The organism is Vibrio sp. B181a (genome assembly GCF_030248375.1).
GTDB classification, from domain to species: domain Bacteria; phylum Pseudomonadota; class Gammaproteobacteria; order Enterobacterales; family Vibrionaceae; genus Vibrio; species Vibrio campbellii.
Map to the genome: position 1 here is coordinate 57,672 of NZ_JAHGAD010000027.1, position 57,671 is coordinate 115,342.

The 57,671-nt window shown below is 45.6% G+C and carries 39 protein-coding genes and 1 tRNA gene (2 of these 40 cut by a window edge); 16 read left to right on the forward strand and 24 right to left on the reverse strand.

All coding sequences use genetic code 11. The annotated features are described in order from the left end of the window. The 3 genes from KIO97_RS13550 to KIO97_RS13560 all read left to right on the forward strand — a co-directional run. Positions 1 to 1,477 carry the 3' portion of a TonB-dependent receptor domain-containing protein gene (locus KIO97_RS13550; protein WP_285382961.1) on the forward strand. It extends 449 nt beyond the left edge of the window, so the window shows 1,477 of its 1,926 coding nt (coding positions 450-1,926); its start codon lies off the left edge, out of view; the stop codon is at positions 1,475 to 1,477. A 131-nt stretch (positions 1,478 to 1,608) separates the two neighbouring features. Beyond that, positions 1,609 to 3,966, forward strand: coding sequence for a fatty acid cis/trans isomerase (locus KIO97_RS13555; protein WP_045403146.1), 2,358 nt, complete (start codon positions 1,609 to 1,611; stop codon positions 3,964 to 3,966). A gap of 18 nt (positions 3,967 to 3,984) precedes the next feature. Continuing rightward, positions 3,985 to 4,176, forward strand: a complete 192-nt coding sequence (locus tag KIO97_RS13560; protein WP_005431753.1) for a hypothetical protein — start codon at positions 3,985 to 3,987, stop codon at positions 4,174 to 4,176. 65 nt (positions 4,177 to 4,241) lie between these two features. On the opposite strand, the gene torS is transcribed toward KIO97_RS13560, so the two are convergent. Further along, positions 4,242 to 7,199, reverse strand: a complete 2,958-nt coding sequence (gene torS, locus KIO97_RS13565; RefSeq protein ID WP_285382963.1) for a TMAO reductase system sensor histidine kinase/response regulator TorS — start codon at positions 7,197 to 7,199, stop codon at positions 4,242 to 4,244. A 64-nt stretch (positions 7,200 to 7,263) separates the two neighbouring features. Between torS and torT the strand changes: the two genes are divergently transcribed. Both torT and KIO97_RS13575 read left to right on the forward strand, forming a co-directional pair. Next, complete coding sequence (gene torT, locus KIO97_RS13570; protein ID WP_285383166.1) at positions 7,264 to 8,292, forward strand: TMAO reductase system periplasmic protein TorT; 1,029 nt, start codon at positions 7,264 to 7,266, stop codon at positions 8,290 to 8,292. Positions 8,293 to 8,357: 65 nt separating this feature from the next. Continuing rightward, entirely contained in the window at positions 8,358 to 8,813 is a 456-nt protein-coding gene (locus tag KIO97_RS13575) for a methylglyoxal synthase (protein WP_005431754.1), read from the forward strand. An 85-nt stretch (positions 8,814 to 8,898) separates the two neighbouring features. On the opposite strand, the gene helD is transcribed toward KIO97_RS13575, so the two are convergent. Beyond that, positions 8,899 to 10,968 carry a DNA helicase IV gene (helD, locus tag KIO97_RS13580; RefSeq protein ID WP_005431813.1) on the reverse strand — a complete coding sequence of 690 codons (2,070 nt, stop codon included), beginning with the start codon at positions 10,966 to 10,968 and terminating at the stop codon, positions 8,899 to 8,901. A gap of 293 nt (positions 10,969 to 11,261) precedes the next feature. Between helD and yccS the strand changes: the two genes are divergently transcribed. The 3 genes from yccS (at position 11,262) to KIO97_RS13595 (ending at position 14,217) form a co-directional block, all read left to right on the forward strand. Further along, complete coding sequence (yccS, locus tag KIO97_RS13585; protein ID WP_285382965.1) at positions 11,262 to 13,415, forward strand: YccS family putative transporter; 2,154 nt, start codon at positions 11,262 to 11,264, stop codon at positions 13,413 to 13,415. Positions 13,416 to 13,675: 260 nt separating this feature from the next. Further along, complete coding sequence (locus KIO97_RS13590) at positions 13,676 to 13,837, forward strand: hypothetical protein (protein ID WP_005431757.1); 162 nt, start codon at positions 13,676 to 13,678, stop codon at positions 13,835 to 13,837. A 113-nt stretch (positions 13,838 to 13,950) separates the two neighbouring features. Further along, positions 13,951 to 14,217 carry a hypothetical protein gene (locus tag KIO97_RS13595; RefSeq protein WP_285382968.1) on the forward strand — a complete coding sequence of 89 codons (267 nt, stop codon included), beginning with the start codon at positions 13,951 to 13,953 and terminating at the stop codon, positions 14,215 to 14,217. Positions 14,218 to 14,480: 263 nt separating this feature from the next. Here the strand turns inward: KIO97_RS13595 and KIO97_RS13600 are convergent, their stop codons facing one another. After that, entirely contained in the window at positions 14,481 to 33,116 is an 18,636-nt protein-coding gene (locus KIO97_RS13600) for a retention module-containing protein (RefSeq protein ID WP_285382969.1), read from the reverse strand. An 863-nt stretch (positions 33,117 to 33,979) separates the two neighbouring features. Here KIO97_RS13600 and KIO97_RS13605 point away from each other — a divergent pair. Then, complete coding sequence (locus KIO97_RS13605) at positions 33,980 to 34,228, forward strand: YgjV family protein (protein WP_005431786.1); 249 nt, start codon at positions 33,980 to 33,982, stop codon at positions 34,226 to 34,228. 168 nt (positions 34,229 to 34,396) lie between these two features. After that, positions 34,397 to 34,783 carry a Cu(I)-responsive transcriptional regulator gene (cueR, locus tag KIO97_RS13610; RefSeq protein WP_005431823.1) on the forward strand — a complete coding sequence of 129 codons (387 nt, stop codon included), beginning with the start codon at positions 34,397 to 34,399 and terminating at the stop codon, positions 34,781 to 34,783. An 86-nt stretch (positions 34,784 to 34,869) separates the two neighbouring features. Here cueR and vctC read toward each other — a convergent pair whose 3' ends face one another. Genes vctC through KIO97_RS13630 form a run of 4 tightly spaced genes read right to left on the reverse strand, consistent with a single transcriptional unit; the run spans position 34,870 to position 38,437 of the window. After that, entirely contained in the window at positions 34,870 to 35,625 is a 756-nt protein-coding gene (vctC, locus tag KIO97_RS13615) for an iron chelate ABC transporter ATP-binding protein VctC (protein WP_285382972.1), read from the reverse strand. Positions 35,626 to 35,627: 2 nt separating this feature from the next. Then, positions 35,628 to 36,578: an iron chelate uptake ABC transporter permease subunit VctG gene (vctG, locus tag KIO97_RS13620; protein ID WP_061009456.1), complete on the reverse strand. Its 951-nt coding sequence runs from the start codon at positions 36,576 to 36,578 to the stop codon at positions 35,628 to 35,630. Next, entirely contained in the window at positions 36,571 to 37,506 is a 936-nt protein-coding gene (gene vctD, locus KIO97_RS13625; RefSeq protein WP_285382976.1) for an iron chelate uptake ABC transporter permease subunit VctD, read from the reverse strand. Before vctD ends, vctG begins: the two co-directional genes overlap by 8 nt. Before the next feature lie 22 nt (positions 37,507 to 37,528). Next, positions 37,529 to 38,437 carry a siderophore ABC transporter substrate-binding protein gene (locus KIO97_RS13630; RefSeq protein WP_285382978.1) on the reverse strand — a complete coding sequence of 303 codons (909 nt, stop codon included), beginning with the start codon at positions 38,435 to 38,437 and terminating at the stop codon, positions 37,529 to 37,531. Between the two features lie 244 nt (positions 38,438 to 38,681). Between KIO97_RS13630 and KIO97_RS13635 the strand changes: the two genes are divergently transcribed. Further along, positions 38,682 to 38,837: a DUF3012 domain-containing protein gene (locus KIO97_RS13635; protein ID WP_005431817.1), complete on the forward strand. Its 156-nt coding sequence runs from the start codon at positions 38,682 to 38,684 to the stop codon at positions 38,835 to 38,837. Between the two features lie 84 nt (positions 38,838 to 38,921). On the opposite strand, the gene KIO97_RS13640 is transcribed toward KIO97_RS13635, so the two are convergent. From KIO97_RS13640 to rbsD, 10 genes are all read right to left on the reverse strand, one after another. Then, positions 38,922 to 39,602: a Crp/Fnr family transcriptional regulator gene (locus KIO97_RS13640; protein WP_045403172.1), complete on the reverse strand. Its 681-nt coding sequence runs from the start codon at positions 39,600 to 39,602 to the stop codon at positions 38,922 to 38,924. A 122-nt stretch (positions 39,603 to 39,724) separates the two neighbouring features. Beyond that, positions 39,725 to 40,456, reverse strand: a complete 732-nt coding sequence (locus KIO97_RS13645) for a nucleoside phosphorylase (RefSeq protein WP_285382980.1) — start codon at positions 40,454 to 40,456, stop codon at positions 39,725 to 39,727. Between the two features lie 4 nt (positions 40,457 to 40,460). After that, positions 40,461 to 41,198, reverse strand: a complete 738-nt coding sequence (pnuC, locus tag KIO97_RS13650; protein WP_285382982.1) for a nicotinamide riboside transporter PnuC — start codon at positions 41,196 to 41,198, stop codon at positions 40,461 to 40,463. Positions 41,199 to 41,355: 157 nt separating this feature from the next. Beyond that, positions 41,356 to 41,574, reverse strand: a complete 219-nt coding sequence (locus KIO97_RS13655; RefSeq protein WP_285382984.1) for a hypothetical protein — start codon at positions 41,572 to 41,574, stop codon at positions 41,356 to 41,358. A gap of 135 nt (positions 41,575 to 41,709) precedes the next feature. Continuing rightward, complete coding sequence (locus KIO97_RS13660; protein WP_285382986.1) at positions 41,710 to 42,717, reverse strand: substrate-binding domain-containing protein; 1,008 nt, start codon at positions 42,715 to 42,717, stop codon at positions 41,710 to 41,712. Between the two features lie 17 nt (positions 42,718 to 42,734). Further along, positions 42,735 to 43,652, reverse strand: a complete 918-nt coding sequence (gene rbsK, locus KIO97_RS13665; RefSeq protein WP_285382988.1) for a ribokinase — start codon at positions 43,650 to 43,652, stop codon at positions 42,735 to 42,737. A gap of 202 nt (positions 43,653 to 43,854) precedes the next feature. Beyond that, positions 43,855 to 44,733, reverse strand: coding sequence for a ribose ABC transporter substrate-binding protein RbsB (rbsB, locus tag KIO97_RS13670; RefSeq protein WP_285382989.1), 879 nt, complete (start codon positions 44,731 to 44,733; stop codon positions 43,855 to 43,857). 91 nt (positions 44,734 to 44,824) lie between these two features. After that, the gene (rbsC, locus tag KIO97_RS13675; protein WP_005431792.1) at positions 44,825 to 45,808 is read right to left on the reverse strand and encodes a ribose ABC transporter permease; all 984 of its coding nucleotides are present in this window, start codon (positions 45,806 to 45,808) and stop codon (positions 44,825 to 44,827) included. Then, positions 45,805 to 47,310, reverse strand: coding sequence for a ribose ABC transporter ATP-binding protein RbsA (gene rbsA / locus KIO97_RS13680; RefSeq protein WP_285382991.1), 1,506 nt, complete (start codon positions 47,308 to 47,310; stop codon positions 45,805 to 45,807). Before rbsA ends, rbsC begins: the two co-directional genes overlap by 4 nt. A 24-nt stretch (positions 47,311 to 47,334) precedes the next feature. After that, positions 47,335 to 47,754: a D-ribose pyranase gene (gene rbsD, locus KIO97_RS13685; protein ID WP_038888346.1), complete on the reverse strand. Its 420-nt coding sequence runs from the start codon at positions 47,752 to 47,754 to the stop codon at positions 47,335 to 47,337. Between the two features lie 540 nt (positions 47,755 to 48,294). Between rbsD and KIO97_RS13690 the strand changes: the two genes are divergently transcribed. After that, a complete protein-coding gene (locus tag KIO97_RS13690) occupies positions 48,295 to 50,631 on the forward strand; it encodes a bifunctional diguanylate cyclase/phosphodiesterase (protein ID WP_285382993.1) in 2,337 nt (778 codons plus the stop codon). A gap of 92 nt (positions 50,632 to 50,723) precedes the next feature. Here KIO97_RS13690 and KIO97_RS13695 read toward each other — a convergent pair whose 3' ends face one another. Both KIO97_RS13695 and KIO97_RS13700 read right to left on the reverse strand, forming a co-directional pair. After that, a complete protein-coding gene (locus tag KIO97_RS13695; RefSeq protein WP_005431866.1) occupies positions 50,724 to 51,479 on the reverse strand; it encodes a 5'-methylthioadenosine/adenosylhomocysteine nucleosidase in 756 nt (251 codons plus the stop codon). 314 nt (positions 51,480 to 51,793) lie between these two features. After that, positions 51,794 to 52,231, reverse strand: coding sequence for an NUDIX hydrolase (locus KIO97_RS13700; RefSeq protein ID WP_045370862.1), 438 nt, complete (start codon positions 52,229 to 52,231; stop codon positions 51,794 to 51,796). Positions 52,232 to 52,805: 574 nt separating this feature from the next. Here KIO97_RS13700 and KIO97_RS13705 point away from each other — a divergent pair. The 3 genes from KIO97_RS13705 to KIO97_RS13715 all read left to right on the forward strand — a co-directional run bounded on the left by KIO97_RS13705 (position 52,806) and on the right by KIO97_RS13715 (position 54,477). Continuing rightward, positions 52,806 to 53,447, forward strand: coding sequence for a murein L,D-transpeptidase catalytic domain family protein (locus KIO97_RS13705; protein WP_038888350.1), 642 nt, complete (start codon positions 52,806 to 52,808; stop codon positions 53,445 to 53,447). 210 nt (positions 53,448 to 53,657) lie between these two features. Next, a complete protein-coding gene (locus tag KIO97_RS13710) occupies positions 53,658 to 54,065 on the forward strand; it encodes a hypothetical protein (protein WP_080768359.1) in 408 nt (135 codons plus the stop codon). Positions 54,066 to 54,159: 94 nt separating this feature from the next. Continuing rightward, on the forward strand, positions 54,160 to 54,477 hold the full coding sequence (locus KIO97_RS13715; RefSeq protein WP_285382999.1) for a hypothetical protein: 318 nt from the start codon (positions 54,160 to 54,162) through the stop codon (positions 54,475 to 54,477). Positions 54,478 to 54,562: 85 nt separating this feature from the next. Here KIO97_RS13715 and KIO97_RS13720 read toward each other — a convergent pair whose 3' ends face one another. From KIO97_RS13720 to KIO97_RS13730, 3 genes are all read right to left on the reverse strand, one after another. Next, positions 54,563 to 55,240, reverse strand: coding sequence for a DedA family protein (locus KIO97_RS13720; RefSeq protein WP_005431873.1), 678 nt, complete (start codon positions 55,238 to 55,240; stop codon positions 54,563 to 54,565). Next, entirely contained in the window at positions 55,180 to 55,698 is a 519-nt protein-coding gene (locus KIO97_RS13725) for a hypothetical protein (protein ID WP_285383001.1), read from the reverse strand. The genes KIO97_RS13720 and KIO97_RS13725 overlap by 61 nt, the downstream gene beginning before the upstream one ends. 137 nt (positions 55,699 to 55,835) lie before the next feature. After that, complete coding sequence (locus KIO97_RS13730; protein ID WP_285383003.1) at positions 55,836 to 56,354, reverse strand: DUF4136 domain-containing protein; 519 nt, start codon at positions 56,352 to 56,354, stop codon at positions 55,836 to 55,838. 325 nt (positions 56,355 to 56,679) lie between these two features. Here KIO97_RS13730 and KIO97_RS13735 point away from each other — a divergent pair. Further along, positions 56,680 to 56,754 (forward strand) — tRNA-Gly (locus KIO97_RS13735). 184 nt (positions 56,755 to 56,938) lie between these two features. Here KIO97_RS13735 and KIO97_RS13740 read toward each other — a convergent pair. Beyond that, positions 56,939 to 57,346 (reverse strand): hypothetical protein, encoded by a 408-nt coding sequence (locus KIO97_RS13740; RefSeq protein WP_045403205.1) that lies wholly within the window; start codon positions 57,344 to 57,346, stop codon positions 56,939 to 56,941. A 103-nt stretch (positions 57,347 to 57,449) separates the two neighbouring features. Beyond that, positions 57,450 to 57,671, reverse strand: partial view of a sterol desaturase family protein gene (locus KIO97_RS13745; RefSeq protein ID WP_285383006.1) — the 3' portion only. 636 nt of this gene lie beyond the right edge of the window; only the last 222 of its 858 coding nucleotides appear in the window; its start codon lies off the right edge, out of view — the gene reads right to left on this strand; its stop codon occupies positions 57,450 to 57,452.

The window sequence follows — 57,671 nt, forward strand, 5'->3', positions numbered from 1 at the left end:
CCTCCTTACTGCAGGTGAAACCTACGGCGCTATGCTCAAAGGCGGTTACTACACCAATAATGAAGGTTACAAAGTTTCGGCAAGTTTGTATGGAGAAGTCGCCGATCAGCTTGGCCTACTTGCATCATTTGGTTACGTCGACGGGGATAACATCGAAGACGGCAAAGGCCAGGAACAGCCGTACACTGCGTTAGAACAGCAAGTTGCGCTCCTTAAGCTATCCGGTCAACTCAACGACGAACACTACCTCTCGGTAAGCTACGACTATCGTAACGACGATGGCCGTCGCTTAAATCGCCCCCACTTCCAACCAAGCTTTAAAAATGCGCCTCTCGATCAAGAAACCGATCGTTCTACTTTTACGCTTAACCACAAATATAACGCAAGCGACCTTTTCAATCTCGACACCACTTTCTACTACACCGATAGCCGCTTAGCTCATAAAGATCACCCTCGCTGGGGCACCAGTGATGGCTCAATTCAAACGTCCGGCATAAAGATCTTCAATACGAGCAAATTAACAGGCCATACCTTGGTTTACGGTTTGGATTACAAGAAAGACAAATCTGAGTTTGAAACCAACTACGATGGTAAAAAGAACGATGAGGAGAAAGGCACCGTTTACGGCTTGTTTGTTCAAGATGATTGGATGCTAACAGAAACCATCATTCTTACCGCTGGCGCTCGTTATGACTGGTATGAGCTTACTGATAACATGGAGCAAGACTTCGATTCGAGCGGCTTTAGCCCTAACGTGGGTATTAATTACAATGCATTGGAAGGTTTGAACCTATTTGCTAGTTATGCAGAAGCGTTTCGTGGCCAACAAATCAAAGAACTGTTTGTTATCGACTACCGCGAAAACGACCCAAATCGTAAGCCTGAAGAAGCACGTAACTTAGAGCTAGGAGCAAATTACCAATACGATGATTTCTTCGCTGGCATCACATTCTTTGATAGTACAATCAAAGACGTGGTAACAAACCAAGGCGCCGTTTATACCAACGTTGGTGACCTAGATAACCAAGGTATTACCGCTTACTTAGGTTATGCAATTGCTGATGTCTCTGCTCGCTTGAGCTACAACCAATCTCGTCCAGAACTTAACGGAACTCCACTATCAGATGAAGACTCAACGCTGGGCACATCTATCGGCGACACTTGGGTTCTTGACCTCATTTACCAACCAATGGAGTCACTAGAGTTTGGCTGGAATGCTCGATTTGTTGAGCGCTTAACTGATGTAGCGGATCCAACCGTTCACCCAGAAAAGCCGGGCTATGGTGTGCATGATGTTTACGCATATTGGATGCCTATTGCAGACGAAGAGTTATCTCTGACGCTGTCTGTTAAGAATGTATTCGACAAATACTACTTTGACCACGCATCGTACATGGCATACATCGGCAGTCCTGTCGCTCAAGGTTATGCAAGCCCTGGGCGAGACTTCCGCTTTAACGTCACTTACGCGTTCTAGTATTGGTCGACAAAGCCGCTTTTTATCGAACAATACCAACTCAAAAATCGGAGCGAATTGCTCCGATTTTTGGTATTTAGCGGCGTATTTTGCTTTAATTAACGCAAATTCAATTTACTCAAAATAACTCAATGAATTTACGTTTGATTTTTATACTCTGCATCGCCACCTTATTCGCGGGCTGTGCAACTTACGCTGGGCTGAACTACGACCAACTGTTCGGTTCACAACAAGTACGTGAGCGAACGGCAACCATCGACACACCGCAAGCCGATTTCTTTCAACATGATGTTAAACCCATAGTAGATAACCGCTGTGTGGTCTGTCATGCCTGCTACGACGCCCCTTGTCAGTTAAAACTCTCTTCCGTAGAAGGCATAGACCGCGGCGCTAGCAAAGCCTTGGTTTACGAAGGTACACGCTTAACCGCTGCTGCCCCAACTCGCTTATTTGAAGATGCACAAACCACTCAAGAGTGGCGTGATGCTGGCTTTCATCCTGTGCTCAACGAGCGTGAGCAGAGCATGGCAGCTAATATGGACGCAGGTTTGATTGCACGTATGCTGCAACAAAAAGAACGCCATCCATTACCAGACCAAGTTCAATTAGAAGGTTTTGATTTCTCCATCGATCGCGAACAAACATGTCCTACCATTGAAGAGTATGATCAATACGAGCGCGATAACCCAACATGGGGAATGCCTTTTGGTATGCCTAACTTAACGGCGGCAGAATATAAAACCCTGATGCTATGGTTGGAAAATGGCGCCATCATGAATGCGCATATACCACTGACAGAACAACAACAAACAGAGATAGATAAGTACGAAGCATTACTGAACAAAAGCTCTCGTAAAAATCAACTTGCCGCTCGCTACATATACGAACACCTTTTCTTATCTCACCTATTCTTCTCTGAGTTGGATGGCGAACAGCCGCGTTTCTTTACCTTAGTTCGCTCTGCTACACCGCCGGGTCAGCCAGTAAAACGTATTACGACTCGTCGCCCATATGATGATCCGAAGGTTGAGCGTGTCTACTACCGCATCATTCCAGAGCAAGGCACTATCGTCGATAAAACGCACATGCCATTTGCGCTCAATGAACAGCGTATCGAGAATTGGAAAAAATGGTTCATCGATGCGGATTATGAGGTAGCACAACTACCGAGCTATGAGCCTGAAATTGCGGCGAACCCAATGACGGCTTTCATTGATTTGCCTGTGAAGTCTCGCTTCAAATTTATGTTGGACAACGCTCAGAACACCATCATGGCTTACATCAAAGGTCCGGTATGTCGAGGACAGTTGGCGTTAAACGTGATTAATGACCGCTTTTGGGTATTCTTCCTAGACCCAGACAAAGCCGACATCCCTGAAGTGAACGAGTTCTACCGCTCGCAAGCGGCCAATTTAAAGCTACCGGGAGAGCTTGAGAGTAATACGGTGCCCGTGACTAACTGGGTTAAATACTCACGCCAACAAGCGCGTTACCTAGAAGCAAAATCTGACTTCATCAACAAATGGTTTAAGAACGGTGAACACCTTTCTACGGACGTAATTTGGGATGGCAACGGCACCAACCCCAATGCTGCGCTTACCGTATTCCGTCACTTTGATAGCGCATCGGTGGTACAAGGCTTAGTTGGTGAGCAGCCTAAAACCGCTTGGGTATTGGACTATGCCCTCCTAGAGCGTATTCACTACCTGCTCGTTGCTGGTTTCGATGTTTACGGTAACTTTGGCCACCAATTGATCACTCGTATGTTTATGGACTTCTTACGTCTGGAAGGGGAAAGTAACTTCATCGCCCTACTTCCTGCGGATATGCGTCACCAAGAACATTCAAGCTGGTACCAAGATCAACCTCGCCAGTTAAGTGATTTCTTGCAACGCAATGTCGCTCCATTTAGTCAGCCAACTAGCGTCGTCTACCATACTGACGATCCTAAGTCAGAGCTATTGGATATTCTACGTAAGCAAGTTTCACCTATCCTGCTGCCACGCTACGACATCATCGATACGGCGCTGACAGTAGAAAGCGAACAGCAATTGGCGAGTATCAACCAAGTTCGTGGAGAAGGATTAAAAACCGTTCCGCAAATCACCATGCTGATGGTTCGCAGTGAATCTGGGAAAGATGAGCTGTTTACCCTTCTTCACAATAATGCGCACATCAACATTTCGAGCCTATTTAATGAAGAGAGCAACCGTGACTTTGCCAACGATGATATGACCATCGTTCGAGGAGTCGTTGGTAGCTATCCGGCGGCATTTTTCTCGATCGAAGAAGATCAAGTAAAAGAATTTGTCGATCAATTTAGCACCCTAAAGTCAGAGAGTGATTACGTTAAGTTACTGGATAATTTTGCGATTCGCCGAAGCTCAGAAAAGTTCTGGCCATTTAGCGATCGAATCCACGCTTGGTATCGTACAAAACAACCGATCGAATTTGGTTTACTTGACTATAATCGTTTTGAGAATCGTTGATGATTTAAGGGGGTTCTCATGGGTATCCGAGACAACATTGCCGCTCTCGAGCAACAGATATACGTTGCTTGCTCAGAGGGGGATTACGACACGGTCAACATGTTAGAGCACCAACTCGAATACTTGCGTGGCAGAGTTGAACATCCATTTGAAGATGATCCTTATGCCCTAGACACTCGGTTTGAGTGGGAAGACGACATGACCGAATAGAAAAAAACCTCCGGCGCAAACCGGAGGTTTTTGTTTATGGTTCAAGCAGTAAGCCTGTGAAGAGCTTATTGCGCCATCAAATTATCCAAAGCAATCACTGACTCACTCACTTGTGTTTTTAACGCGTTGTGATGCTCTGTGTATGCCTCCAGCGACTCCGCTGCAACCTCAATACTCTGACATGTGTTCATTAAAGCCGTTAAACCTAAACTACCTGCGCTGCCTTTCAGTTTGTGGGCTAGATCTTTTACCGCTCGGCTCTCACCATTTTCCGCTGAAGCTTCCATTTGGCTTAATACATCAGCACTGGTTTGTCGGAACAAATCGATGATGTGCAGCATCTTCTCTCTGCCCAAAAACTTCATGTCTGATTGAATCACATTCGGGTTGATGATTACCATCGCTGGCTCCTCTGCTATTGGGTCTGTTATGACTAACATTTCATTGTTATTCGTTGTTGTCGTTGTCTCATCTTGAAGAACGCACTCTTGAGGTAGTAAGAGCTGTTTGCCATCCAACATGTCTTGAATGAGCGCCGCAAGCGCTTCTTTTTCCATTGGCTTCGGTAAATAACCGTCAAAGCCTGCGGCTAAGTAGCTTTCCACTTCTTCAGCAAATACATGAGCAGAAACCGCGACCATTGGCGTTGGAGCCAATGCTTTGTCGGCCGGCTTATTACGCTCTATGCGTTTGAGGCTGTGGATTAAATCAGCACCGTTACAATCTGGCAAGTTGATATCAACCAAAGCGATGTCGAAATCATGCTTGTCAATGATCTGCTCCGCTTCTAGGCCATTTTCTGCCATCGTAACTTCATGCCCCATGCTCTCTAAAAAGCCTTCCGCCACCACGCGGTTAACAGGGTTATCTTCTACAAGTAGGACTTTTGCACGAACCTTACAACGGGCATTTGCAATAGTTACGGTTTCTACTGGCTCGCTTTCTTCTAGGGGAATAGAGAACCAGAAGCGGCTACCGTGACCTTCTTCCGAATCCACATCCAAACAACCACCCATGGCTTGAATGATGCGACGGCTGATCGCAAGACCTAAGCCAGTGCCACCAGTTTGGTTCATCCCACCTTCCGCTTGGGTAAAGGCATCAAATAACGTTTTCTGATCTCTCTTGGCAATGCCAATACCGGTGTCAGACACTTCAAACAGAACTTGTGACTCATCTTCTGGGTTAAGGCTAACGTAGATATCAATCTCACCTTCTTCAGTGAATTTAATCGCGTTTCCAACCAAATTGCTTAAGACTTGGTTGATTCGCGTAACGTCTCCTTTCCAGTAACGGCCGACGTCACTTTCAATATGGTAAGAGAACAATAGCTTCTTCTCTTGTGCCTTTCCGTTCATCAATTGGAAGGTATCTTCCACCATCTGATGCAAGTCGAAACCTAAGCTGCGGATCTCCAAGTGTCCGGCTTCGATTTTCGAGTAATCCAATACGTCATTCAAAATGGCTAACAAGGTTTTACCACTGCGGTTGATGATTTCCGCGTAGCGTTTTTGCATTGGATTCAAACCAGAGTCAATCAGTAGACGGGCAGTTCCCAACACCCCATTCATTGGCGTACGAATTTCGTGGCTCATCGTCGCAAGGAAAGCAGATTTCGCCCGGCTAGCTTGTTCCGCTTGTTTGCGCGCTTTGGCGTGGTTTAACACCTCTTCGTTCAAACGACGGTTTGCTTGTTTCAACTGGGATGTACGTTGCTCAACCAGCTCTTCCAAGTGCTCCTTGTGCTCTTCCAGCTCACGTTTGGCTTTCGCCTCGCCTTCGGCGACAACTTTTAGTGCTTGTGCCGTGTTACGTGCCGTGATGATCGCTTGCCCCATATGTGCCAGCTCATCTTTGCCTTTTACTTCTAGCTCGACCGCAAGGTTACCTTGGGCAACAGACAGTAGCGCAGATGAGTACTCTGCTAAACGCTTCACTACAGAGACATAAACAACGCGCCAAAGAATGATTACGACGATGATAAGGCCAATGATAGAAATCACCGTCAGAGACCACTGCGCGAACTTCAAGGTGCTGGTCAGTTGGTCAACAGCAACGCGCGTGGTCTGGTTAGAGTCATCCACCAGCTTATTCACCGTACCATTCAACTCAGAGAAAAGCTCAAGCGTTTTTTGCATTAACTCTTGCGACTGTTCATTGTTCTCATACTGTTGAAGCAAGATGGTGAACACGACTTGGCGTTTACCAAGATCAGTGAGCAACTGGCTCATTTGTTCTGAGCGAGTTGGGTCTTCTACCGCAAGCACACGACGCTTCATGATCTTGAGATTATCTTCAAACGCCGTTTGGATTTGTTGAATACGGTCGACGTTGGTGAGCGTGCGGGCTTCTTCAATCTGGTTGAGCATTTTAAACGCCAACAAATGCAGTTCATGCAGTCGTTCAGTTAGGTCTAAGTCGACTTCAACTAACGCATCCAGTGCTTGATACACTTGGGCTTTCTTGTTGGATTCCAACAGGTCATAGATATGGGTAACGTTAGCAACCGCAATCGTACTGGTGTTTTGTACTTGAGTACGTGTTAACTGTTCTAACTCTTCGCTCAACAAACGCATTTCCTCAACGCGAGTGTCGATCTCTTTGGTTAGCCACAATTTACGTTCTACTGTGACGCCGAGCTCCGCTAGGTTGTTAATCACGTTCTGGACGTTATTCTCTAGCGCTTCAAGAAGCTGAGCATCAAAAGATTCGCCACCCAACTCTTTAATGTGCGTCAGCAGTGACTCAAGTTGATCGAACAGGACGCGTCCCGCCTCTTTACGCTCTTGTTCATTTTGCGCATTCGACAACATTTGCACCGATGAAATAATACGGGTACTGAGCTCTGATACTTGTCGAGCTTCTATCATTGCCGGAATGGCAGAGTCCACGACGTTCCTTTCTGTTTTTGCCACCAGAGAGAACCCTGATACACCGATTAACGCTGATAACATCACCAACATTGCCATAGCAATGAAGGACAACAACAGTTTACGACCGATGCTTGCGGTAGCTAGCAACATATTTTCCTGACCTTAATATTCGTGTTCGGCGACATATTACGTTATATTTTGCAGTGTTTACTTAATCTATGCCAACGAACTTCATTTCATGGTTATAAATCAGCGTCCATATCGCACAATTTTCGCACATTCTACACTCGCATTGTCACTTTTCGCTTCAGTGCCAAGCTTTGCTGCAGAAAAAATCTGTGCCATTTACCCTCATTTAAAGGATTCATACTGGCTATCAGTAAACTATGGAATGGTTTCCGAAGCGGAAAAACTCGGTGTTGACCTACGCGTTCTCGAAGCTGGGGGATATCCGAACAAAACCCGTCAAGAGCAACAACTTGCTTTGTGTACCCAATGGGGCGCCGATGCAATCATTCTCGGGACGGTCGATCCGCAAGCCTACGAGCACAACCTTAAAAACTGGGTTGGCAATACTCCAGTTTTTGCCACCGTTAACCAGCTTGAACTCGACAAAGAACAAACCAAACTGCTGAAAGGCGTAGTTGGTGTTGATTGGTACTGGATGGGCTACGAAGCTGGCAAATACTTAGCAGAAAAGCACCCTAAGGGCTCAGGTAAAACCAATATTGCTCTACTGCTTGGCCCAAGAACTCGCGGCGGTACAAAACCTGTAACGACAGGGTTTTATGAAGCCATCAAAGACAGCGACATTAACATCGTTGACTCTTACTGGGCCGACAACGACAAGGAGTTACAGCGTAACCTAGTTCAGCGCGTGATTGATATGGGCGACATCGACTATATCGTTGGTAGTGCCGTTGCTATCGAGGCCGCCATCAGTGAACTGCGCAGTGCGGGCAAGGCCAAAGACATTGGTCTGGTTTCTGTGTACCTCAGCCACGGTGTTTATCGCGGCCTACTTCGTCATAAAGTGCTGTTCGCTCCAACTGACAAAATGGTTGAGCAAGGACGCCTTTCTGTGATGCAAGCAACGCACTATTTGCGCCACGAACCGTATGAAGAACACGCATCCCCAGTGATCAAACCGTTGACACCAAAGACGCTTCATGACGACACAATTGAAGAATCGTTATCTCCGTCAGAATATAGGCCGACTTTCAGCGTTAAGGCTGTTGATTGATTGGCAAAAAATGTGTTCTATTTGATGGTAGTGAATTTAAGATCATTAAAGATGGAAATAACTTAATGCAAAAAACAACTCGTACCATGCCAGCACACAAGCATGTGGCATTGGTTGCCCACGATAACTGCAAACCAGAACTGCTTCGTTGGGTAAAAGAGAATAAAGAAAAGCTACAAAGCCACTTCTTGTACGCGACCGGCACAACGGGCCATATGCTAAGCAAAGAAACTGGCCTTGCTATCAAGAGCATGATCAGCGGCCCAATGGGCGGCGACCAACAACTTGGCGCGTTAATTTCTGAAGGCAATATCGACGTACTGGTCTTCTTCTGGGATCCACTTAATGCTGTTCCACATGATCCAGATGTGAAAGCCCTGCTTCGTATTGCGAGTGTTTGGAACATTCCTGTGGCGACAAACCGTGCAACCGCTAAGTTCCTATTCAATTCTCCACTGATCGACCAAGAAGTGGATATTGAAGTACCAGACTACGATGCATACCTAGCAGAACGCACTTAATTTCGATTAGCAGCTCTGTCAGTAGCAAATAACACAAAGGCGATACTCAGTATCGCCTTTGTTGCAATTAAGTCACGGGTAGATTTTATCTTGAAGTTACGATTGGATAATCGCCGTTTACCAACTCTTGCACAAACGCCGAACCTGCACCGGTATGGGTAATCCAAACTTTCTCTTTAGCACGCGTTAAAGCGACATAGAACAAACGACGCTCTTCGGCATACGGATATTTGTCTTTCGATTCACTCAACGCCCCATCGATATGCGCTTGCTTCTTCTTCGCTGGGAACTGGCCTTCATCCACCGATAGGATGATTACAAAGTCTGCTTCCCTACCCTTACTCGCATGGCAGGTCATAAAGCGAATCTCAAGTTTAGGGAATCGCTTCAACCAGTCATCATATAAATCAGGCTTGTGGTAATGGTTACGACCCAGTAGCAATACTGATTTGGTTTTCTTCGCCTGTTGGTTGAGCTGATCAAGAATCTTCTCAACTTGGTTGCTTGGTGCAGTATGCACGCTCTTCTGCTTACGTTGCTTATGACTGTTTAGAGTCTTTGGCAACTGAGATGGGTTCTCTTGGACGAAGGTATTTGCCACATCACCGATTTGGTTGTTGAAGCGGTACGTGGTGTCTAAATGATGCACGGTTGAGTGTGTGAATCGATCTTGGAAGCCCGTTGTGAGATCCACATCGGCCCCTGCAAACTGATAAATTGCCTGCCAATCATCGCCTACAGCAAACAAGGTTGCTCCCGCTTGCTTCTCTGTTGACTCACATAGCGCTTCAATAAGCGCTAAACGGTCAGGAGAGATATCTTGGTATTCATCCACCATAATAAAGCGCCAAGGCGAAATGTATTTCCCTTTCTTGACGTAATCCGTCGCTCGACTGATCATCGTTGGGAAATCCACCTGATTGGTCTCTTTTAGCATCTTTTGCCACGCACTAAAGCATGGCCAACACAGTGCAAGCTCACTGTTCAAGCGCGTATAGTCTTGGTGATTTACCAGCTTTTCTTGCACTTGCTTTTTAGTCAGGCCAACCGCAGCAAGCTGTGACAGTTGATTGTCTAGCCAAGCGATCAATTTCGGGTTTTCGGAGTGACTACCTAGCTCATCATCACCTTTCAAGTACGCAATCGGCCACTTATCTAAGTGCTTTTGCCAGCGCTTAAAGTTAGTCGGTGTCATCCAATGCTTCTTGAGCCAATCGATGCACCATGCTGTACGTTGATTGTCATCTAAAGCAAGTGGGCTGATTTCTACCGGCTGAGGTTCCACTTGGTTTAAAATGCGCAGACCAAGTTGGTGAAAAGTATTCACGCGAACGCCTTCTGCCGCCAAGCCCACTTTATCGACCAAGCGTTCTTTCATCTCTTTCGCAGCGTCACGACCAAAGGCCAGCATCAAAAGCTCTTCCGCTTGTGCTTGGTGACTTTGCAGTAAATACGCCACACGCGCCGTCAATACGCTTGTCTTACCGGAACCTGCCCCCGCTAAAACAAGGTTGTGATCATCATTGAGAAGCACGGCATGCTGCTGCGAGAGATTCAATGGTGAAGATTCAATCCGGCTAAATAGTACTTCCCAATTCGGGCGTTCATTCTCAAGCCACTCGTGATTTCGCTCGCTCAGCGTTTGAGAAGTCTCTGAAAGCCACGGTTCAATCTCAGCCATTCGCTTGGGCATTCGCATTTTCGCTTCCACCAAGCTGGTTTTGATTTCGACTAATTCACTGTTGAGTTGGTCGACCCAGGTTTGAACTTTTGAATGCGATAGATAAGCCGGAAGGTGTTTAAGTTGATACAACTCATCTTCCCACTTAGGAAGGTATTCCGCGAGTTTGCGGCACTGGGTATTGTGCCAATCTTGATATTGACGTACCGCTTCAACCGCAAACTTACGACAATGCGGCCAAGGCAAACCTTGAACGAGCCAACTTTGTTGCTTGCCATCTTGCTCATGAGCAAAGAACTGAAGAGAGCTCCAAAGTAGACCGCGTTTAACGCTCACTTTGCCATTCCAAATAGTAAATGGGATGTGTTCTTCACTACCCACTGAACTTAATAAAACACTGTTCTCTTTTATTTCGACTTGGTAATACTCATTTTGAATAAAAAACTGTGCTTTATTAGAGGCAGTAAGCTGCATGAAAGGTGCGCCTTTTGATATAGAAGTTCCAGTTTTATATCATTTTAGACGGTTAAATTGTAGCGATGGATGAGGCACAAATCGCCTTCTGTCGGTATTCTTAATTAAAAATCACATTACTGTTGAATTTGTGAACAACGATTATCTCTATCGCTCGCTATCGATGCGTTAAGTCAATGACAATTCTGTTGATTTCCTGAGCAAATGACGATTTTTATTAAATTAGGTCATAAACGCGCTATAGTGAGTTTGTTAAAATTCTCTCGTTTTCCACCGGCAACGAAAGGCGCATTGTGCAAGCTGCTTTAAAATTTCGCCTCTATTGGGCAAACAAAACCATCAACTACAGTATCCTGATCCTTATTACCTTATTAGGCGTCGTGATTCCTGCATGGTACTTTCAACAAAACTCATTGATCACGCCCCTCATCTTAGGTGTTATCGCGGCTGCATTGGCAGAGAGTGACGACAGCTTCACGGGAAGGGTCAAAGCACTGATTCTTACCTTTATCTGTTTCGCCGTCGCCGCTTTCTCGATTGAGATTCTCTTTGATACGCCATGGGCTTTTGCGGTCGGGCTGTTTGTCTCAACCTTTGGCTTTATCATGCTGGGTGCTATCGGCCCGAAATACGCCAGCATCGCGTTTGGATCGTTGCTGATCGCTATCTACACCATGCTCGGCGCTCATGAAAGTACCAACATTTGGTTTCAACCGCTCCTGCTTCTCACTGGTGCGGCTTGGTACTATTTCATGTCGATGATTTGGCAGATGTTCTGGCCACTTCAACCTGTTCAGCAAAGTCTTGCAACTGTATTCCTCCAAATCGCCAATTATCTCGATGCGAAGGCCAAGCTATTTCACCCAGTCACAAACTTAACGCCTCAGCCAATGCGTATCGAGGCAGCAAAGTTAAATGCGGCTACAGTGAACGCTCTCAACGCTTGTAAAGCAACGCTATTAAGCCGCTCTAAGCGTGGGCACATTGATGGCCCAAGTGACCGATTTTTGAATATCTATTTTATCGCACAAGATATCCACGAACGAGTTAGCTCAAGCCACTATCGTTACCAAGATTTGGCCACCGAATTCGAGCGCTCAGACGTTTTATTCCGTTTTAAGTACTTACTTGAGTCTCAAGCTCAGGCTTGTCGCGATATTGCTCAAGCGATTCGATTAGGGAACGAATACACCCACACTGACCAGTCGATTTTGGCGTTAGCCGAATTACAGAACTCATTGGGTTACCTGGAAGAGCAAGAACAAGCACACTGGAAGCGTCTTCTGAGTCAGTTGACCTACTTGTTCAATAACCTTGCGACCGTAGAGAAACAGCTTAGTAATATTAACAACCCAGATGCAGAGCGCTTGGAAGAAGATGTGCTAGATGATACAAACCCACATACGCTTAAAGCGATGTGGCAACGTATCTCAGCGAACTTACACAAAGATTCGATGCTGTTTCGTCATGCATTACGTATGTCGATTGCACTAACGGTGGGCTACGGGATCATCCAAGCCTTCGACATTGATCGTGGCTACTGGATTCTGCTTACCACGTTGTTTGTTTGCCAACCAAACTATAGTGCGACAAGACAAAAGCTCACAGCGCGTGTAATAGGCACATTGGCGGGCTTACTGATTGGTGTGCCGCTTCTTACTTTCTTCCCTTCACAAGAAAGCCAACTGGTGTTTATTGTGGTTTCTGGGGTGATGTTCTTTGCTTTCCGAATCAACAACTACGGCTATGCGACGGGTTTTATCACTCTATTAGTGCTTTTCCTGTTCAACCAACTGGGCGAAGGTTATGCGGTAGTACTTCCTCGCCTTGCAGATACACTGATTGGCTGTGTGCTGGCCGTTGGCGCGGTCATGGTCATTCTGCCCGATTGGCAATCAAAACGTTTACACAAGGTCATGTCAGATGCGATAGATGCAAACAAACAGTATCTGGGTCAAATCATTGGCCAGTACCGAATTGGTAAGAAAGATAACTTAAGTTACCGAATCGCCCGTCGACAGGCACACAATAACGATGCAAACCTTTCTTCCGCGATCAGTACGATGCTGGCAGAACCTGGTAAGTATCGAACCGCCGTGGATGAGAGTTTTCGCTTCTTAACGCTTAACCATGCCATGCTCAGCTACATCTCTGCTCTTGGCGCACACCGCACAAGAATAGAAGATGAGGCCATCCATCAATTGGTGCTTGATGCACACCGTTGTATCCACCAGCATTTAGATGTGCTTCACCAACAATTACATCAACATTGTGAAGAATGCGATTTATCCTCAATTAACGATACGAACTTGGAGCAGCGCTTGAATGAATGGCGCGACGAGGACGATCATTCAGCTCGAATGGTACTTCAGCAATTGCATCTTATTTATCGCATGCTTCCGGAGTTACATTCGCTCGCCTCTAAGTTTGCCGTTCGCGTGAACTAACTCAGCCTGTGGTCTCACTAAGACTATTGAACCGGCTTCGCATATTAAAGGGGTAGACTATGATTCTACCCCTTTATGATTACGGGACTTATTCATAAGAATATTCTTACACGTCACTTGATACCACCTGACATTTCTCGGACAAAAAATCACCATCCAAAACCTATTCTAACCATATTAGAACACTGTTTGATTGTGACCATGAAGGTCGCTGAGGTGGGTTAATGAAGGAGAAGCCCAAGAAACGTGAGGAGGTCGAGATGACTACTCAACAATTTAATGAGTTACGAAAGAAGATTAATGAGTTGACTGCTGCTCAGCTGAAATCACTACAAGGTGACATTAACCATTCTCTTCATAAAAAAGAAAGCCCTTTACTATCAAGTGAAGAACGCGAGATGCTGTCAAAACTGTTTGCTTAATCAAACATTGAGTAAAAGAACTTGCGCGAAATAACAACACTTCCTATGCTAACAAAAGCATAACAAGTGAGAGGATTAACATGCCAGTATCGGGAATTCAGTCCGGATATAATATGATTCAGCTGTCGCAGAAGATGGCTGAAGGTGCCGCGCATGAAATCCAACAAGACTTTGTTAAAGAAAACGATTTGACCTTCAATAAAGTGGATCTCGTCAAAGACAACGAGCTAGCGTTTAATAAGGTTGCCTCTGAATTACCAGCCAATCCAATCAAGCCTCTCGTCAATCTAACTCAAGCGGCAAGCTACAACCGTATCGGCGCCTCTGTTGTAGATAAGAACAACGAAGTGATTGGCAGCCTGCTCGATATCCACGTTTAGTCATTTCTTCACCTCTCATCATTTATCCAAGTTTATCCATTTCTTTGCTTCATTCGGCCACTTTCTACCCTCTTTCGTTGATTTATGAACCATCATTGCTAGTAGATGTACCGCTGAGCTATCAAATGTACCGCTAGAGTGTGCTCGACTGTATACATAGTAAAAGGACTGAATACTAAAAAGCGCGATAACTCCATGAGCTATCGCGCTTTTGCTTTCGTGTTAGTTGCCCTTCTTTGAGCTAACGACTCTGTTGCTTCTCGTTAGCCATTACTTAGAACATTATTGTTCAGCAATGATTCAACGATTTCATTCGACGTTAGCCCATTGAAGTCTATCGAGTCGCCCAGATGTTCGACGACAATCGTCTGGCTTACATTTGCGTCCGTGGTGATGCTCAAGGACACAGCTTCTGTCGACGCATCATAATCGGCTGTGATGTGGCCAAGCAGATCATCCATATCGATCATCGGGTTGTTTAGATCAGAGATAACCTCTCGCAAATCAATACTGTCTTCGTTCACAGTAAAATCTGTAATGGTATCAACTGCCCCTTCATCCACTGAATCAACTGTCCACTTGAAGATATCACTGCCGTCTCCACCTGTTAAGATGTCCGACCCCAAGCCGCCAATAAGTACATCATCACCGTCTCCACCGACGATAAGGTCATCACCCTCACCGCCCGTCAAGTTAATGCCCGTATCTCCTCCAACAAGATAGCTGTCATCGGTCTCGCTTGACTGATCAATATCGTCACTGTCGTCGCTGACATCCAAGCTAATTTGGACTGGCGCAGACTGTGCTTCATCACCATTAGATTCTGTTGATATCGCCGTAACAGAAATATCGTAAGAACCTACATCAATGCCGTTATTGGTATCCGTTGCGATTATTTGTAGCGTGTCTATCTCATCGCTCGGAACCGTCCAGGTTGTGCCATCAAAGTTGATGTTTGATGGAGACACACCACTCGTTACTTCTGCGCTAGCTGGCACACCAGTGAGTTCCAAGGAAAGCACTTCATCAATGTCGGTCAAGGCTGCCATGATGCCAACGATCGCGAGACCTTGGCCGCTTGCTGTTTGGCTCGCAGCAATCTGTCTAATGTAGTTAAACTGAGGATCAATGCCCAACGTCGGAGCATCAGCCACAGGCGTCACATTAATGGTGAAGTCTTGATTCGCTTCTAACGCCGTGCCCGCCGAGTTCTCGAAGTACACTCCATTATCTTCGACTTTCACCGACAAGGTGATAGAGGAAGCGTCAACATCTCCCGCATCGACAAATACGCCCTCTGAAGCGTCAGTCGCACCAAGAACCGCGTTAATGTTATCTGGGGTACCCATCAGAATAACTTCACCAGCTATACCCGCTCCAACCGTAACGCCACTGCCTACAGGAGGCTCAACACGCACATCTCCCTCTGTCACACTCAAGGTAACGGTCATCAACTCATTCGCTTGTGCACCAGTAAAATCGATATCACTCACGCTAATGCCCGTAATCTTCTGACCATCCGCCTCGTTGATCGTATCTGTCACCGATGTCGCTGTAATTTCAGGAGCATCATTGGTTGCTTCAACATTCAGTACTGCCGTTCCCGCTATCGTGATTGGATCTGGCGCGCCGTTAGTGGTGCCGTCATCCGTGATTTCGTAAGTGAAGTTAACGTCTCCAAAGAAGTCTGCAGCAGGTTCAAACGTCCATTCTGTCGCATTGACTTGGGTTAACGTACCAGCCGAAGGATCCGCCAAAGCGACATTACTAATGGTCAAGTTATCTGATTCAGGGTCACTTGCGTTACTTAGTAGCTCAGCAGCTGTAATACTTACAGCCCCGCCATCCTCCTCGGTACTGGTTAACGTTACCTCTGAAGTGACAGGAGAGTCATTGACCTCTGTGACTTCGAAGGTTGCTGTTCCCGGCGTCGTTTGAGGATCGGATGCGCCATTCGTCGTGCCGTCATCGGTAATGTCGTACGTAAGATCCACTGTGCCGTTGTAACCCGGCGCTGGTGTAAATGACCAAGTGCCAGAGACGTTATTGAAATCCAATGTACCGCTACTTGGGTCGACTAATTGAACGTTACTCACAGTCAATGTGTCATTCTCGATATCAGAGGCATTCGCCAACAAATCAGCTTGAGTAAGCTCAACCGCCGCACTGTCTTCCGCAACATCAGAAAGTGTCACTTCAGACGTTGTTGGTGCATCGTTCACTTCCGTTACATTGAATGAAGCCGTGCCATTAACCGATTTAGGATCGGATGCACCATTTGTCGTACCGTCATCTGTAATGGTGTAAGTGATTTCGACAGAGCCGTTATAGCCAGGTGCAGGCGTAAACTCCCACTCCCCCGTCACGTTGTTGAAGCTAACACTTCCAGAATTTGGATCCGTTACCTGCACGTTGCTGACCGTGAGGTTGTCGTTTTCAATATCCGTAGCGTTTGCAATTAACTCAGCTTCAGAGATAGAGAATACGCCACTGTCTTCAGCAATATCTGCTAGGGTAACAGGCGTCGTTTCTGGCGTATCGTTAACTTCTGTCACTTCAATAGTAAAGCTACTGCTGTTGGTGTTGAGTGTGTCATCCACGCCACCAGTTACGAGACCTTCATTACCTTGGTCATCGATAGTCACGTCAACTTGAACATCACCAAAGAAGTTCAGGTCTGGATTGAACTCAATCAGCCCGTTGGCAATCGCATTGTTTAGATCAGCAACGGTGCCTTTAAGCTCAACAGAGTCCGTACCATCGCCACTCACTGTTAGGTTGTAGTTCGTCACGAGCGTTGGATTTAGCGCCAAGATACCACTGTCGACGGTAACATCGAGCACGTACTCAGCACTCGGATCATCCAACACGGCATCAACATCGGTAATACTGAAGCCATCCAACAGTAGTGGCGTATCCTCTGGTGTTTCCACATCCACCGTGTTAACAAACTCTGGACGGTCATTAACCGCTTCGACTTCGACATTGACATCAAACTCTTTTGGCGTACCTAGACTTTGACCTCCGTCTAAACCGGTATCAACAGCCTGAACTTTAAACCCTAGCGTGCCATTCCAAGAGTTATCGTTGCGATCGCCCGAGTTAAACACTACTTTATCGAGATCTTGAGCGTCAATCTCTAGGACGAATACACCACCGCCTTGGTCAACAAACGCCGTGCCGTCTGCAAGTTCAATACTTGCACCATCTGGCACATTTGTAATCTCGACACGTAGCGTTTCTGGATCGTTTTCTTGATAGTTCGCACCATCACCAATCGATTCTTTGTTATCAACCACCAGCGCATTGATGTTGATATCAATGTCCTCGCCTTCGTTACCTGACACCAAGGAATCTGGGTTTACATCAACATCATCACCAATTGGATCGATGGTGACCTTGAAAGTACCCGTATGCTCAGTCGGTACTTTCAACAGCTCTTCTTGAGTAAATACCGTGATACCGATATCCACCTCACCACTGAAGTTTTTCGGTGGTTGAATTTCAATGTCACTTAGGTCAATAGATGTCTGACCTGGGTTGGCAAGTTGAATACTCCACTCACCTCCACCATTATTTTTGACCGTGTAATCAGACGAGTTTGAATCAACAAGAAAATCTGTTGGTAGCCCCGTGAGCTTCAAGGATACAAATTCTTCAGAGCCATCATTATCATTTAGGCTAATGGTGAGACCAGTGCCCGACTGACTGAGTGATATGAGCGTATCTTCACCACCCGATATCTCAATTGGCTGTGTAGGATCGGCGCCGCTGATCGTAATGTCATCCACAACAGGCGTAATTTCAAACGACACACTATCGGTGAATGTACGCACATCCACGTTATCTCCAGGATTCGCAAGCGTCGTTTGATCGATAAGAGCAGTATCGGTGATCTCTCCTTCAATGTTAATTTGAACCGAATTTTGTCCACCACCAACTGGGTAGTTCTCTTTCGGTTTGAATAAAACTTCATCCAAAGCACCCGCCGCAATCTCAGCAGCACTGAACTCAACACTTGTGCCTAATGAGTTACCACTCGCGTCGACAAATTCGCCTAGAGTCGTATCATCCAGCGTCAATTTCACATTGGTAAGCGTTTCTCTCCCTGCCAATATGCCATTGCGATCGTCCGCAAAGTCGATATTCAAGTTCAGTTGAATCAGACCATCTTCATAGCCGACGCCATCATTGGTAGGGACATCAACACTCAGGTCATTTACTGGCTGTTTATCTGCGTCTAGGCCAAGCGTGCCAGTTATATCCAATGTGATATCTGGCGTCACATCAGTATCAAGTGGTTGATCACCAGAAGAACTCGGCACGTCCGCAATCGGCAATACTTGTACCGGGATAGATTCAAGTGTGCTCTTCTCATCACCTGACAATGTATCGGTAGTCACAAAGATAACCGGTAGCTCAAAGTCGCCTGCCCAGTCTTCACCAACACGTAAGGTGAGACTGTCTAAGCCCGTAATATTGCCACTAGCATCAATACTCGCTTGAAAAACGTATTTACCATCGACAAAGTCAATGTCTGTACCCACAACCACTAGGCCCGGAGGAGCCCCAGGGACAGAAGGGTCAATCACAACCGTAAGAACGTCTTCAACACCATCGCTGTTAATCGTGGTAAGTTTCGACGCAAGCTGCGAACCAAAATCAATCAGATTGTCTTCATTAGCATCAATCTGGACGGTATTGTCTAAATCAATCTCAGCCGCCACACTCGTTTGTGGTGCGATATCAGTTGGGAACTCTAGAGTGATATCGGTTTGACGAATAACGGTCGCGTCTTTCTCTACCGCATCTTCACCTAAGTCATTGACTTCAGCATAAATCGTCAAACCAATCGATGAAATACCACCATTGTCCGCATCATCAGAATCATCATTTGGCGTTAGGTCTAACCCCGCAGGTGCGATAATAGAAAAGTTTTCCTCGTCGGTGATCGTCCAACGGCCATCACCTTCATTAGAGGCACCAACAATGATTAATTGATCAAGAATTTCAGGGTCGGTATTGCTGAACTGCACAACTAGCTGCGTTACAACTTCATCTGACGAGTTATCAAATTCTTGATATTTGATGATATTGGCGCCCGCTTGGCCACCTGCGGATGTATTAATAGTAAAGTCTATATGACCTAGCGCATCCGAGCTCACGACATCGGTCGTTGTACCTCCGGCATCTTCAACGAGAAGACGAGTTTGATCGGCAATCGGCCCTGTTAAATCTTCTGCTTCAACAATTGGGTTAACAGTCACATTTACCGTACCGTTAATCACAGCTGAAGCAATGCCTTCACCCGGATTACTCGCATCGACATATTCAGCGTCAATTTCTTTCACCGTCACTTGGGTACTCAAGCTAAAATCAGTACTCGAATCTTGCTCGAGTTGAACTTGGATGTAGCCATCTTGAGTCACTCGCGCTGAGAAATCTTGTTCTGACTCGTTAGGCGCTGGGGTCAGCGTGATACTACCGCCTGTTACCGTTTGAGCAACACCATCCACGTAGACAGTACTTCCCGCAGGGAAGCCACTAATAGTCAATTCCGCGTAAAACTCGTCGGCATCAGGACTTTGAGTCAACGTTGGCTCCCAATCAATATTGATACGGGTATCTTCGTTACCCTCGGAGCTCACAACATAGTTATCTTGTGCATCGATTACAGGCTCAACTTTTACACGAATCTCTCGCTCGACAATGCGAGTATGTCCATCATCTTCCGTCACGATGATGCTACCAGTAATGTGGATGTTCTCAGTTGATGAACTTTCGGGGATAATTTGGATCCCTGAATTGAAGTTCAAACCAGTAATGTTAGCTTCATAAATTGGGTTACCATTGATGTCAGTACCAACATAAGTTAGGTCAACACTACCACCGTCAGAATCAACCAGCTGAACACCATCTGGAATATTTGAAAGCACGACAGTAAGGGACTCAGATGTGTCCAGAGGCTTGTCCTTCACTTCACCTGACACAACAGAGAAGTTCAGTAATGCGGCGCCATCTTCAGGAATCGTCGTCGCAATGCCTGACGTCGTACCATCATCAAATATGGACCAACTATTGTTGCTTTGATTGATCAAGACAACATCTGGAATATCAGCGACACCTTTTACTGCGACATTCACGGTTTGCGTGCCCAACGAGAGGATATTCTGAGCAGAACCAGACGACAATGACGCGTTATCTTTTACTATCCCTTCAACATCAAAGGTAAAGTCATTATTGCTATGCAAAGGAGGTAACACTTCCACGTCAGCCAAGTTAGCTTCCGGGATTTCGTAGTACAATACATTACCACCGCCATCCGTAACCGTGTTGATCTGGCTTGGGCTAGCATTGTCCAACCACACCAATGTCACGCCATTTTCAGAGAAGTTTGAAATACGAACAAACAACTCTTCCGAACCATCGATATCAACAGATGGCGTCATCGTAATGACTTCGCTCAACTGAAGTGGATCATGGTCTGTCACAGGGTCTACGGTATCTTGAGTGCGCGCATTATCCTCAAAGATGTTGATGCGATTCACCACAAAATCGGCTTGGTCAGCCACTGGGCTAACGTCAATCACAATTTCTTCGGTTTCAGAGCGCGCCGTTTCTTTGCCCGTGAGTGGGTTTGTGCTCTCAGTAGTAATCGCCGTCACATCAAGCTTAATCTGACCAGAGAAGTGCTCCGATGGATCCACTTCGACCTCATCAATTCTGCTCGCGTCTACTAGGTATTTATCACCGACCTCTGGAATTGGGGTACCATCAGAGTAGACAAGCGTCGCGTTGGCTCCGCCCTCGGTAAAGACGAGCTCATAAACAATAGCCTCTGGGTTGCTGATGTCTTGCGTGTTCGCTTCGATATCCAATTGAACATTGTTGCCATCTTCGTCAACGGTATAATCGAAGATACTGCTTGCATTCCATGTCGCGATATCAGCGACCGCATCCACTTCGATACCCAAGCGACCGTTGATTGTGTGGTCTGGCGTACCATTATTAAGAATTTCAACACGGATACGAGGATTGATACCTGAAGCATCCGTTGATGAATGACGGTCCGGCACAAAATACAAGTTTTCTAAGGTAACAAACTCACCACTGAAGGACTGTTCTACATTTGATGCATCAAGAACGACGGTGTTACCCACAGGCGTTAATTCAATATAGTTGCCGCTACCATCTTTGTAGTAGAAAGTACCGTTATGGGTGCTTGCGTCTCGGATCGTAATATCACCCAGACTTTCTGTTCGATCGATATCATGCAAATTAATAACTAAGTCGACTTTTGCTGGGGTGATATCCAACGCTGATAAATTATCTTGAGTGTTTGCAGAATCAATACCTGCAACCACACCACCTCGCCCTTGGTCTTCAAAAGCGAGAACCGTAGACGTATCGATCTGAGCATTTCGGTCCGTGACCGAAATATCGACATCCGCGTCGCTGGTATCGCCGTCGCCATCGGTCGCGACAACGTTAATAGTGAAATCAATGGAATCTGTTTCTGTATGATCAAGATCGTCATTCGGGCGGAAAGTCACTCGTCCATCCGTACGCACGACCAAGCGACCAATTTCTGTATCAACGCCATCAAGGACTTTATGGACAAAGACGGTTTGATCACTGCCATTTAGGTCTATGGTGTCGGAGTCTACGCCGTTTTGCTTGAAGTAAATTCCTGAGTTATCTGCGGTAAATGAGGTAATCTCTGCACCATCAGCACCGTAATTTAGGTCCCCTTCAACCGGGTCTGTAAACAGTTGTACTGTTCGACCACCCTGACCTTCTACGCGCGAAATTGATGCATCATAAATGGTTGGAACGTCATCAGTAATAGAAACAGGCAGAGTGATTCCAGCCGTGTCACCATCAACATCTGTAGCAAATATAGGAAGGTTGAGGGTTAGCTCATCCTCCCCTTGTACAGAATGATCTAATACCCCTTCCAAGGTAAATTTGTAAGAGCCATCAGCATTCAGTTCTAAGGTGAATACTGAGTTTCCATCCGGAGTCTGCCCTTGGTAGGTGTAGTTGTTGTTGCTTACTGCAGTTTGAACAAGTGTCACCGCTAACCCACCTGAAGTGACTCCTGGAATAGGGTTTGAAGTCAGATCCAGTTGGTAAGAGACAACGGTATCTGCCCCTTCCACCGTATCGAAATTACCCGTTGCTTCTAGGCTGTCTTTATTGGTCAACTGCGAGCCGTCAACTAAGTCATCCTCGTCCAATGAAAGCGCGTCGGCTGATGTGATTTCAGGAATGTCATCAACAATGGTGATTGGAAGGTTCAATGATGATGACGTATCACCATCAAAATCTGTAACTGTAATTGGGATATCAATGACAAGGTTGTTTTCACCTTGAACGACGTCATGGTCAATTGGTCCCAACAGTTCAAATTGGTAACTGTCGTTATTCGCATCGAGAGACAGCGTGAAGATCTTGGTTGAGGTGCCCGTAATCACGGCTTCATAACTGGTTACGCCACCAACAGTACTCACTAAGTTAAGCTCAATGTTTTGACCGTTGGAAGTTAACCCTGACACAACAGAATTAAGGTCAGAAACTTGATAGCTAACAATCTCATCCGCCCCATCAACGACTTCAAATCCACCAGTTAATACCGTTGAATCGCTACTCATCGTGTCAGAGCCACCAGCAACGTCATCTTCATCAACGGTTTGCTGGCTGGAGTCTGTCACTTTCACAATAGTTGGAACATCGTCCACCACTGTGATCGGCAAGGTGATATTATTGGACACATCGCCATCAAAATCGGTCGCGTTGACTGGGAAGTTGATGACTAACGAGTTTTCATCGTTACCCGCAGGATGATCAAGTGCACCCAACAGTTCAAATTCATAGCTGTCTGCTGAACCATTTAGCGTCAGTTTAAAGACGGTATCCGTCGTACCTTGTACATAAGCTCGGTACTCAATCACACCATTTGAATTTGAAAACTCAACCAATTCAAGCGGCTGACCACCTGAGGTAAGGCCAGAAACAGGCGACGTTAAGCTATCCAACTGGAAGCTAACGATAGAGTCGGCACCATCAGTAACGTCAAAGTTGCCGCCAATGATATTGGATTCTGGCGTGTCGTCTGAACCTTGGCTTGGAATATCATCCTCATCCACAGACAAGGTACTACCAGAGCTAATAGCATCAATAGTTGGCTTGTCATCTACGATGGCCACTGGCAAGGTCGCAGTGATGGTATCGTTGTCGCCATCTGTAATCTTCACAGGTAGATTCAACAAAATCTCATCAGAGTTAACCGCGTGATCTAACTGACCAGATAACTCAAAGTCGTATTTACCATCTTGATGAAGTGTCAACGTGAAGACCGTCACTCCGCTCGGAGTTTGTCCCACGTAAACAAGCGCGTCAGCAGTTGAAGCACCAACGTCTTGAGAAACTGTTACCTCTTCTCCACCCGATTTCAGATTTGGGATAGGATTTGAGCTCAGATCCAATTCGAAAGCATCAATACCATCTGCGCTAGTGACTTCAAATTCACCTGATACCGTTAATGGCTCTTTAGTGCCATCAGAACCAAGAGGTAAGTCATCTTCGTCGACACGCAGACTTTCAATATTGGTAACAACTGGAACATCGTCCACAACGGTAATTGGCAATGTGAAGGCTGGTGAAGTATCACCATCATTGTCTGTCGCCGTCACAGGGAGGTTAATAACAATCTCGTTTTGCTGATTACCATCTGGATGATCAAGCGGCTTCTGTAAATCGAACTCGTAGGTGTTGTTCGTTGCATCCAACGTCAGTTCGAACACCACTTCAGCAGGATTGCCAGCGACACCTTGGTATACGTTCACGCCGTTTGCGCTAGAAGACAGAACTAAGGTGATAGCGCCACCATCTGAAGTCAGTGACGCAACAGGCGTGGTCAGGTCACTCAGCTGAATAGAAGCAACTTGGTCAGCACCTTCGGTGATATCAAAAGTGCCTGAAATAACAGTATCTTCTGCACTTGCAGCATCTGTACCTGCTGGTAGGTCATCTTCATCAACGGTTTGTTCGCTGCCTGCTAGTAAACCATCAATGGTCGGAACATCATCCACAACCGTAATTGGTAAGGTGATGTTATTCGACACGTCTCCATCAAAGTCCGTCGCGTTTATCGGCAAATTGATGATTAGTTCATTTTGGCCATCAGCATTTGGATGATCGAGAGGAGCAAGCAAATCGAACGTGTAGCTATCATCAGAAGCATCAAGGGTCACACGGAATACTGGTGTCGTCGTGCCATCAATACGAGCTTCGTAAACTGAAACGCCACCAGCGTTTGATACTTCAACCATAACCAGAGATTGACCACCAGAGGTCAGGCCTTGTACTGGCGTCGTTAGGTCAGAAACGACGTACTCCACAATGCCATCAGAACCATCAGTCGCGATGAAGTTACCGGCAATGCTATTCGACTGTGTACCATCAGATCCGACTGTTGGGATATCATCCTCATCAACCGTTTGCACACTTGTTGCTTCGATGCCACCAAGTGTCGGTTTGTCATCAACGATCTTGACAGGAATTGTCTCAGCAGAGGTATCGCCATCAAAGTCTGTCGCGATGATTGGGAAGTTCAGCGTTAACTCATCGCTATCAACAGCATGGTCGATTGGACCTTCAAGCGTGAAGTTGTATGAGCCATCCGTATTCACTGTCAGCGTAAAGACCGCTTCAGTCCCCGCTGTCGCCTCGTAGGTAAAGCTACCATCACCGTTTGCGGTTTCAGTTAGCGAGACTGCCACGCCTTGTGATGTAAGGCCAGCTACTGGTGTTGCAGAAGCGTCAAGCTGATAACTCACCACTCGGTCCGAGCCTTGTGTGGTGGTAAAGTTGCCATCAATTGAAATCGGGTCAGTTTGGTCTGAGCCAATCGTGTTTAAGTCATCTTCATCAACGGTAATCGCATCGACATCGGTAATGGTCGGTTTATCATCCACGATGGTGACTGGGATCGTTTCTGTGGTGGTATCACCATCAAAATCCGTCGCGATGATTGGGAAGTTCAGTGTCAGTTCATCACTGTCTACCGCATGGTCGATTGGACCTTGCAGCGTGAAGTTGTATGAGCCATCCGTATTAACGGTCAGCGTAAATACTGCTTCAGTTCCTGCTGTCGCTTCATAAGTGTAGCTACCGTCGCCGTTTGCGGTTTCAGTCAGCGTGACGGCCACACCTTGTGATGTTAGACCGTCAACAGGCGTTGCTGCAGCATCCAATTGGTAGCTTACTACCCCATCAGAGCCTTGCGTTGTAGTGAAGTTGCCATCGATTGAAATTGGATCTGAGCCGTCAGAGCCAATCGCCACTAAGTCATCTTCATCCACACGGATTGCGTCTACGTCAGTGATGGTTGGTTTATCATCAACGATGGTGACAGGTAGTGTTTCTGTCGACGTATCGCCATCAAAATCTGTTGCGATAATCGGGAAATCGATTTGCAGGCTGTCGCTATTCACCGAATGGTCTAGTGGGCCCTGCAGAGTAAAGGTGTAGCTGCCGTCTGGCTTCACCACCAATTCAAATACGGCATTGCCATCTGCTGTGGCTGTGTAAGTAAAACTACCGTCGCTGTTAGCAGTTTCAGCAAGCACGACAGGCTCACCATGAGAGGTCAACCCTGCTACTGGATCTGCGGTTGCATCAAGCTGATATTTAACAACGCTGTCTGAGCCTTCCGTTGTGGTGAAAGAACCCGACATAAACGCATCATCGTTTTGGTCTGAGCCAATTGTTGCAAGATCATCTTCATCCACCGTAAGTGGAACAACGTTGTCGATGGTTGGAACGTCATCAGTAATAGTGACTGGAATGGTCGCAGTTGTCGTATCACCGTCAAAGTCTGTTGCAATGATTGGGAAGTTCAGAACTAATTCATCGCTGTTTAACGCATGATCAACCGGACCTTCCAGACGGAAGTTGTATGTGCCGTCAGCATTCACATTCATGGTGAAGACAGGATTGCCATCCGCGGTAGCGACGTAAGTAAAGCTGCCATCGGCATTCGCAGTCTCTACCAAAGTAACAGGCTCACCTTGAGAAGTTAAACCTGCGACAGGGTCAGAAGTTGAATCAAGTTGGTAGCTCACCACACGGTCTGAACCTTGAGTGGTCGTGAACGCGCCTTCAACAAACACTGCGTCACTTTGGTCTGAGCCAATACCTGATAAATCATCTTCGTCTACAGCCAGAGGCACGACATTGTCGATAATTGGTGCATCATCCGTGATCGTAACTGGAATGGTTGCCGTGGTCGTATCACCATCAAAATCGGTGGCAACAATTGGGAAATCAATCGTTAGGCTGTCGCTATTAGCTGCATGGTCAATCGGGCCTTGCAGCGTAAAGTCGTAAGTGCCATCTGTTGCTACGTTTAACGTGAAAACAGGATTACCGTCTGCGGTCGCAACATAGGTAAAGCTGCCGTCGCCATTCGCGGTTTCCACCAAGGTAATCGCCTCACTTTGAGAGGTCAGCCCCGCAACAGGATCAGCAGTTGAATCCAGTTGATAGCTCACCACTCGGTCTGAGCCTTGAGTGGTGGTAAACGCGCCTTCAACAAACAGATCGCCGCCTGGGTCCGAGCCCAAACCGCTAAGGTCATCTTCATCGACACTTAACGCATCCACCGCTGTGATGGTCGGTACATCATCAACAATCGTAACTGGAATGGTTTCTGTGACAGTGTCGCCATCAAAGTCGGTTGCAATAATTGGGAAGTTCAGTGTCAGCTCATCACTATCAACAGCGTGATCAATCGGCCCTTCTAGCGTGAAGTTGTAAGATCCATCAGTATTCACTGTCAGCGTAAAGACCGCTTCAGAGCCCGCGGTTGCTTCGTAGGTAAAGCTGCCGTCACCGTTTGCAGTTTCAGTTAATGTGACCGCCACACCTTGCGAGGTTAAACCGTCAACCGGTGTTGAAGAAGCATCTAACTGGTAGCTCACCACTCGGTCTGAACCTTGTGTGGTGGTGAACTTACCATCAATAGAAACCGGATTGCTTTGGTCTGAGCCGATTGACGCTAGATCATCTTCATCAACCGTAATGGCATCTACGTCAGTAATAACTGGCTTATCGTCCACGATGGTGACCGGGATAGTGGCATTTGTGGTGTCACCATCAAAGTCGGTCGCGATGATTGGGAAGTTCAGTGTCAGCTCGTCGCTATCCACTGCGTGGTCGATTGGCCCTTCAAGCGTGAAGTTATAAGAGCCATCGGTATTCACTGTCAACGTAAAGACCGTTTCAGTACCCGCTGTCGCCTCGTAAGTAAAGCTACCATCGCCGTTTGCGGTTTCCGTCAGTGTCACTGCCACGCCTTGTGATGTAAGGCCGTCAACGGGTGTTGCAGAAGCATCAAGCTGATAGCTCACCACTCGGTCAGAGCCTTGTGTGGTAGTGAAGTTGCCATCGATTGAAATCGGGTCAGTTTGGTCTGAGCCAATCGTGCCTAAATCATCTTCATCAACGGTAATCGCATCGACATCGGTAATGGTTGGCTTATCATCCACGATGGTGACTGGGATCGTTTCTGTGGTGGTATCACCATCAAAATCCGTTGCGATGATTGGGAAGTTCAGTGTCAGCTCATCACTGTCTGTCGCATGGTCGATTGGACCTTGCAGCGTGAAGTTGTATGAACCATCCGTATTAACGGTCAGCGTAAATACTGCTTCAGTTCCTGCTGTCGCTTCATAAGTGTAGCTACCGTCGCCGTTTGCGGTTTCAGCCAGCGTGACGGCCACACCTTGTGATGTTAGACCATCAACTGGCGTTGCAGCAGCATCTAATTGGTAGCTTACTACCCCATCAGAGCCTTGCGTTGTAGTGAAGTTGCCATCGATTGAAATTGGATCTGAGCCGTCAGAGCCAATCGCCGCTAAGTCATCTTCATCCACACGGATTGCGTCTACGTCAGTGATGGTTGGTTTATCATCAACGATGGTGACAGGTAGTGTTTCTGTCGACGTATCGCCATCAAAGTCTGTTGCGATAATCGGGAAATCAATTTGCAGGCTGTCGCTATTCACCGCATGGTCTTGTGGGCCCTGCAGAGTAAAGGTGTAGCTGCCGTCTGGCTTCACCACCAATTCAAATACGTCATTGCCATTTGCTGTGGCAGTGTAAGTAAAGCTGCCATCACCATTTGCTGTCTCTGCAAGCACGACAGGCTCACCATGAGAGGTCAACCCTGCTACTGGATCTGCCGTTGCATCAAGCTGGTATTTAACAACACTGTCTGAGCCTTCAGTTGTGGTAAAAGAACCCGACATGAACGCATCATCGTTTTGGTCTGAGCCAATTGAGGCAAGATCATCTTCGTCTACTGTTAGTGGAACAACGTTGTCAATGGTTGGCACGTCATCAGTAATCGTGACTGGAATGATCGCAGTCGTCGTATCGCCATCAAAGTCTGTAGCAATGATTGGGAAGTTCAGTACTAATTCATCGCTGTTTAACGCGTGATCGACCGGCCCTTCCAGACGGAAGTTGTATGTACCGTCAGCATTCACGTTCATGGTGAAGACAGGATTGCCATCCGCGGTAGCCACGTAAGTAAAGCTGCCATCAGCATTCGCAGTCTCTACCAAAGTAACAGGCTCGCCTTGGGAGGTTAGCCCTGAAACAGGATCAGCCGTTGAATCAAGTTGGTAGCTCACCACACGGTCTGAGCCTTGAGTGGTCGTGAACGCGCCTTCAACATAAACAGCGTCAGTTTGGTCTGAGCCAATACCTGATAAATCATCTTCGTCTACTGCAAGAGGCACAACATTATCGATGATTGGCGCATCATCCGTGATCGTGACCGGAATGGTTGCCGAAGTCGTATCACCATCAAAATCGGTGGCAATAATTGGGAAATCAATCGTCAGGCTATCGCTGTTGGCGGCATGGTCAATCGGGCCTTGCAGCGTAAAGTCGTAAGTGCCATCTGTTGCTACGTTTAACGTGAAAACAGGATTGCCGTCAGCGGTCGCAACATAGGTAAAGCTGCCGTCGCCATTCGCGGTTTCCACCAAGATAATCGCCTCACCTTGAGAGGTCAGCCCCACAACAGGATCAGCGGTTGAATCCAGTTGATAGCTCACCACTCGGTCAGAGCCTTGTGTGGTTGTAAACGCCCCTTCAACCAACAGATCGCCGCCTGGGTCTGAACCCACACCGCTAAGGTCATCTTCATCGACACTCAACGCATCCACCGCTGTGATGGTCGGTACATCATCAACAATTGTGACTGGAATCGTTTCTATGACGGTGTCGCCATCAAAGTCGGTTGCGATAATTGGGAAGTTCAGTATCAGCTCGTCACTATCCACCGCGTGATCAATTGGCCCTTCTAGCGTGAAGTTGTAAGATCCATCAGTATTCACTGTTAGCGTAAAGACCGCTTCAGAGCCCGCTGTTGCTTCGTAGGTGAAGCTGCCATCACCGTTTGCAGTTTCAGTTAATGTGACAGCCACGCCTTGCGATGTTAAACCGTCAACTGGTGTTGATGTGCCATCGAGTTGGTAGCTCACCACTCGGTCTGAACCTTGTGTGGTGGTGAAGTTACCATCAATAGAAATTGGATTGCTTTGGTCTGAACCGATAGACGCGAGATCATCTTCATCAACCGTGATTGCGTCGACGTCAGTAATAACTGGCTTATCGTCGACGATCGTCACAGGGATCGTGGCGTTTGTGGTGTCGCCATCAAAGTCGGTCGCGATGATTGGGAAGTTCAGTGTTAACTCATCGCTATCTACCGCGTGGTCAATTGGCCCTTCAAGCGTGAAGTTGTATGAGCCATCCGTATTCACGGTCAGCGTAAATACGGCTTCAGTTCCTGCTGTCGCTTCATAAGTGTAGCTACCGTCACCGTTTACAGTTTCCGTCAGTGTGACTGACACGCCTTGTGATGTAAGGCCGTCAACGGGTGTTGCAGAAGCATCAAGCTGATAGCTCACCACTCGGTCAGAGCCTTGTGTGGTGGTGAAGTTGCCATCGATTGAAATCGGATCAGTTTGATCTGAGCCAATCGTGCTTAAGTCATCTTCATCAACGGTAATCGCATCGACATCGGTAATGGTTGGCTTATCATCCTCGATGGTAACAGGCAATACGATTTGGCTTGTGTCACCATCGAAATCGGTAGCAATAACGCTAAAATCAAGGGTTAAGCTATCGCTATTTGCCGCATGGTCGATTGGACCTTGCAGCTCAAGACTGTACGAGCCGTCAGTATTCAAGATCAATGTGAAGACTGCGCTGCCATTTGCCGTTGCGCTGTAGGTGTAGCTGCCGTCTGCATTTTGCGTTTCGGCAATGGAGACGGTTTGCCCTTGAGATTGCAGGCCATTTAAAGGGTCAGCATTTACATCCAACTGATACTGTACGACGCCATCAGAGCCCTGAGTTGTCGTGAACTGACCTTCAACCAATGTCGGCTGTGATTGGTCAGAGCCTACCGAACTTAAGTCATCTTCATCGACGGTAAGAGCAACAACGTCATTAATGGTTGGCGCATCATCAGCAATGGTAACTGGTAGAACAAGTGAACTGGTGTCACCGTCAAAGTCCGTTGCGACAATATTGAAGTCTAGCGTTAAGCTATCGCTACCCACAGCATGATCGATTGGGCCTTCAAGGATAAATGAATAAGAACCGTCAGCGTTCACTTGTAAGGTGAAGATAGCGTCCCCTTCTGCCGTTGCAGAATAGGTAAAGCTGCCATCTGAGTTGGTTGTTTCCGTCAGAGAGATAGATCGACCCTGTGATTCCAACCCATTGAGTGGATCAGTACCGCTCTCTAATTGATAACTAACAACACGGTCTGAGCCCTGAGTCGTCGTAAAGCTACCTTGCGCGAGCACAGAGTCGCTTTGATCGGAGCCAATACTTGATAAATCGTCTTCATCGACAGCCAGCGCATCAACACCATCAATCGTAGGAACGTCATCTTGAACTTGAATGACAATTTGCGCTGCTTCTGGAGTGTTTGAACCGTCGGTAATCGAGGAGCGGTCGCCATCTGCATCTACCGCGTAAACTGGCAGTGAGAAAGTAAGCGAGTCATCGTTGGCACCCGTATGGTCGAGTTGTTCATACAAGTTGAATTGGTATTCGCCCAATGCAGGCGCATCAATCGCCACATCAAATACGGTGATACGCACGCCATCCAGCTCAATGAAGCCTTCGTAAGTACGCACGCCATTACTCTCGGACGCGAGTTCCAGTTGAACAACTTGCCCTTGAGATTGGAGTTCCCCACCAACGTTAAACTCAGTAGGTTCCAACTCATAGTGGTCAATGATGTCACTACCAACCGCTGTCGTGATCGACCCAGTGCCACTCGTTACTACCGCGCCTTCCTGTGAACCTTGGTCAACACCCGCCTCGTCTAAAGACAATCCCGTCACGTTCTCAATCACTGGGTTATCGCCATCAAGGATGGTCATCGTAAAGGTGTTGCTTGCCGTATCTTGGTCAAAGTCGACGATTGTGGTTGGTAACGAGAGCTCAATCGTATCTTCACCATTTGTTTGTTCTAACGGCTTAAATTGCTCAAATTGGTAGGTACCATCGGTGTTCAGACTGATGGTTAAGACGGTTTCACTCGAGCCAGCAATGGACAAGGTGATAGTACTGCCGTCTTCAGAGAGTACCGCTTCTGTCGTCTGATTATCACTCAGTAGGCCATCGAACTGACTAAGTCCTTCTTGATTAAACGTGACCGTTGCTAATTGATCACTACCAATATCAACAAAGGTGCCAGTGATTGGTGTAGAAGAAGATTCAACGTTTTCAAAAGTAACGTTTTGCGGCGCAGGATCATCGCCATCAATAACGATTGTCGTAAAATCAATAGGCGCTTGAATGCTGTTACCACCAATATCTGCGCCTGTAATATCAAAAGCGATATTGATTTGATCACCGACGATCGATACTTGACCATCAGCAACAGACGCGACGTGGTCAATACCCTGGCTAATCGTGGTAACGACCTCTAACTCTAAATCACGGCCTAAAGATGTCGCTTCGATCTCGATACGAAGTACTTCGTTACCTTCTTGGGTGCCAATAATGGCATTTTGCGCTTCGTCATAAACGAACGCTACTGGCTGACCACCAGAAGTAATATCACTGTTAAGCTCAGTTAACAGAGACTCTAATGAGGACGTCTCAGGTACAAATGAAGCAGTATCAAGTGCGAGATCACCAGCTTCAACTTGTACAGTGGAAGAAATGGTTTGCGGGTAGCTTGATAGAGAAATGGAGCCTTCTACTACTTGAGAAGAAAGAGATTGGCCACCATCGGCAAAAACGGTGACATTTAAGCCGTCAGGATCATCTTCAGTATCCGTGTTACCAGTCGGAGCTGAGGTTTCAAAAAACGTTGAGGCCAATACTTCGGGGTTATTGTATTCAACAGTAACAAAGCCTGCGTTTGCAGACCCAGAACCACCGCCGCCGCCAGCCGGACCCGCGGCTGTGGCTTCAAGGATAGCCGTAGGGTCAGCGCCTTCTAAAATGGCTTGCTGAATCGCGGCAACATCCTCAGCCCCAAATTCGGCGTCAGCCGCCGCTGTTGGATCGACATTGATTTGGCCATCAACGGGCGCTTGAACAACCGCGTCTGTCGGTTGTTGCTCTAAAGATGGTGCCGGTATGCAGGCTACACAATTCTCATCCACGAGATAGAGTGAGCCTTCCGCAATCACTTCAATGGAAGCGCCGTTTTCAGTGATGATGACATCACCCGGAACTAATACATCCCCAACGTTTATCGCTCTCACCTTCCCCTCAAGGCTTAGCGCGTAAACATCCCCTTTGACAGCATCTACTACAACTTCTTGCGGCACAGCTTGTGTACTCATCTGACCCCCGCTAATGGCTAACGCACTTCGTTAGACCTTTATAAATTATTTTAGTTTATAGAAATGTGATTCACATTATCTCACCAGACTGATTTAACTAACTATTGAGTCAATAAACAATCAAATTTTGTTCTTTCGTTAACCACATGAAATGAAAACCTCACCAAGTCACAAGTATGCGACACATTCAAATGCAAACTATCCATTAATTTTATGAAACAAAAAGCTTATTAGACAAAGATTAGTTTCAATCCAGTGAGAAGAAAAGTTGAACAACCTAAGAAGTGAGAATCAAGCCACCAGTGCCAATAAGTAAGGGTAGAAAGGCAAACAAAACATCATATGTAGACGAACGCTTTGCCAACCTAATAAGCAAAGGAGAAGTAAAGAACATCACGATAAGATACTGAATAACATAGGAAGAAGGGATAAAAATCAACAGTAGTATGTGAGTTAGGATATGAACCCCAACTCCCAGTGAATTCGGTTTTGTCCGCATGATAAGAGCAAACGAAAAAATAAGACTAATAGCAATTGGCATAAATCAAACTTAATTAATAATAATTCTCATTTGCAATATTATGTTATTGTTTACCTTCCTTCAACTTTGTTTTATCTATTGTTGCCATCACTAATATCAATCAACACAATAAGTAAAATTATCAATAATTTCTCTCCTAAACGTTTGCGTAATCGCTAACCTTCTCTTAACCTTTATTTGAGGCTTTCATCACGGTTTTTCCATTGCTATAGTGCACCCATCAAAACGAAAAAGACCATTCGAGGCATGGAGCTTCCTCGTTAATCTCAAGATGAGAAGAAGTGGTACCGACAAAATTCGGCAGATTTAAGAGGGTCAAATAATGGAAATGAATATGGTTGAGATTCTAGGCTACGCGGCTTCAATCATGGTTGCTATCTCACTAACTATGAAAGATATCGTTAAGCTTCGTATCCTTAACTTTATCGGCTGTGCACTATTCACAGCTTACGGTTTGATGATTGATTCATGGCCAGTAGTACTAACAAACGGCTTTATTGCATGTGTTAACGTGTACTTCCTTGCAAAAATGCAGCAGGAAAAAAAAAGCCTAGCGCCTGAAGAAGCCTAGTTAAAACGATTTTAGAAAGCCCGTAAGTGTTATGCTTACGGGCTTTTTTGTTTGCCAAATTTTTAGCCCACCGAATCGACAGACGAAAAACAGCATTAAAGTCGTTTTTGAACACCAACACTTAGCGTTATACTCGCGAGAAAGGTTATCTGAAACACAGAGGTCATCATGAATATTGGTGCAGTTGCAAAACTCACAGGATTGTCTTCTAAATCGATTCGTATGTACGAAGACAAAGGCATCATTTCGTCACCAGCTCGCAGCGACTCCGGCTATCGCGAATATTCTGAAAAACACATCCAAGAGCTAAACCTTGTTTCCAGAGCAAAAAACGCCGGTTTCTCATTACAAGAATGCAAAGAGTTCGTGCAATTGGCACACAACCCAAACCGCAAAAGTAGCGAAGTAAAAGCACGAACCATGGACAAACTTCATGAAGTGGAGCAAAAAATTGCCCACTTAGTGGAGATTAAAAAGCAGTTGGAGGGCTGGGTTTCTTCATGTCCTGGGGATGCAAAGAGCCGCTGTCCGATCATGGACGAGCTCACCAAGTAAACCCGTCACTGTTTCTACTTTACCTTGCTGGGCTATTGTTTTGATGAGCTCTGCTTTAACGGAATTTTGGTCGATAAAACATAACTTTAATGGTAAGTGCACATACGCTTGCCATTAAGCTCAATGATATTGAACGGAGTCTCGTAGATATCCTCTAGCGTTGAAGACTGAATCACCTCTTCGACTTTCCCACTGGCCACTACTTTCCCTTTCTTGAGGGCAAGGATCTCGTCGGAATAACACGCAGCAAAGTTAATATCATGAATCACCACCACCATGGCTTTGTTCATATCGTGCGCAAGACTCTGAACGACTTTCATGATCTGTAGTGAGTGCTTGATATCAAGGTTATTCAATGGTTCATCGAGAAAAACGTAATCCGTATCTTGGGCAATCACCATTGCAATAAAGGCCAGCTGTCGTTGACCACCACTCAATTCATCTAAGAATTTATCTTGAATTTCTTTCAGATCTAAGTAGTCGATAGCTTGGTCGATTAACGCATGGTCATCTTTGGTTAGGTTACCTTTCGAATAAGGGAATCGTCCAAATGAGACCAACTCTTTTACGGTAAAACGCATCGTAATTGTATTTGCTTGGCGCAGTACCGCCAGCTTTTTTGCAAGCTCTTTGGTGTCCCATTCAGCAATCTCTTTACAGTCGATCATAACACTACCACCATCACGCTCAGTCAATCGCGACGCCATTGATAGTAACGTACTCTTCCCTGCTCCGTTAGGGCCAATAATTGACGTTACTTTCCCTTTTTCAAATTGAGTATCGGCCTCATCAACCACTTTGTTGGGACCAAATGCTTTCGTTAGTTTATCTATAATAATCATGTTTATACGACTTTGTTTTTCAGCAATAGATACAAGAAGTAAATACCGCCAATAAAGTTAATCACTACGCTCAACGTCGTTTCAAATGAAAAGACGTTTTCTATAATCCATTGCCCCGACAATAAGGCACAAATTGCCATCAATGAGCAGCCTATTAACAGGGTACGATGCTGGTAGGAGCGGAACATCTCACGACTTAAGTTTGTCACCAACAATCCAAAAAACATGATAGGGCCGACAAGCGCGGTCGAGATGGCAATGAGAAGCGCGGAGAGAATGAAGACGTTGCGCGTCACTTTAGGGACATCAACCCCTAGACTCTTAGCATTGTCCTGGTCGAGCCAAAACACATCTAAGGTGTGATGCATGCGATACAACAACCAACAAGCGATGAACAATATTGGCGAGCTTAGATACACCAAGTTCACCTTCACATTGTTGAAACTGGCATACAGTTTAGATTGCACAAACGCAAAGGTATTTGGGTCCATCAGAAGAGAGAAGAACACCGCAATATTGCTAAACAACTGCCCAAAGATCAGCCCAACCAACAGCAAAGTGATGAGATTACGCCCGCCTTTTGAAAAATAAAATCCAAACAGCAATAGCGAAAAGCCTACCATCACCAATACCGCAATCGAGAAGTTGATGTAAACATTCAGAACGAGAGCGCTTAAACCACCAAACAACAAAACAACCAGAACTTGCGTCAACACATACAACGCATCAAATCCCATGATGCTAGGGGTGAGGATCCGGTTATGGGTAATGGTTTGGAACACCAATGAAGATTGAGCAATCGCAATACCTGCCAATACCATGGCTAACACTTTAGGTACACGTCGCGACAAAAAGTACTGGTAGTTATCTGTTGTTAAGCCAATACCAATAAACAAAAATGCAAAAAGCAGCGCAATGCCTGCCAATAAGATCAGTTTCTTGGAATCACGCACTTTGCTTACCTCGCAACAACATCGCGATAAACACCACACCACCCAAGATGCTGATCACAATTGAAATAGGCATTTCATGAGGGAAAATGATCACTCGGCTAACCAGGTCACACGCTAAAACAAGGAACGCTCCATACATGGCAGTAAGCGGGATATTGCGTTTGAGGTTATCACCGTAGAAGTAACTGACTAAGTTTGGCACGATAAGTCCAAGAAACGGCAGTTGACCAACGATCATCACCACACTGGCTGACATTACCGACACCAAAAGTACACCTAATATCACCACTTGTTGGTAGTTAAGACCAAGGTTTACTGCAAAGTCTTTACCAATACCAACCGCAGAAATTCGTGCCGCAAACAAGTAACTTAAAAGGGCGACGGGGACAGCGATATAGAGCAGCTCAAAATCACCGTGCAAAATGTTGGCAAAGTTTGCCACGCTCCACGCAGACAGACTTTGTAGTGCATCGTATTTGTAGGCAATAAAAGTAGTGACAGCGTCAACAACGTTACCAAAGATGATGCCCACGAGCGGCACAAATACGACGCTTTTAAATTGGATACGCTGAATGAACTGAACGAACATTAAAGTGCCAAGAATAGAGACACCAAAGACAAGCCAAAGCTGTTCGCCACTACCAAAAAACACCACACTCATTACGTAACCAAGCATGGCACACTCAATCGTGCCTGTTGTTGAAGGCGCAGCGAATCGGTTTTGGCTAATTTGCTGCATCACTAATCCAGCGATACTTAGCCCGGCCCCAGCAAGCAGAATCGCAAATAGGCGCGGAATCCGGCTAGTGAAGAAGAGTTCTAGTGCTTTTGCATCACCCGAAAACAACTGTTGGGGTGTCATATTTCCCACCCCAACAAACAACGACGCGACGCTTAGAGCAACAAGAACAAGCAATAACTTTTTCAAAGTTAACCTCTGCTAGCTTGGCTTAAAGTTCGATCGTGTGTTTAATTTCACTCACCATCTTTTCCGTTGCAGTCACACCCGACATAGCTAAGTACCAAGCATCAACATCTAGGAAGGTAATTTTCTTGTTCTTGTATGCAGAAGTCGCTTTAACCAAATCGTTATCAAGCGATTTAGCAAGGTCATTGTCAGACTTTGCGTGAAGTGCGTTTCTATCAATAACGAGGATGTTTTTCGGGTTGGCTTCGCGAATAAACTCATAAGAAATGACGTCACCATGTGTGCCCGTTTTGAGATTATCCACAGTCTCTGAAAAGCCAAAATCTGAGTAAATCGCGCCAAAACGAGATTTCGCACCAAATGCACTGATGTTGTCACCAATGCTTAGAATTGTGAGTGCATCATTATTGTTGGTTTGGTTGTAATCACGAATCGCCTTGAACTGTGCATCCAGGTTTTCAATTTTTTGTTCAACCTTTTCTTCCATATTGAAGATCTTGCCAACGTTGCGCCATTGCGCTTTTGTGCCCTGCCAGTAGCCTTCGTTTTCACCTGGTGCGAGTACAACTGTTGGTGCTATTTCACTTAAATCATCGTATTTTGACGAACCGCGAGGACCAACCAAAATCAAGTCCGGCTTTTGCATGTAGATGGTTTCAAAGTCTGGTTCGAAAAGACTACCTGCCGATGTGTAATGAGTCTTGCTGTATTTAGATAAGTACTTTGGAAGATGGGAGGCGTTCGATACCGCTACTGGATCGATGCCAAAACTATCCAGCATATCGAGTGGGCCAAAGCCAATCACAACCACTCGTTTGGGGGATTGTTCAACTTCTGTCGTTCCCATGTAATGGTCAATTTTGACGGTTGCAGCAAAAGAAGGTGAAATTATAAGCAGCGAAAGAATTGCCGCACTGACGAGTTTTTCCATTTTTAAGCCTTAATGAGATCCGTTATCATGCGCATTCGCAATATATCCTTACTCAAACAGGCATTCAACCAATTATTCGATAACTTTACATTCGTTACACTTCTAAATAGGCTTATTAAATCAACAAATTACACCATACAGATATCGAATTTGAGACGGTAAGCGCAAAGTTGTCATTTTGATATTTATCAACTCAGTGAATGTTTATACTAGATTGAAATGACTCACTAGAAAGGACTAGATAATGAAGAAGTTAGCATTGGTTTTATTTGTCGCTGCACAATTGATGGCTTGTACTGAAGTTGGTAGTGAAGCATGGTGTAACGACATGAAAGAAAAGCCAAAAGGCGAATGGACAGCAAACGAAGCATCTGACTTTGCTAAGCACTGCGTTTTCTAATTCAGAAGTAAGCGCTTATCGCTCTAAGCAAAAAATGCTCATGATGACCCACAACATTGTATTTCGGAATTCAAACGTTGTGGGTTATTCGTAGGCATCAAGAAATGTTTTTAGTACCGTTTCATCAACAATCTCAAGCCCCTGCTCGCCTTTTCTGATCAAACCTTTGTCCATCAGATCTTTTACCGCTCGACGATAAACGCGTCCTGACGTGCCAAATCTTTCCGCTTCTTGGTTTACCTTGTCAAACCCACCCAGCAAGGTGTTGGTCTGCTTTTGTACGAGCAAGTCATAAGCAATGTTGTAAGTAATTGGGTGTAACAAGCGATTGGTATAGATATCCATTGAATCTTGATAATCCTCTGCCAAAGCAGAAGCAAAGAAAAACATCATGTCAGGTTGCTGGTGCAGTGCCTCAGTCAGTTTTTGGATACAGATAATATCCACTTGCATATGTTCATCTGCGACCACGTTCCATTGGCAAGGCGTTTGCGTGAAGTACTCCATTTCACCATAGATATGATAGTCGCAATTGGCTTCACCTAACTGGAACCGGCGACCGTTGGCTGCAATGATACTCATCGAAACTCGCCCTACTGGCACCACATACAGATATTGAAGCTGCTCACCTTGGCGAAGGATCTCTTCACCAGAGTCGAAGTATCGACTGCCGATTTGGCATTGATAGATTAAGTCGCGAAACTCAGCACTTTTCTGTTCTAAAAAGCTTTTGAAACGTCCGGTTGGGTAAGGGCTGATTTTCACGTGAGTTTCTCTTTAATGACAACAATCTCAAATAGATTGTACTCGCTAGAATCGTTTGATGACAGCCAATAAAAAAGCGACACCAAAGTGCCGCTTCAAAAATTAACTAAGCTGTGATCCAGTTAACTCTGCGCAATTAAGGCTTCAAGAGCAGCGTAAGACGCTAAACGCTCCCCTTCCATCATCACTTGCGCTTCATCTACGTACTGCCCTACGCCTTCCTTAACATCTTGTTGATACAGGACGACATTGTTCAAGATAGAAGCAATGTTTAGACCACGCAGGCGACCGACGGTAAAAAGCGCCGAGGTTTCCATATCCGCGCCGAGAATACCTTTCTTGTTCCAGTATTCGCAAATCGCTTCTTCGTCGTCGGTATAGAAGCTGTCATGGGAGCGAACCAAACCTAAATGATAGCGCGCTTCTTTTTCGGCCAAATAGCTGTCCAGCGCTTTCAGTAACGAAAAGCTTGCGTAAGCCGGATACGAAGAGCGAACGTATGCTTTCGAGCCACCTTCGTCTCTGACGGCGCCTTCAGCCACTATCAACTCACCGAGTTGAATGCCTTTTTGCATCGCACCAGCCGATCCCACACGAATCACGTCTGTCACACCACACTGTTTTAGCTCTTCCACCGCAATGATCATCGAAGGAGCGCCTATACCTGTACTGCATACTGAGATTTGCTGACCTTGGTATGTGCCAGTGAACACTCTATATTCACGGTTCTCAGAGACCAATTCTGCATTATCAAACAATGCGGCAATACGGTTTGCTCGATCTGGTTCTCCACAGACGATCACTCGAGGCGCTATTTGGGTGTTGTCTACGCCAATATGAGGTTGTTTCATCATTGGCTTAACCTTGCGCTGTCGCTTGAGTTAGAGTCTTGTCACCATTACGCTTCGCACTACGTGCCCACTCTCTAGTGCCATTTGCTGCAATGAACATGAGAATCGCGTATTGAACCGACATTGCGTACACGCCTTGTGTTGCGTAAATACCAACGCTGATGATGTTGATTACGACCCAAAGAATCCAGTTCTCAACGTACTTACGTGTCATCAAGATTTGCGCCACGATAGACAGAACTGTCATGGTTGCATCCCAGAATGGGAAAGCATCTGGCTCCAACACAGGTTCAGACAAACCTGCACCGAATACATTTAACGTATCAACGGCAATGTTAGCCAACGCAAAAAAGAATGGATCGATATAGATGGTTAATAGGGCAATCGCAACAATGCTTACTGAACCTGTCGCGATCAGCTTCTGTTTGCTTAACCAGCGCACCTCTAATGTCTCACCTTGTGCATTTGGTCTTGTCCAAGCATGCCAACCATAAATATTGGCGCAGAAGAAGAACAATTGAAGCAGAAGCAATCCGTAAAGCTGAATCTGGAAAAAGATAACGGCAAAAAGTGTTACATTCAGCAAACCAAACAAATAGTTAATGGTTTTTTCTTGGCTCGCAAACCAAATACAAAGCAGACCGAAAACCGTACCAAAGGCTTCGATCCAACTCATTGCGTAGCCATCACCAATAGGAATGTTTACGAGGGTATTGTTGATGTCTAACAGGGCAAATAGGTCCATGAAGATGTCCTTTATTATTGTGCTTGGGGTGCGCTCATCTTATGGTGTCGCAGCAAACAAAAAGGAGGACATTTGTCCTCCCTTCGATGTACCCGATCATAAATCAGATCAATACTTGCTTTAAAGTGCCCAGTTTTATTCGCCACGCTTTAGCGGTTTAAGACTCAAACCCCGAGTAACGTTTCTTGAACGCAGATGCTGAAGCAAATAATAATGTTGCGAGTAGCGTTACAACAAAACCTATCGAGAATTCAAAAGCTTCATTCGCTAATAGCTGGTAGCAACTTAACAAGAAAATAAACGCAACCACAGTGACGTTCATTCGATGAAGCCATGGGTGCTTCACCGAGAACTTCGCGTATCCCTTTGACAACATATTGCTAATCCACCGATCAAATAATTAACATTTGTATTTATAATGAATGTTGATACTAAGGTGTTAATGGGTAAAGAGAAATCATTGATTACTAATTTCTAGCAAAACATCACATGTGCAACTGTAGTCTATTGACTAAATTAAAAGCCTTACGCTGTTTCTCTCCACCAATGTCGGCTCTAATTGCACAACCTGAGCTTCATCAGACTTCTCGTCCAATTTGCGTAACAGTGTCTCTACTGCGGCTTGTCCAAGGCGGTATTTAGGCTGATGAATCGTGGTAAGCGAAGGCGACATAAACTTCGCAATATGAATATCATCGTAACCTATGATAGAAAGCTGTTCTGGAATTTGAATACCGAGTTCATTAGCTGCATTGATAACGCCCATCGCCATCATGTCATTGGAGACAAAGATCGAGCTAGGTAGCGGGCCGCGTTCCACCATTTTCTTGAAGGCTTGATAACCACCCTCACATTCGAAATCAGATTCAACAATCCAGTTTGCATTAAACTCAAGTTCTGCTTCGAGCATCGCGCGTTTGTAGCCTTCATAACGCATCTGCGCTTGGTGCTTAATTAATGGGCCGGTGATACAGCCTACCTCTTTGTGGCCGCAGTCGATAAGGTGTTTCGCTGCCAGATAACCACCACGAAGTGAGTTGTCTTGAATCTTATCGCTGGTGAACAACATAGGGCCCCAGTCCATCACTACAACCGGGATATCAGGGTAACGTTCGAATACATCAATACGCTCCCCTTCTAACGATGAACACATCAAAATCAGACCATCAACGCGCTTTTGCAACAACGTATTGATAGATTCACGCATGCGCTCGTTATCGCCTTCGGTATTACAAAGGATAAGGCTGTAACCTTTTTGGTAGCAACTGCGCTCAACACCTTTTACGACTTCACCAAAGAATGGGTTGGTTGAGGTAGTAACCAGCATACCAATGGTTTTGGTGCGGTTTACTTTGAGGCTACGCGCCAAAGCAGACGGCGCGTAGTAATTGAGCTCTTTGGCAGCGTTATTGACTCGTTCCGAGATCTCTTCACTGACAAAGCGAGTTTTGTTAATAACATGGCTCACAGTTGAGGTGGAAACCCCTGCCAGTTTTGCGATGTCTTTCATCGTTGCCATGCTATCTCTCCTTTTGATTATTGTTGTTCAAGGAACTCCTCAACCTCTTTACGGGTTGGAATGGAGGTTTGCGCGCCAAAGCGAGTTACTGAGATCGCAGCTGCTGCGTGGGCAAACTTAATCGCTGATTCTAAAGGTAAGTCTTCCAATAAACCAGTGACTAATGCCCCATTAAACGTATCGCCCGCCGCAGTGGTATCTGTTGCTTCTACGCGGAAGCCAGGAATGATTTCACCACGACCATTTTGACTCAACCACACCCCTTTCGCACCGAGCGTGATCATGACGATTTCAATGCCTTTCGAATGCAGGATGTTTGCCGCTTCTTGTGCGCTATCATCGTCTGTTACCGTCACGCCTGTGAGTACTTCCGCTTCCGTTTCATTTGGTGTGATGACATCAATACAAGACAGTAATTCATCTGACAGTTCGCGAGCTGGTGCTGGGTTTAGAATCACGTTGGTTTTGGCATCTTTCGCGATTCGCGCAGCTTTCTCGATGCCGCACATTGGCGTTTCTAATTGCATCAATAAGTAATCTGCCTGACGAATGCGCTCTAGATCGGGGTCAATCGCTTCTGCGGTAAGTTTTGCGTTTGCTTCTGCGGAGATACAAATGCTGTTCTCACCGCTGTCCGCCACCTGAATCATGGCAATGCCTGTTGGGCAGTTTGGCTGCATCTTCACACCAGTGATATCGATGCCATCCATTTTGAAGTTCTCACGAATGTTGATGCCGAACGAATCATCACCAACACACGCAATAAAACCGATGTCTGCGTTTAATCGAGCTGCCGCCACAGCTTGGTTGGCACCCTTGCCACCTGGGATAACTTGATAGTTGCGACCATGCAGCGTCTCGCCAGGGCGAGGGAAAGAAGGCACTTGAAGAACATGGTCAGCGTTTACACTACCTAACACCACTAACTTATTCATACGGTTATCCTCGGTTCTGAATGAACCCTTTATATTTGAACAGGAGTAATAGGTTTACGCTCTTTGCAAAAACGTAAGCGTATTACGATTCAAATAGATTCAGTTTTCTAACGTACCGCTTTCGTTGCTTGGAATGACCCAACACACTCATTGGGTCATTCCGTTACTTCAGCAAAAAGAATCACTGAGTCGGGCGTTAAACTTACTTAGTCACGACTTTAAGCGGAACAGGAATGTACTCCTCAACCTTCTCGCCTTTCAATACTTTTGCTGCAGTTTCTACACCCAACGCACCAATAAGATCTGGTTGCTGTGCGATAGTTGCTGCGAGCTTGCCACGGTTAACAGCAGCAATGCCGTCGTCAGTACCGTCAAAGCCAACGATAAGTACGTCTTTACCTGATGCTTGTACTGCACGAAGCGCACCCAATGCCATTTCATCATTTTGAGCAAATACCGCTTGTACGTCTGGGTTCGCTGCAAGCAAGTTTTCCATTACGTTCAGACCTTTAGTACGGTCAAAATCAGCAGGTTGGCTTGCTAGTAGCTCCATGTTGCTGCCCTTCACTGCTGTCATGAAGCCTTCACCACGCTCACGTGCTGCAGACGTACCTGCGATACCTTCTAGTTGGATGACTTTCGCTTTCTCGCCTACTTTTTCCATGATGTAGTGACCCGCCATTTCACCACCAACTACGTTGTCAGAAGCGATGTGGCTCACTACTTCGCCACGGCTCGCGCCACGGTCAAGTGTCAACACAGGGATCTTAGAACGGTTCGCCATACGAATCGCGTTTGACACAGCGTCTGAATCTGTTGGGTTAATCAGAATCGCCTTTACGCCATGAATCGTCAGGTCTTCGATGTTTGATAGTTCTTTACTCGGGTCATTTTGCGAGTCCAGTACAATCAAGTCGTATCCCAGTTCTTTCGCTTTCGCTTCTGCGCCGTCTTTCATCGTTACGAAGAACGGGTTATTTAGCGTAGAAACTACAATCGCCATGGTATCTTGAGCTTGCGCCGCTACCGATACGGTTGAAGAAAGAAGAGCAGCAGAGATAAGAGTTGCGAGTTTTTTCATCGTTCTAGTCCTTTGTGTAGGGTGAGCCAGCACACGTCCTCTGGCTCGGTTTGTATTCAGGATTTAGCTTTAATGTATTAGTTGTTATGGATTACTTGTTTTTGTTGTCTACCAGTACCGCTAGCAAGATAACCACTGCTTTCGCAATCATTTGGTAGTAAGAAGAAACATCGAGTAGGTTCAGCGCGTTGTTCAAGAAGCCGATGATTAGAGCACCAATCAAGGTACCCATGATGCGACCTTTACCGCCCATCAAGCTAGTACCGCCAAGAACAACCGCTGCGATAGCGTCTAGCTCGTAGCCCATACCCGCAGTTGGCTGTGCTGAAGACAGACGAGACGTCACGATAATGCCTGCAAGCGCTGCCAACATACCGCAAATGGCGTATACACCAATTTTCACACGGTCAACATTGATACCAGAAAGTCGCGTTGCTGATTCGTTGCCACCAAGTGCGTACACGTAGCGACCAAAGCGAGTGTGGTTCAGTAGGTACCAAGCTGCCGCAAAGACAATCACCATTAACCAAACTGGAACTGGGATACCAAGAGCGTAACCTGTACCGAACCATGCAAATGCGTCTGCTGTGTCAGTAAAGCCCGTAGAGATAGGACGACCGTCTGTGTAAACCATGGTTACGCCGCGTAGTAACGTCATGGTAACCAGCGTTGCGATAAAGGCTTGAACCTTACCTTTGGCAATAATGATACCGCTGATCGCTCCTAGAGCTGCACCAGCGAACAATGCTGTTGGAACCGCGATAAGCACTGGCACTTCTAGTGCAATCATGCTCGCCGCGAAGGCACCACATAGTGCAAGTACAGATCCTACGCTTAGGTCAATGCCAGCGGTCAAAATAACCAGCGTCATACCAACTGCAATGATCGCGTTGACTGAGGTTTGACGAAGGATGTTAAGAATGTTGTCTACCGTAAAAAAGTTTGGGTTCAAAAATGACACAACAACAATCAAGAAAATCAATGCGATCAGTGACTTTTGCTCAATCAGCCATTCTTTGGTGAACAGCTTCTTGCTGCCCGTTTCGTTTGGTTTGCTCATGGTATTAGTACTCATGCTGCTTCCTCATTGATCTTCTTGCCTACGGCACAAGCGAGTAGTGTTTCTTGGTCGGCGTCTTTCGCATCAAATTCGCCAGTAATTCGACCCTCATGCATTACCATGATGCGGTCACTCATGCCTAGCACTTCTGGCATCTCAGATGAAACCAAGATGATGCTCATGCCGTCGGCTTTAAATTTATTGATTAGCTGATAGATTTCTTTCTTCGCGCCTACATCAACGCCGCGAGTTGGCTCATCCAGAATCAGAACTTTAGGTTTGGTCATCAACCCTTTTGCGATGGCCACTTTCTGCTGGTTACCACCAGAAAGGTTGCCAATGATTTGGTCTCGGGTTGGCGTTTTGATGTTGAACAGTTTGATAAAGTCTTCAACCGCCACAACTTCTTCACCGTGTTGAATTTGGAAACCTTTGGTGAGCTTATCCAGCGCGCACAAAGACATGTTTTCCTTCACGGATAACCCCAGCACCAAGCCATCACCTTTACGATCTTCAGAGATGTAAGCAATGCCATTCGCCAAGCCATCTTGTGGGCTAACCGGGTTAATGGTCCTGTTGTCTAAGTTGATGACGCCACGCTCACTTGGTAGCGCTCCGTAAATCACCTTCATCAACTCTGTACGACCTGCGCCCATCAAACCTGATACGCCAAGGATTTCTCCACGTTGAAGGGTGAAGTTGATGTCGTGAACACCAGAACCAGTCAAGCCAATCACTTCGAGGCAAACATCGCCGTGTTTCACATCGATACGCGGGTATTGCTCTTCCAACTTACGACCTACCATCATCTCGATAAGTCCGTCTTCGTTGGTGTCTTTAACCTCGCACTCGCCGATGAACTTACCATCACGTAGCACAGTAATGTCATCACAGATTTCGAAGATTTCTTTCAGGCGGTGTGAGATATAAACGATGCCGCAACCTTGGTCACGAAGTTCGTTAATCACTTTAAACAGCGATTCCGTCTCTTTGTCGGTCAACGCGTCCGTTGGTTCATCCATGATGATGACTTTGGATTCGAAAGACAGCGCTTTGGCAATCTCCACCATTTGTTGCTCGCCAAGGCTTAAATCACCAAGCAATGTTTTTGAAGAGTGCTTTACGTTAAGGCGTTGAAGCAACTTGTCTGCTTCTTCATACATTTTGCCCCACTGAATACGCCCCATCGTGCCGGTAAACTCACGACCTAGATAGATGTTTTCGGCAATCGTCAGCTCCGGGATCAAGTTCAATTCTTGGTGAATAATACTGATGCCTGCTTCTTGAGAATCACGCGGACCTTTAAACGCGGCTGGCTGACCTTGATATTTAATGCTTCCTGCATCCATGTGGTAGATGCCCGTAAGCACTTTCATCAAGGTCGACTTACCGGCCCCGTTCTCGCCCATCAACGCCATCACGCGACCTGAGTAAACATTAAGGCTGGCTTTATCCAACGCCTTAACACCCGGGAAAGCTTTCTCGATGTCGCTGAGTTGTAGAATGGCTTGAGTCATAATTTGTCCTCAATTAGTTGTGGCTTAAAACACCACGCCAGCTTGGAAAATTACGTTCGCATACGGTGTGCACTCGCCTGTTCTAACGACAGCGCGGCTTTGTTCTGTGCGAGCTTTAAAATCTTCATGCGATACATAGTTAATCGCGATTTGCTTACCCGTTAGCTCGCTTTCTTTTGCTAGCTCAGTGATCAGCGCATCATGGTGAACAGGACTAACTTTTGCGAATTCTTCAGCAATGATGACCCCTTCAATTTGGGACTCAGACAGAATCACGCGAACGGTATCAAGGAAACCAGGAACGCCATGAGTCAACGCTAAATCAATGCGTTGAACATGGTCAGGGATTGGCAAGCCCGCGTCACAAATGGTGATTTCATCGGTATGACCCAACGTCGCCACCAAGTAAGAAATTTCTGAGTTAATTAGGGTACTTTTTTTCATCTCATCGACCTTTCGGTTACACGTTCATACAACAGTGAGTGTGTCTTTTGGATTGATTTCTATATTGACAAAACACTCATCGAAACGTTTCGATGCAATAATAGAACGCCAAAAAGAATTGACCAGTCACAGATCGATAAGGTGTGAGAATGATCCGTAATTGAGTGCTAACTGATTAAGAAAAAGATATTGAGGTCACACTTCATCATCGAAACGTTTCGATGGTATTTTTACACAAGGAAAAATTATCTTTCCGTTCGTTATCAATCTGAATTCGTAAACCGAACAAATTAGTTAGCGTGTTTTCAACTGGAACAATCTGTTCAAATTATGAGACGGTGGTACCTATGAACATGAAAAAACCTCACACGACATCACAAATATCGGAAACCTCACTGACTTTCGAAAAACACACCCTTACAATTTCCTCGAATACAAGGAAAGTATCATCATCCGTTCGATACCTTAGGTGAGAACCAACTGGTAAAAACCATTAGGTTAGAAGCGTTTGTAAGGACACAAACGGAAAGTAAGAAATACATGAAATTAAGCAACAGAGTCGTTTTGCTTGTCGCCCCTGTCATTCTAATTAGCGCGCTGGTGTCGAGTTACATCATCTATAGCATTCAAAAAGTCACGCTAATCAAAAGGGAAGACAGCTATATCCAGCTACAAATGGAAAAGCTAGCTGGTCAGTTTCGCCAAGCCAATATTTTTCTTAACAGCTATGCCTACACCTTGAGTAAAAGCGAGGTGCTGCAAGATTATTTTGTGAATCATGATAACCACTATCGTGAGAGGCAACTGTTCAAACGTTTAGATGAAACCATCGAGGTACTCAGTCACGGGTATCGAGGGGATGCAAACATGGCGATCCTCGACGGTAGGCAAGACCTTCTCTACTACACCGAAAATCAATATTACGAATCAAACGGTCGAGTCGACCCCAAGATCCTTGAGTATGTCGACAAAAGCTTTAAAACTAATGGAGACGTAAGCCATACCGGCTTTATTTACAACAGCAGCGGACAGAGCATTCTATTGCAATACGAGCTGTTTGATAAACGTACCGGAGAGCACCCTTTAAGCTTCGACCCACAGAATGTTTTCTTTGTTATCGTGTCTGTCTCACTCGAAGCGTTTAATGATATCAAGCATGAGATTGAGTTTGATACGCACAGCGTGATTACGTTTTCAGATAAGCCGATTATCTTAGATATTCCCCTTGCTCAAACCATCCAGTTTCTGCCTCACTTCTATGCCATTTTATCGCCAGCAGAATATCTGATGTGGGATAAGGTCGATAAGGTCTGGTTAGAGCTAGCATTGTCTTTTGGTATCGCATCTTTTTGTACCATTACTTTGATTGTCTTAGTCCTGTACCGCTATGTTCTGAGTCCAGTCTCTAGGCTAGACAAACAGCTGAGAGAAATCGAAGCCAACAAACGCACTAATATTGAAAAGCTCGATACTGATGATGAGATTGGGCGCCTTTCTTCCCGCTTCTTTGATATGTACGAAGAGCTGAACAACGTCTACCACAAAACTAAGCGTTTAGCGGAAACTGATCACTTAACTCAACTGGCTAATCGCCACCGCTTCCATGAGCTTGCAAGCCAAGAGCTGGCAGAACCCTCAGATCAGCTTTGGGTGATTTATATCGACCTAGATAACTTTAAATACGTCAACGACAAATACGGTCACGAACTGGGTGACAAGTTATTGCAGGTCTTCTCCAAACACATCCGAAGTGCGTGCCAGAAGTTTACTCAGCAGTACAATAGCCCATGTTTCGGGGCACGTTTATCCGGTGATGAATTTGCAATCCTACTCAGCTCAAATCAAGAAAACAGCGAATTACCCGATCTGTTTGCCGCGGAGTTGCTCAAGCCAATTAATAACTTAACTCAGTCAGCGAAAAACTCGTTTCCGGTGACAGCCAGCGTGGGTATCGCTCAATATCCAAGAGATGGTGGTGATATCGCTAAGCTCTTGTCTAGTGCAGACGCGGCAATGTACCAAGCTAAGCGCGCGGGTAAAAACCAATACGCTTACTACTCTGCAGCGCTCAATATCGAGGCTCAACGTCGCAGCCAAATTGAACGCGCATTGCGCAAGGCCAACGTTGAAGAAGAGTTTCATCTTGTTTTCCAACCATACATGAACAGTAATGCCAACGAGATAGAAGGCTTGGAAGTCCTATTACGTTGGGAAGCAGACGGGATCGGCTCAGTACCACCAAACGAGTTCATCCCTATTGCTGAACAAACTGGTTTGTTCGAAAAGATTGACCGCTGGGTATTCGCGAATGCTATGTCAGAATACCATCAGCTGAAAAGCATCTTTGGGAAAGACATTATTTTGTCTATCAACCTATCGTCTGCGGAACTGAACTCGCTGTCGATGGCAGAATTCATCCATGAAAAAGCCACACGGAATGGTGTGCCTACTCGCTGTATTGAGCTAGAAATTACCGAAACTTTCGCGTCTGACAAGCAAGGTACTGCCCTACTCGATGAGTTATCGAAGCTGGGTTACAAACTGGCAATAGACGACTTTGGATCTGGTTATACTTCTTTGACACAACTAGTGCAGTACCCAGTACAGAAAATCAAATTTGACCGAGAGTTCTTGTTGACCTTAATGAACACCGACAATGGTCATGTCATTAAACCAATTATAGAACTGTGCCACGCACAGAATAAGAAAGTGACGGCAGAAGGCATTGAGCATAATGTCATGCACGAATGGCTTTCATCTTACCGCTGTGACTTTATGCAGGGTTATTTATTTGGTAAGCCGATGAACAAAGAACAGCTCGGCCATTGGTGGAAGTCCGCTAATGATCAGCCATTTAAAAGCACACATATCGCTTAGTAGGTAAAACATACCGCAAACGAAAAGCAGCACGCTAAGTGCTGCTTTTTCCTCTTGTTTCGGCTAGGAAAAGCTTGCCTGACCTATTTCAATTACATGCGTTTCAGCATATTCAGAGTAATGTTTGCAGAGTTATCTGCGGTGGCTTTCTTCAGATCTGAGTACACAACATCTGCTGAGCCATCCGCTTTATCAGAGATCGTGCGAATCACCACGTAAGGTACATTGAAAGCGTCTGCAACTTGACCTAGTGCTGCGCCTTCCATTTCTACCGCCATCGCGTTGTATTCTTGGTAAATGCCGGTTACCTTCACTTTGCTCGCGATGAACTGGTCACCTGATGCGATAATGCCTCGATAAACACTTTCTTTCCCAAGTGTGTCAACCGCGGCATCGAACGCATACTTTTGCAGTGTTTTATCAGCGTAGAAGTAGCGCTCTTCATAATCAGGCAGCAAGCCTTTCGGCATGTTAAATGCTGTCAGGTCCACATCGTGTTGCACCAAACGCGTAGAAACGACCACGTCTAGCGGATCCAATTTCGGGTCGCTTGCACCAGCAATGCCCGTGAAGATCAGTTGGTCAACACCAAAAGATTCAATCAGAAGGGTTGTCGTCATCGCTGCATTGACTTTACCTACGCCAGATTTCGTCACGACAACGGTTTTACCCTCTAACTCACCCGTGTAAAAGCGATGGCTACCAATTTTTTTTACTTGTTGGTTTTGGATTTTTGGCAATAGCGCTTCAACTTCGACATCCATCGCACCGACAATACCGATGGTCGAACCTGCAACGGAAGGCAGTGAGTACGCAGCAAGCATTAGAGCAAGAGATTTCTTCAACATGGGAATCCTGAAATGTAATACGCGTCACCAAAATGTGACGCGACGCAGATTATACAACACATCCCAAATCGAGCAATCGTTTGCATTAACCAGGGCGTACTGATTGGCTAAGAAATTCTCAATTAATGAGAAAGACTTAGCCATTTTTGGTTTTCATTGAAGAAGCGACACGCTCTTTTGCGCTAACGGTTGGCATAACTTACTGAAAGAAAAGTTTATTCTGGTTAACATTTCATAATTTACTTAATTTCTTCTTCAGCAACGTTTCATTTCCAATATAATTTCCATTTTATTTTTAATTAAAAATATTATAACTATCCACAAATATTATTTATTGAGCACCCATTATTAAATACCGATTTTAATACACTCTGTAATCTTTGATATTCACTTAAGGCGATGCGATCCACTTCCGTAGCAACAGGCGCATTAATTATTGGATACCAATTTACAGACTCTGCTTCTAAGCTCTGAATATCGCCAACCCAATCAGTGACTACATAATAATGAAGCAATTGAAGCTCTGTGGTTGGATGATATAAAGAACACAAATACCCGCACCTTTGCGGTTTGATATTTAACTCCTCGTCTAGCTCTCTAAGCAATGTCATTGGTTGGCTTTCACCTTTCTCCATATGCCCACCAGGTATTGCAATCATACCTGGGTCAGAGTCCTTATCCTTCGATCGTGTTTCTAATAACACTTGATCACCCTTAACTAGGATAAATGATACACACTCATGAACTTCCATCTTCAATGCCTTCTGCTAACGGTTTTATAGCACGCTAACACAAAAAGTTTGGATGATGTGAATGGTGAACACGAATAACTTGACGATATACAACAATCTAGCTGGCCGTTTGGTTGAATATGCTCAGCAATCCATAGTCGCTATCAATACATTAACCTTTATTCAGTCATGATTTGTTACGACTAGGATCACAGTCTAAAAAATTTTTGTCGAATGCCCAGTTAGAAATAAGTCCATTGAATTAAAACAACATTTTTATTCAAACTATAATTAAACGATGTTTTATTAAATATCCTGCTCAGTAAATGTTGGTAAACGCAGTTTTATTAATTAGCTAAATCAGCTAGTATTTGTTCTGAAGATTTTTAAAGTCATCGATTAACCTCTCAATGTTGATTAAATTCAGCCAGTTAGTTGGATTATCTTTACTAAATACAAAGTGTATTTGAGTAATAGGTGTCACTACGCATAATAGGCAACATTGAGAATAGAATTAAATTGATGTACATGCTGTATTAGTGACTGCACGAAGCAATCACTAAATTTGTTGCACCAAGAGTTTTATTTAGTACAAATGAAAAAGCTATTATTATTATTGATATGGACATCGTTGGCAGTTTCTCCTTTTGCCTTTGCTCATCATTCAGGTAAAGCGACGGAAACGAAAGCCACTAAACAACTTGTTGAAAAAACATATAAAGAAGCCAAGTTGGAAGGCGTCATTGACTTCAGTTTATTCAATGATGCGTTCTTAGCTTATAAGAAAACCTCAGACCGCAAAAAGCCACTTTTGACCATCATCGATTACAGTAAACCATCTACTGAAAAACGCTTTTATGTGGTCGATTTGGACAAGAAGAAGCTCATTTTTAACACTTATGTCTCTCACGGCGTAAACAGCGGCAAGAAGACTGCAACGAAGTTCTCTAATGTTGTGAACTCTCGTAAGACTTCCCTGGGAACATTTTTAACCGATACCACATACTATGGTTCTAACGGTTATTCACTTCGCTTGGATGGACTGACATCAGGGGTGAACGATAAAGCACGAGAACGTTACATCGTGGTTCATGGTGCGGACTACGCGAACCCTTCTTTTATTAAGAAGAATGGTTATCTTGGTCGCAGTTGGGGTTGCCCCGCTCTGCCACAGAAGCTATCACGAGAAATCATCGACACCATTAAAGGTGGCAGTGTTATCTACGCTAGCGCTTAAGGTTTCTTGACCGAATGTTGAAAAGGGAGCGGATACGCTCCCTTTTTTAATCCGACAAAAAACTGTTCATCCTTTCAGCAAGTCGTTAGTATACGCAAGCGCCACCTTCAGGCAGCAAACGAATATCGATTCCATAGTGTTTTAGGGTTAGTTTTGGTTCACGTATTTCGCCTTTTGCTTTTGTTATCACTCACCCTGTTTTCAGGGCAAATACTTGCAACGCAAAATCAGCAATTCTCAGTAGCCCATTACTCATATTCAGAAAAGCTCGATAAGCTAACCCAACACGATTATCACGCAATAAAAGCGCCTTATCGTGCTTGGAATAGTCGTGACTCTTGGAGTCCAGACGGCTACTTTCGACACCTAAAACGTGATTTACTTGGTTTACTCCCTTGTCGCCGCACATCCGGTAACGATGGCGAGTTACCCCTAAATATTACGCCCGACTATCACCTATTGGTCGCGTTCTTATCTCCATCATTATTGGATATTGCGCTCAAAGCGACGCCTTTACCCGATACTGCCGATGTAGTCACACAGACTCGCTCGTACCACCTCGCAGGATGGAAGCAAGCTAATTTACTGTACGTGTTTACACACAGTCGCGACACTTAGTTCGCACATTGACTGTACTGACACAATATGGAAACCGTCAGTACCAGCCATGGATGATCTCATCTGAAGACTGAATTAACTCGAGATCCTGATTATGAAAAAAATCGCGACTATTGCCACTTTGGCGCTTATCACTTTATTCACAACAACAGTGCAAGCAGCAAAACCAGAAGAAATGAGCAACAGCTCTCTGATGGAGTGTGCCAATGCATCTAACACCCGAACTGCCGTTCCTGAGCACCGTGCAATGTTTCGTCATTACTTAATGGCAGAACGTGGTTACACATTCAGCCAGCTATCTTCGGCAGAGACCGAATTCAAAGCAAAAGGCATGGATGAGACCAAGATAGAACAGCTCTACAAAACTGAGTGTAAAGAAGTAGGCGAATACCTTTACAAGAATGGCTACTGATTCACGCTCAATTCAACTTACGTAGAGAACGAAAAAGGCGCGATCATCGCGCCTTTTTTGCTTTTCGAGCTTCAGGTTTATACGACTATGGCAATTGCGGCGTGGTTTTCGATTTACCCCAAGCCTTACGCACCTTCACCAATACAAAGCTCATAATGGCAATAGTCAGGGTAATCACCGGTGCAGCCATCAACCCCATGGTCACAATCTTGTTAAGCTTCTCTGGAAGTAGAGGCAATAATAAACCTAAACCACAAAGCAGCAGCGTCCATAGAATTGCACTCAACCATGCGAAGTAATGGAACTTACTCACGCGATTAACGCGCAAGCCCATCATTAAAGGCAGCAAAGAGCGAACAACAGGAATAAAACGCGCGCAGAACAATGCAATTAAGCCATGCTTACCAAGTAACATGTCAACTTGCTCCAAGCGTTTTGCTGGCACTGCATTTACCCACCCCTGCACCTTTGGTAAACGGTTTAACCATTTACCTTGTAGGTACGCAGCCCAACTGCCCATTGCCGCACTCACCACGATCACCAACATGATCATCACTGGGTCTAGTACGCCCACCGCCGCTAAAGTGCCAGAAAGCACAACAACACTGTCACAAGGGAAAGGTGCCGCGGGAATAAAACCACTCTCGAGAAAAATAAGCGCCCCCACTACAAAGTAGATAAGCCCTGCACTACCTGGTGCCATCAGTGCAGTAAAGTCTTGGTGCCACAAAGCAAACAGCACCTGCGTAATTGAATCAAACATAACAAACTCCTAAACATCACAATCAAATTTCGAAAATTAATGAATAGGAATTCCCGCGCATGAATAAAGCGATAGATCAGGTTGGACTCTTGCCCTGCCCCCAGCCGATATTGGGAGTGCGAATAAAAAATTTGAATAACAGGCAACGCTACGTCAGTAAACTCGCGTTTATTGAAATCCTGCACGTCATTTAGCCAACGTGCAGGCAGCACATCGAAATCGTCCGATTCTGGCGATGTATTGGAATGGTTAACGCGGAGTGCGTTGCGGCTTAATAAACTCGCAGCGACTTTACGTGAAGGAGAAAACGGGGCTTTCTCTAGATGTGCCTCACCATCGATCAATGAAGAGGTGTAACTGACAGCGTAGGAGATTTTTGGTGACGGTGAAGCCTGACTCAACCCAAAAGCCATCAGCGCAACAAAGAGTCCTAATACACAGACTAAGTAAGCACGCACAGAATTCACCTAAACCACAACGATACGCTGTTGTAACTCCGTGCGTGCAAATTTGCAATTCAAATTCTTAATCGATAATAAAAAGAGCGTTTTGCAAATGATTATTGGCGCAATTAGACGATAATCTAACCTTGAATTTACTCTTTGCCGTAAGGGTAGTTTTCAAACATTTTCGTGATTTCTTCCGAAATCAACTCTTCGCGTTTTTCAGTACTCATAGACTCGGTGAGTTTACGACTAGAAACCCCCTTCCACACCACTTGATTGGCTTTAGTATCGACAAGCTCAACGACTAATTTGCCGTACTTCTTCTCCTTATAACGCTCTGGACTGGACGTCACCACACCAAAGCTGTTCCAACCGTAACCTACACTAAAGCTTGAACCAGAAGACACTATCTCCGACTCCTTGATGATGTCGTGGTGCACGTACAGATCCCCCCCGCTTTTCACGCGCGACAATCCTTTGGATTCCAGTTGAGCCGCCAACCCTTGCTCAATGCGACGAGCATCCAAACTGGTTGGGGTGTCTGATTGTTCACCGAAATCAAACGTCTTGTAGGATGAGAAATCCGCTTGCTTGTCGACATCGGTCGTTACCGTGGTACAAGCGACCAGCGAGATAGCAAACAGCGTTGCCAATAAACCTTTCCACATACTCTTTCTCCTCTCTATCACGCCGGTCTCTCTCGGCAAGTTGTGGTATTTAATCTTACGAACCTGAGAAAATATTGAATCATTTCAACATTTAGTCTTGACCATGAATGCCAAGTGTTCAAATTCAAGACGCAATAGAGAGTAAGAACAGAGTAAAACACTGGTTGAGAAAGAAAGTGAAATCGTATTCAGAGCGACATATCGCCAACAGCACTGTGCGCTTTTTGAACGAATCGGTATTTATTTACTCACTAAGCAACTTATTGAGCAAAAAAGACTTTTCTTTTGCACTCAATCTGGCATATTGAATGAGTCCTATCGATGCGCGGGCATCGTATAATGGCTATTACCTCAGCCTTCCAAGCTGATGATGCGGGTTCGATTCCCGCTGCCCGCTCCAAGCTTTCTCCTTAAGCTAACTTCTTAATCAGTCCCCTAAAATATCCTTTAAATTCGTACTTCATTGCTATCATGCTGTGGCTGTAATCGGTCTCTGTATTTGCTACCTCTAACCGCAGGCATAAAAAAGCCCCTGCAGAGTGCAGGGGCGCGTCTTCGTTATTATGTTCCCCATATCTTTGGGGTTAATCCAACTGAAGTGTCGTGAACGTGTCGTTTTTCAGCCCGCCACCAGCGCGTTTCTTCATGGTGACCTCAACCGATCGCTTCCCTTCATTGACGCGATAACGTATTGCTTGGGCGAAGTATTTGTCATTTCGCTTCAAGTCTCTAGCATCAATCTTTAACGTACGATTCTGACGATTCACCGTGCAGCGGTAATCCCAATCGTTTTTGCCATTTTTCAAAGCCAGCAAAATACGTTGACCCGATGTTCCCGCGGATTTAATCCCGCGAGGCTGCTTATCAATAGCCAGTGCCAAGCCTGCTTTACACAACTGCTCTGCATTAAAAGCAGGCGTTGCATTTGCGTACCCAGAGCTGAGCATAGCGGCGGTCATCGTTATGATTGAGAAAACTCGATTAAATGTCATCGTCCGTTCCTTAAAACTTACAAAACACCGTACGCATTAAAACAATATCACCGAGCACTGTCAAGAGTTAACGGTACGACGTTTAGTTAATCATTCAGAACCGTTACTCAATCGTATCAGACGGTGGAGCAAACAAGCACCGCCAACGCTGACGCCAAGACAAATTGGGACGAGTCACCTCTTTGAACATGTCTTTCCATTCCGCGAACGTCACAGTAATAGGATTAAAGCTGTTAACGGGTTTTGAGATGCCATAACGGACGGTTTCTACTTCTGGCTCGAATGTTCCAAACATGCGATCCCAGATGATCAGCACGCCAGCGTA

Excerpts from the sequence above, each read along its gene's own strand:
- KIO97_RS13555 (WP_045403146.1), top strand. The coding sequence starts at position 1,609 with ATGAATTTACGTTTGATTTTTATACTCTGCATCGCCACCTTATTCGCG.
- KIO97_RS13560 (WP_005431753.1), top strand. The coding sequence starts at position 3,985 with ATGGGTATCCGAGACAACATTGCCGCTCTCGAGCAACAGATATACGTT.
- torS (WP_285382963.1), bottom strand. The coding sequence starts at position 7,199 with ATGTTGCTAGCTACCGCAAGCATCGGTCGTAAACTGTTGTTGTCCTTC.
- KIO97_RS13575 (WP_005431754.1), top strand. The coding sequence starts at position 8,358 with ATGCAAAAAACAACTCGTACCATGCCAGCACACAAGCATGTGGCATTG.
- helD (WP_005431813.1), bottom strand. The coding sequence starts at position 10,968 with ATGCAGCTTACTGCCTCTAATAAAGCACAGTTTTTTATTCAAAATGAG.
- KIO97_RS13590 (WP_005431757.1), top strand. The coding sequence starts at position 13,676 with ATGACTACTCAACAATTTAATGAGTTACGAAAGAAGATTAATGAGTTG.
- KIO97_RS13595 (WP_285382968.1), top strand. The coding sequence starts at position 13,951 with ATGATTCAGCTGTCGCAGAAGATGGCTGAAGGTGCCGCGCATGAAATC.
- KIO97_RS13600 (WP_285382969.1), bottom strand. The coding sequence starts at position 33,116 with ATGAGTACACAAGCTGTGCCGCAAGAAGTTGTAGTAGATGCTGTCAAA.
- KIO97_RS13605 (WP_005431786.1), top strand. The coding sequence starts at position 33,980 with ATGGAAATGAATATGGTTGAGATTCTAGGCTACGCGGCTTCAATCATG.
- cueR (WP_005431823.1), top strand. The coding sequence starts at position 34,397 with ATGAATATTGGTGCAGTTGCAAAACTCACAGGATTGTCTTCTAAATCG.
- vctC (WP_285382972.1), bottom strand. The coding sequence starts at position 35,625 with ATGATTATTATAGATAAACTAACGAAAGCATTTGGTCCCAACAAAGTG.
- KIO97_RS13630 (WP_285382978.1), bottom strand. The coding sequence starts at position 38,437 with ATGGAAAAACTCGTCAGTGCGGCAATTCTTTCGCTGCTTATAATTTCA.
- KIO97_RS13635 (WP_005431817.1), top strand. The coding sequence starts at position 38,682 with ATGAAGAAGTTAGCATTGGTTTTATTTGTCGCTGCACAATTGATGGCT.
- KIO97_RS13645 (WP_285382980.1), bottom strand. The coding sequence starts at position 40,456 with ATGATGAAACAACCTCATATTGGCGTAGACAACACCCAAATAGCGCCT.
- pnuC (WP_285382982.1), bottom strand. The coding sequence starts at position 41,198 with ATGGACCTATTTGCCCTGTTAGACATCAACAATACCCTCGTAAACATT.
- KIO97_RS13655 (WP_285382984.1), bottom strand. The coding sequence starts at position 41,574 with ATGTTGTCAAAGGGATACGCGAAGTTCTCGGTGAAGCACCCATGGCTT.
- KIO97_RS13660 (WP_285382986.1), bottom strand. The coding sequence starts at position 42,717 with ATGGCAACGATGAAAGACATCGCAAAACTGGCAGGGGTTTCCACCTCA.
- rbsK (WP_285382988.1), bottom strand. The coding sequence starts at position 43,652 with ATGAATAAGTTAGTGGTGTTAGGTAGTGTAAACGCTGACCATGTTCTT.
- rbsB (WP_285382989.1), bottom strand. The coding sequence starts at position 44,733 with ATGAAAAAACTCGCAACTCTTATCTCTGCTGCTCTTCTTTCTTCAACC.
- rbsC (WP_005431792.1), bottom strand. The coding sequence starts at position 45,808 with ATGAGTACTAATACCATGAGCAAACCAAACGAAACGGGCAGCAAGAAG.
- rbsA (WP_285382991.1), bottom strand. The coding sequence starts at position 47,310 with ATGACTCAAGCCATTCTACAACTCAGCGACATCGAGAAAGCTTTCCCG.
- rbsD (WP_038888346.1), bottom strand. The coding sequence starts at position 47,754 with ATGAAAAAAAGTACCCTAATTAACTCAGAAATTTCTTACTTGGTGGCG.
- KIO97_RS13690 (WP_285382993.1), top strand. The coding sequence starts at position 48,295 with ATGAAATTAAGCAACAGAGTCGTTTTGCTTGTCGCCCCTGTCATTCTA.
- KIO97_RS13695 (WP_005431866.1), bottom strand. The coding sequence starts at position 51,479 with ATGTTGAAGAAATCTCTTGCTCTAATGCTTGCTGCGTACTCACTGCCT.
- KIO97_RS13700 (WP_045370862.1), bottom strand. The coding sequence starts at position 52,231 with ATGGAAGTTCATGAGTGTGTATCATTTATCCTAGTTAAGGGTGATCAA.
- KIO97_RS13705 (WP_038888350.1), top strand. The coding sequence starts at position 52,806 with ATGAAAAAGCTATTATTATTATTGATATGGACATCGTTGGCAGTTTCT.
- KIO97_RS13715 (WP_285382999.1), top strand. The coding sequence starts at position 54,160 with ATGAAAAAAATCGCGACTATTGCCACTTTGGCGCTTATCACTTTATTC.
- KIO97_RS13720 (WP_005431873.1), bottom strand. The coding sequence starts at position 55,240 with ATGTTTGATTCAATTACGCAGGTGCTGTTTGCTTTGTGGCACCAAGAC.
- KIO97_RS13730 (WP_285383003.1), bottom strand. The coding sequence starts at position 56,354 with ATGTGGAAAGGTTTATTGGCAACGCTGTTTGCTATCTCGCTGGTCGCT.
- KIO97_RS13740 (WP_045403205.1), bottom strand. The coding sequence starts at position 57,346 with ATGACATTTAATCGAGTTTTCTCAATCATAACGATGACCGCCGCTATG.